At 37.5% G+C, this 57,671-nt stretch carries 52 protein-coding genes (1 of these 52 running past the window's edge); 14 read left to right on the top strand and 38 right to left on the bottom strand.

The features are described 5' to 3' along the window. On the top strand, window positions 1-2,297 hold the 3' portion of the coding sequence (gene ydiJ / locus DO88_RS06150; protein ID WP_033040020.1) for a D-2-hydroxyglutarate dehydrogenase YdiJ. It extends 751 nt beyond the left edge of the window; the window shows 2,297 of its 3,048 coding nt (coding positions 752-3,048); the start codon falls outside the window, past its left edge; the stop codon is at window positions 2,295-2,297. Window positions 2,298-2,438: 141 nt separating this feature from the next. Here the strand turns inward: ydiJ and DO88_RS06155 are convergent, their stop codons facing one another. Then, window positions 2,439-3,638, bottom strand: coding sequence for a cation:proton antiporter (locus DO88_RS06155; RefSeq protein ID WP_033040018.1), 1,200 nt, complete (start codon window positions 3,636-3,638; stop codon window positions 2,439-2,441). Continuing rightward, entirely contained in the window at window positions 3,638-4,849 is a 1,212-nt protein-coding gene (locus tag DO88_RS06160) for a tyrosine-type recombinase/integrase (RefSeq protein ID WP_033040017.1), read from the bottom strand. Before DO88_RS06160 ends, DO88_RS06155 begins: the two co-directional genes overlap by 1 nt. Window positions 4,850-4,997: 148 nt before the next feature. On the opposite strand from DO88_RS06160, the gene DO88_RS06165 reads away from it, so the two are divergent. Then, window positions 4,998-5,561, top strand: coding sequence for a YSC84-related protein (locus tag DO88_RS06165; protein ID WP_024605345.1), 564 nt, complete (start codon window positions 4,998-5,000; stop codon window positions 5,559-5,561). Between the two features lie 584 nt (window positions 5,562-6,145). Then, entirely contained in the window at window positions 6,146-7,105 is a 960-nt protein-coding gene (locus DO88_RS06170) for a DUF2971 domain-containing protein (protein WP_157600363.1), read from the top strand. Window positions 7,106-7,219: 114 nt separating this feature from the next. Here the strand turns inward: DO88_RS06170 and DO88_RS06175 are convergent, their stop codons facing one another. The 4 genes from DO88_RS06175 to DO88_RS06190 form a co-directional block, all read right to left on the bottom strand. Next, window positions 7,220-8,263 carry a patatin-like phospholipase family protein gene (locus DO88_RS06175; RefSeq protein ID WP_033040012.1) on the bottom strand — a complete coding sequence of 348 codons (1,044 nt, stop codon included), beginning with the start codon at window positions 8,261-8,263 and terminating at the stop codon, window positions 7,220-7,222. Window positions 8,264-8,391: 128 nt separating this feature from the next. Continuing rightward, entirely contained in the window at window positions 8,392-9,798 is a 1,407-nt protein-coding gene (locus DO88_RS06180; protein ID WP_024609079.1) for an alanine/glycine:cation symporter family protein, read from the bottom strand. Window positions 9,799-9,919: 121 nt separating this feature from the next. Further along, window positions 9,920-10,831 (bottom strand): citrulline utilization hydrolase CtlX, encoded by a 912-nt coding sequence (ctlX, locus tag DO88_RS06185; protein WP_033040010.1) that lies wholly within the window; start codon window positions 10,829-10,831, stop codon window positions 9,920-9,922. Beyond that, window positions 10,828-11,898 (bottom strand): ornithine cyclodeaminase, encoded by a 1,071-nt coding sequence (locus DO88_RS06190; protein WP_033040007.1) that lies wholly within the window; start codon window positions 11,896-11,898, stop codon window positions 10,828-10,830. Before DO88_RS06190 ends, ctlX begins: the two co-directional genes overlap by 4 nt. 172 nt (window positions 11,899-12,070) lie before the next feature. On the opposite strand from DO88_RS06190, the gene DO88_RS06195 reads away from it, so the two are divergent. Continuing rightward, window positions 12,071-12,502 carry an Lrp/AsnC family transcriptional regulator gene (locus DO88_RS06195; RefSeq protein WP_007377579.1) on the top strand — a complete coding sequence of 144 codons (432 nt, stop codon included), beginning with the start codon at window positions 12,071-12,073 and terminating at the stop codon, window positions 12,500-12,502. Window positions 12,503-12,595: 93 nt separating this feature from the next. Here DO88_RS06195 and DO88_RS06200 read toward each other — a convergent pair whose 3' ends face one another. From DO88_RS06200 to DO88_RS06210, 3 genes are all read right to left on the bottom strand, one after another. Continuing rightward, window positions 12,596-13,609 carry a patatin-like phospholipase family protein gene (locus DO88_RS06200; RefSeq protein WP_033040005.1) on the bottom strand — a complete coding sequence of 338 codons (1,014 nt, stop codon included), beginning with the start codon at window positions 13,607-13,609 and terminating at the stop codon, window positions 12,596-12,598. A 297-nt stretch (window positions 13,610-13,906) separates the two neighbouring features. Next, a complete protein-coding gene (locus DO88_RS06205; protein ID WP_033030862.1) occupies window positions 13,907-14,896 on the bottom strand; it encodes an LLM class flavin-dependent oxidoreductase in 990 nt (329 codons plus the stop codon). Window positions 14,897-15,037: 141 nt separating this feature from the next. After that, a complete protein-coding gene (locus DO88_RS06210) occupies window positions 15,038-15,781 on the bottom strand; it encodes a siderophore-interacting protein (RefSeq protein ID WP_007377582.1) in 744 nt (247 codons plus the stop codon). Between the two features lie 134 nt (window positions 15,782-15,915). On the opposite strand from DO88_RS06210, the gene DO88_RS06215 reads away from it, so the two are divergent. The 3 genes from DO88_RS06215 to DO88_RS06225 all read left to right on the top strand — a co-directional run bounded on the left by DO88_RS06215 (window position 15,916) and on the right by DO88_RS06225 (window position 18,076). Continuing rightward, the gene (locus tag DO88_RS06215; protein WP_007377583.1) at window positions 15,916-16,335 is read left to right on the top strand and encodes a MarR family winged helix-turn-helix transcriptional regulator; all 420 of its coding nucleotides are present in this window, start codon (window positions 15,916-15,918) and stop codon (window positions 16,333-16,335) included. 80 nt (window positions 16,336-16,415) lie between these two features. After that, the gene (locus DO88_RS06220) at window positions 16,416-16,829 is read left to right on the top strand and encodes a S24 family peptidase (RefSeq protein ID WP_007377584.1); all 414 of its coding nucleotides are present in this window, start codon (window positions 16,416-16,418) and stop codon (window positions 16,827-16,829) included. Continuing rightward, window positions 16,817-18,076, top strand: a complete 1,260-nt coding sequence (locus DO88_RS06225; protein WP_033040003.1) for a Y-family DNA polymerase — start codon at window positions 16,817-16,819, stop codon at window positions 18,074-18,076. The genes DO88_RS06220 and DO88_RS06225 overlap by 13 nt, the downstream gene beginning before the upstream one ends. 11 nt (window positions 18,077-18,087) lie before the next feature. On the opposite strand, the gene DO88_RS06230 is transcribed toward DO88_RS06225, so the two are convergent. The 8 genes from DO88_RS06230 to asd all read right to left on the bottom strand — a co-directional run bounded on the left by DO88_RS06230 (window position 18,088) and on the right by asd (window position 23,771). Next, complete coding sequence (locus tag DO88_RS06230) at window positions 18,088-18,558, bottom strand: hypothetical protein (protein ID WP_007377586.1); 471 nt, start codon at window positions 18,556-18,558, stop codon at window positions 18,088-18,090. 440 nt (window positions 18,559-18,998) lie between these two features. Beyond that, window positions 18,999-19,517, bottom strand: a complete 519-nt coding sequence (locus DO88_RS06235) for a DUF4240 domain-containing protein (protein ID WP_007377587.1) — start codon at window positions 19,515-19,517, stop codon at window positions 18,999-19,001. Next, window positions 19,517-19,708 carry a YwbE family protein gene (locus tag DO88_RS06240; protein WP_007377588.1) on the bottom strand — a complete coding sequence of 64 codons (192 nt, stop codon included), beginning with the start codon at window positions 19,706-19,708 and terminating at the stop codon, window positions 19,517-19,519. Before DO88_RS06240 ends, DO88_RS06235 begins: the two co-directional genes overlap by 1 nt. 69 nt (window positions 19,709-19,777) lie before the next feature. Beyond that, on the bottom strand, window positions 19,778-20,059 hold the full coding sequence (locus DO88_RS06245; protein ID WP_007377589.1) for a hypothetical protein: 282 nt from the start codon (window positions 20,057-20,059) through the stop codon (window positions 19,778-19,780). A 17-nt stretch (window positions 20,060-20,076) separates the two neighbouring features. After that, window positions 20,077-20,289 (bottom strand): hypothetical protein, encoded by a 213-nt coding sequence (locus DO88_RS06250; protein WP_007377590.1) that lies wholly within the window; start codon window positions 20,287-20,289, stop codon window positions 20,077-20,079. A 143-nt stretch (window positions 20,290-20,432) separates the two neighbouring features. Further along, the gene (locus DO88_RS06255; RefSeq protein WP_008139024.1) at window positions 20,433-21,149 is read right to left on the bottom strand and encodes an ion transporter; all 717 of its coding nucleotides are present in this window, start codon (window positions 21,147-21,149) and stop codon (window positions 20,433-20,435) included. A 98-nt stretch (window positions 21,150-21,247) separates the two neighbouring features. Beyond that, window positions 21,248-22,378, bottom strand: a complete 1,131-nt coding sequence (locus DO88_RS06260) for a DUF748 domain-containing protein (protein WP_033040000.1) — start codon at window positions 22,376-22,378, stop codon at window positions 21,248-21,250. Between the two features lie 253 nt (window positions 22,379-22,631). Further along, the gene (gene asd, locus DO88_RS06265) at window positions 22,632-23,771 is read right to left on the bottom strand and encodes an aspartate-semialdehyde dehydrogenase (protein WP_033039998.1); all 1,140 of its coding nucleotides are present in this window, start codon (window positions 23,769-23,771) and stop codon (window positions 22,632-22,634) included. A 268-nt stretch (window positions 23,772-24,039) separates the two neighbouring features. Here asd and DO88_RS06270 point away from each other — a divergent pair, with 268 nt between their 5' ends. After that, entirely contained in the window at window positions 24,040-24,459 is a 420-nt protein-coding gene (locus DO88_RS06270) for a hypothetical protein (RefSeq protein ID WP_007377594.1), read from the top strand. A gap of 92 nt (window positions 24,460-24,551) precedes the next feature. Here the strand turns inward: DO88_RS06270 and DO88_RS06275 are convergent, their stop codons facing one another. The 15 genes from DO88_RS06275 to DO88_RS06345 all read right to left on the bottom strand — a co-directional run bounded on the left by DO88_RS06275 (window position 24,552) and on the right by DO88_RS06345 (window position 44,133). Next, the gene (locus tag DO88_RS06275; RefSeq protein ID WP_007377595.1) at window positions 24,552-27,185 is read right to left on the bottom strand and encodes a TonB-dependent receptor domain-containing protein; all 2,634 of its coding nucleotides are present in this window, start codon (window positions 27,183-27,185) and stop codon (window positions 24,552-24,554) included. Window positions 27,186-27,259: 74 nt separating this feature from the next. After that, window positions 27,260-30,055, bottom strand: coding sequence for a hypothetical protein (locus tag DO88_RS06280; protein WP_033039996.1), 2,796 nt, complete (start codon window positions 30,053-30,055; stop codon window positions 27,260-27,262). A gap of 306 nt (window positions 30,056-30,361) precedes the next feature. Further along, complete coding sequence (locus DO88_RS06285) at window positions 30,362-31,702, bottom strand: tetratricopeptide repeat protein (protein ID WP_033029656.1); 1,341 nt, start codon at window positions 31,700-31,702, stop codon at window positions 30,362-30,364. Between the two features lie 51 nt (window positions 31,703-31,753). Continuing rightward, window positions 31,754-32,359 carry an energy transducer TonB gene (locus DO88_RS06290; protein WP_007377598.1) on the bottom strand — a complete coding sequence of 202 codons (606 nt, stop codon included), beginning with the start codon at window positions 32,357-32,359 and terminating at the stop codon, window positions 31,754-31,756. A gap of 9 nt (window positions 32,360-32,368) precedes the next feature. Continuing rightward, on the bottom strand, window positions 32,369-32,779 hold the full coding sequence (locus tag DO88_RS06295) for an ExbD/TolR family protein (protein ID WP_007377599.1): 411 nt from the start codon (window positions 32,777-32,779) through the stop codon (window positions 32,369-32,371). Between the two features lie 51 nt (window positions 32,780-32,830). Next, a complete protein-coding gene (locus DO88_RS06300) occupies window positions 32,831-33,358 on the bottom strand; it encodes a MotA/TolQ/ExbB proton channel family protein (protein WP_007377600.1) in 528 nt (175 codons plus the stop codon). A 3-nt stretch (window positions 33,359-33,361) separates the two neighbouring features. Continuing rightward, the gene (locus DO88_RS06305; protein ID WP_008139039.1) at window positions 33,362-34,729 is read right to left on the bottom strand and encodes a MotA/TolQ/ExbB proton channel family protein; all 1,368 of its coding nucleotides are present in this window, start codon (window positions 34,727-34,729) and stop codon (window positions 33,362-33,364) included. A 10-nt stretch (window positions 34,730-34,739) separates the two neighbouring features. Further along, window positions 34,740-35,492 carry a DUF3450 domain-containing protein gene (locus DO88_RS06310; protein WP_007377602.1) on the bottom strand — a complete coding sequence of 251 codons (753 nt, stop codon included), beginning with the start codon at window positions 35,490-35,492 and terminating at the stop codon, window positions 34,740-34,742. A gap of 231 nt (window positions 35,493-35,723) precedes the next feature. After that, window positions 35,724-36,338 carry a DsbA family protein gene (locus DO88_RS06315; RefSeq protein WP_007377603.1) on the bottom strand — a complete coding sequence of 205 codons (615 nt, stop codon included), beginning with the start codon at window positions 36,336-36,338 and terminating at the stop codon, window positions 35,724-35,726. 8 nt (window positions 36,339-36,346) lie between these two features. Then, complete coding sequence (locus DO88_RS06320; protein WP_033023743.1) at window positions 36,347-37,435, bottom strand: GGDEF domain-containing protein; 1,089 nt, start codon at window positions 37,433-37,435, stop codon at window positions 36,347-36,349. A 933-nt stretch (window positions 37,436-38,368) separates the two neighbouring features. Then, window positions 38,369-39,622 carry a sugar MFS transporter gene (locus tag DO88_RS06325; protein WP_033029662.1) on the bottom strand — a complete coding sequence of 418 codons (1,254 nt, stop codon included), beginning with the start codon at window positions 39,620-39,622 and terminating at the stop codon, window positions 38,369-38,371. Window positions 39,623-39,913: 291 nt separating this feature from the next. Further along, window positions 39,914-40,807 carry a substrate-binding periplasmic protein gene (locus DO88_RS06330; RefSeq protein WP_007377606.1) on the bottom strand — a complete coding sequence of 298 codons (894 nt, stop codon included), beginning with the start codon at window positions 40,805-40,807 and terminating at the stop codon, window positions 39,914-39,916. 362 nt (window positions 40,808-41,169) lie between these two features. Beyond that, the gene (locus DO88_RS06335; RefSeq protein WP_033039995.1) at window positions 41,170-41,682 is read right to left on the bottom strand and encodes an RNA methyltransferase; all 513 of its coding nucleotides are present in this window, start codon (window positions 41,680-41,682) and stop codon (window positions 41,170-41,172) included. After that, on the bottom strand, window positions 41,682-42,194 hold the full coding sequence (locus DO88_RS06340; protein WP_007377608.1) for a YcgN family cysteine cluster protein: 513 nt from the start codon (window positions 42,192-42,194) through the stop codon (window positions 41,682-41,684). Before DO88_RS06340 ends, DO88_RS06335 begins: the two co-directional genes overlap by 1 nt. Window positions 42,195-42,291: 97 nt before the next feature. After that, complete coding sequence (locus DO88_RS06345; protein ID WP_033039992.1) at window positions 42,292-44,133, bottom strand: DUF885 domain-containing protein; 1,842 nt, start codon at window positions 44,131-44,133, stop codon at window positions 42,292-42,294. 154 nt (window positions 44,134-44,287) lie between these two features. On the opposite strand from DO88_RS06345, the gene DO88_RS06350 reads away from it, so the two are divergent. Continuing rightward, a complete protein-coding gene (locus DO88_RS06350) occupies window positions 44,288-45,565 on the top strand; it encodes a Xaa-Pro dipeptidase (protein ID WP_007377611.1) in 1,278 nt (425 codons plus the stop codon). A 252-nt stretch (window positions 45,566-45,817) separates the two neighbouring features. Next, window positions 45,818-48,235 carry a TonB-dependent receptor gene (locus DO88_RS06355; RefSeq protein ID WP_033039989.1) on the top strand — a complete coding sequence of 806 codons (2,418 nt, stop codon included), beginning with the start codon at window positions 45,818-45,820 and terminating at the stop codon, window positions 48,233-48,235. 100 nt (window positions 48,236-48,335) lie between these two features. Here DO88_RS06355 and adhP read toward each other — a convergent pair whose 3' ends face one another. Continuing rightward, window positions 48,336-49,346 carry an alcohol dehydrogenase AdhP gene (adhP, locus tag DO88_RS06360; protein WP_007377613.1) on the bottom strand — a complete coding sequence of 337 codons (1,011 nt, stop codon included), beginning with the start codon at window positions 49,344-49,346 and terminating at the stop codon, window positions 48,336-48,338. 205 nt (window positions 49,347-49,551) lie between these two features. Here adhP and DO88_RS06365 point away from each other — a divergent pair, with 205 nt between their 5' ends. Further along, complete coding sequence (locus DO88_RS06365) at window positions 49,552-50,097, top strand: GbsR/MarR family transcriptional regulator (protein WP_010552940.1); 546 nt, start codon at window positions 49,552-49,554, stop codon at window positions 50,095-50,097. Between the two features lie 40 nt (window positions 50,098-50,137). Here the strand turns inward: DO88_RS06365 and DO88_RS06370 are convergent, their stop codons facing one another. Both DO88_RS06370 and DO88_RS06375 read right to left on the bottom strand, forming a co-directional pair. Next, the gene (locus DO88_RS06370; RefSeq protein WP_007377615.1) at window positions 50,138-51,154 is read right to left on the bottom strand and encodes a lytic murein transglycosylase; all 1,017 of its coding nucleotides are present in this window, start codon (window positions 51,152-51,154) and stop codon (window positions 50,138-50,140) included. Next, window positions 51,147-51,434: a YcgL domain-containing protein gene (locus DO88_RS06375; protein WP_008134235.1), complete on the bottom strand. Its 288-nt coding sequence runs from the start codon at window positions 51,432-51,434 to the stop codon at window positions 51,147-51,149. Before DO88_RS06375 ends, DO88_RS06370 begins: the two co-directional genes overlap by 8 nt. 155 nt (window positions 51,435-51,589) lie before the next feature. Here DO88_RS06375 and minC point away from each other — a divergent pair, with 155 nt between their 5' ends. The 3 genes from minC to minE are packed head-to-tail and all read left to right on the top strand — an operon-like array spanning window position 51,590 to window position 53,374. After that, window positions 51,590-52,294 (top strand): septum site-determining protein MinC, encoded by a 705-nt coding sequence (gene minC, locus DO88_RS06380; RefSeq protein WP_007377617.1) that lies wholly within the window; start codon window positions 51,590-51,592, stop codon window positions 52,292-52,294. 5 nt (window positions 52,295-52,299) lie between these two features. After that, window positions 52,300-53,109 carry a septum site-determining protein MinD gene (gene minD, locus DO88_RS06385; protein WP_007377618.1) on the top strand — a complete coding sequence of 270 codons (810 nt, stop codon included), beginning with the start codon at window positions 52,300-52,302 and terminating at the stop codon, window positions 53,107-53,109. 1 nt (window position 53,110) lies between these two features. Further along, window positions 53,111-53,374 carry a cell division topological specificity factor MinE gene (gene minE, locus DO88_RS06390; protein WP_007377619.1) on the top strand — a complete coding sequence of 88 codons (264 nt, stop codon included), beginning with the start codon at window positions 53,111-53,113 and terminating at the stop codon, window positions 53,372-53,374. A gap of 155 nt (window positions 53,375-53,529) precedes the next feature. On the opposite strand, the gene rnd is transcribed toward minE, so the two are convergent. The 3 genes from rnd to DO88_RS06405 form a co-directional block, all read right to left on the bottom strand. Beyond that, window positions 53,530-54,660, bottom strand: a complete 1,131-nt coding sequence (gene rnd, locus DO88_RS06395) for a ribonuclease D (protein ID WP_033039985.1) — start codon at window positions 54,658-54,660, stop codon at window positions 53,530-53,532. A gap of 51 nt (window positions 54,661-54,711) precedes the next feature. After that, entirely contained in the window at window positions 54,712-56,364 is a 1,653-nt protein-coding gene (gene fadD, locus DO88_RS06400; protein WP_033039982.1) for a long-chain-fatty-acid--CoA ligase FadD, read from the bottom strand. Window positions 56,365-56,479: 115 nt separating this feature from the next. After that, a complete protein-coding gene (locus tag DO88_RS06405; protein ID WP_033039980.1) occupies window positions 56,480-57,331 on the bottom strand; it encodes an alpha/beta hydrolase in 852 nt (283 codons plus the stop codon). Between the last annotated feature and the right edge of the window lie 340 nt (window positions 57,332-57,671).

Raw genomic sequence — 57,671 nt, 5'->3', positions numbered from 1 at the left:
ACTTACTTACTTTTGACATGAGCCGACTAATAACAGGTTCAGAAGGCTCATTAGGTATAGTAACTGAAGCTAAATTAAACCTAACACCGATTGCTGAATTTAAAACCCTTATAAATATCAAGTACGATAGTTTTGACTCAGCACTTCGTCATTCACCGTTTTTAGTTGATGCACGCGCAACATCGGTAGAAACCGTAGATAGCAAAGTTTTAAACTTAGCGCGTGAAGACATCATTTGGAATTTAGTATCGGACTTAATAACCGACGTACCAAATAAAGATATGCAAGGCCTTAACATGGTCGAGTTTAATGCAGTATCAAACGATGATATAAAAGACAAAGTAGACACGCTTTGTAAGCTTCTAGATGAATGCGTAATAAATCAAACTAATGGCGTTATTGGTTATCAGTTAACCAGTGATAAAAGCGATATACTAAAAATTTACGCAATGCGTAAAAAATCAGTGGGTTTATTAGGTAATGTAAAAGGCAGTCAAAAACCACTCGCCTTTGCAGAAGACACTGCAGTACCCCCTGAAAATTTAGCAGATTATATTGTCGAATTTAGAGCATTACTCGACAGTCATAATTTACAGTATGGTATGTTTGGCCATGTTGATGCGGGGGTTTTACATGTACGCCCAGCACTTGATATGTGCGACCCAGAACAAGAAAAACTACTTAGAACTATTTCAGATCAGGTCGTAAAACTAACCGCTAAGTACGGCGGTTTAATGTGGGGCGAGCACGGTAAAGGTTACCGAAGTGAATATAGTCCTGAATTTTTTGGTGAGCATTTATATACACAACTTCGTAAAATAAAAACAGCTTTCGATCCTAACAACCGTATTAACCCCGGCAAAATATGCACTCCTATCGATAGTGAAGACTCACTAGTTAGTGTAGATGGACAAAAGAGATCGCACTTCGATAAGCAAATATCAATAGAAGTTAAAACCAGTTTTAACAATGCAATGACCTGTAATGGTAATGGCATATGCTTTAATTACGATGAAAATTCACCTATGTGTCCATCGTATAAAGTAACTGGCGATCGCCGTAATTCACCAAAAGGACGCGCAAGTTTAATGCGCGAGTGGCTTCGATTACAAGAGTCAAAAAATGTAGATTTGCTCGAAGTAGAAAAGCAACTTAACAAAGGTGAAGTCATTACCTGGTGGGAACGTTTCGTTCATAGCCGCGAAAAACGAAAAGGTATTTACGACTTTTCTCACGAAGTAAAAGCGTCAATGGATGAATGTTTAGCGTGTAAGGCATGTACAACTGCTTGCCCTATTAAAGTAGATGTTCCTACTTTTCGTTCGCGCTTTTTAAATTATTATCATAGTTATTATGCGCGTCCGCTAAAAGATTACCTGGTTGGTAACATAGAAAACAGCGCGCCATTAATGGCAAAGTTCGCTAAAGTCATAAATCCAATTGTTAAAACATCATTAGTAAGCAATGTTATTAAAAAAACAGTTGGCTATGTTGATACACCACAGTTAAGTATTCCTGCACTTTCAAAGCGTGTTACTAAAACACAAAAATTTGATTTTGATTTATTAAATAAATTAAATGCAGAGCAACAAAGTGACTATGTATTAATAGTACAAGACCCATTTACGAGCTTTTACGAAGCGGAATTAGTAGAAAGTTTTATTACTTTAATAACCCAACTTGGCAAAAAACCAATGCTATTACCTTTTAAACCAAATGGTAAACCGCAACACGTAAAAGGTTTTTTGCATGAATTTAAAGTTACAGCTAAAAATGCAGCCGAGTTTTTAAATAAATTAAATGATATCAATGCACCGTTAGTCGGTTTAGATGCCTCACTCGTTATGTGTTACCGCGATGAATATAATACAATTTTAGAAAATAACCGTGGTGAATTTAACGTGCAACTTGCCCATGAATGGTTAGAGACCCAATCGTTTAAATCACTAAGCGCACAGCAAAATACAGATACCGAATTTACATTACTGAGTCACTGTACTGAAACAACTGCATTGCCAAAAGCGGCAAATGTTTGGCAAACAATTTTCAATGATATTGGTTTAACATTAAAAACAACAAATACAGGTTGTTGTGGAATGGCGGGAACTTATGGCCACGAAGCACAAAATCAAGATAACTCACGTGCGCTTTATGAAATGAGTTGGAAACCAATTGTAGATAAAAATAAACCAGAGCAACTTTTATCTACGGGCTTTTCTTGTCGTAGCCAAGTTAAACGTTTTGAGAAATTTAAACCAAAACACCCAATTGAATTACTCGCACAGGTACTTAGCTAATAAAAGTTAAAAAAAAGGCGTAACTTAAAAATAAGTTACGCCTTTTTTTATTAATACCCATTCGCTTAATTAAATGATCGTTTTTGAGGCTGGAAAAACGCCTTGATACCTCGGCAAAAAATTCACTAATTTTTATAAAAGCTATTTAGATTTTTTAGCGAAACTGTCTGCAATTGGCTTTGTACTTATACCGTGAATAAATACACTAAACAAAATAGTCGTCATTGCTATTGTCGCTATTTGATATTTGTTTTCTATTTTCGTATCTATCACCATCAATGTAAAAACAATTGATGCTAATCCTCTTGGTCCAAACCACGCAAATGTAAAACGCTCTTTGATACTCAATGCCGTAAACTGCAATGACAACATAACAGGAATTATTCTAATCAATGTTGTACTTAATAAAGCGTAAATTATAATTTCAGTATTTAATTTCGGGATAACTAAGTAAGCACAAACAAACCCAAACAAGCACCAAATCATTAGCGATGTAAAATCTGCGATGTGCTCTGAGTCTTCAATTAATTCTGTTCTAACTTCTTCAGTCGAAAATTTATCAAATAATAAACCTGCAATAAACACCGCAATAAATCCACTGCCATGAAAATACTGAGTGACAGAAAAAACAGCCATAGCAAAACCGAGTAATAAAAATGGACTGGTATTTTGTGCAAAGTAATGACGTTTCATTGCAAAGTTTAAACTCGGTATAAAAACAACAATACTTGTAATGGCTATTAATAAAGCCAAGCCAAGTTCTCGTCCAAACACGCTTAATGTTTGTGTGGCGGTAATAGCTGAATCCGGATTTTTAGCGAGTAATATAAATATTAAGAATATGGGCACGCATAATCCATCGTTCAAACCACTTTCAGTATTTATCCCTTCACGTATTTTTTCAGGCACTTGTGTACTTGCTAGTAACCCTTTACTTAATGCTGCATCGGTAGGTGTTAAAATAATTGCGAGCAACGCCGCTTGAATAAGTGAAAGCTCAGCAAAGAAAAATAAAGCAACAGCAATACCAAGTAATAATGTTAAGGGTAGGGCAACAAACAATAGTAAACTAGGATACTGAAAACTATGCCTTAATACACTTAGCTTTGATTTAGCTGCATCTGAAAATAAAAATATACTTAGCGTAAGCTCTATAAATGGTAATAAAAGATCAACGCCTTCTTTTATTTTATGTCCTTCGTTGGGTAGCATAAAAGCTAAACATATTCCGCCGACAACAAAAAACATTGGACCTGTTACTTCTGTTTTTTCTAACTGGCGAAGTGTTAAAGAATAAATTAAAAATAGTCCGCCTATAAATGCTATTACTAAATACTCCATTAAATTTTCCTTTTAAGTCCTGATTTTGCTCGCTCTTTAATATTTGTTTGAATATAAATTTGATCGGTAGTCGCAATTTTAGAATGACCTAAATCTTCTGATAAATGTTTAAGCGGTCTAGTTTGCGCATCATGTGTAGCACCAGTATGACGAAGCCAATGTGCAGTTGCAGCGCCAAGTTGTTCAGCATCATCTTTAAAACCATCATCAAGTAATGATTGCTGAGCATAATCAAAACTTTGTTGAACTAAACGCCTAATTTGCCTTACGGTCATGCCACCTTGACCGCGAATTTTATGAACTAACGGCTCAGACTCATCAACCCGAGGAAGGGCAGGTAGCCCTCGATATAATCTGTATCGTTTTAAATATTCAACAAAATCATCACTTAAGGTTACATCTCGTAATTTATTACCTTTACCCATTATACGTAAAAACCAAAATCCATCATTATCTTGCCAAAAATGAGACATTACCGGCGACCATTGTGGGCGCTCAGATAATTCTGAAATTCGTAAATAAAGACCTTTTAAGCAGGCAAGCGTAAATAAGTTTCGCTCTAAATCAGGGTTATGTTCGCATAAATCACGCGTTACACCAAAAACGTATTCCCATTGAATATCACTTAATGTATCAGGAATTTGAATTTGTGATTGAACAACTAAATACGGGCTATTTTTTTTAACAACAGGGACAAAGTTCGCGAATGTTTTTTCTTCGAGTAGGGCAAACTTATAAAATACATTTAAGGCAGTAAACATGGCCGATAAAGTTTGTTGGCTGGCAGTTGATTCTTTTAGCATAAAAGGGCGCCAATTTTGATTTAATCTACGAATTCCTTGCTCATCTTTATAACGCCATTGCACTGAAGTTGCAGCCCATTCTTTATCAGGTTCAACCATAAAATCAACGTAAGCTTCAATATCTTCACGTTTTAAATCGAATACTGATTTTTCTGCTATTAACCACGACCATAAATAAAAGCGTTCAAGTTCATTTCGAAAACGGCTATAAGTGGCTTCTGACTTTCGGCCATAAACATATAAAAACTGATATAAGAATGTCAGATCGGCTTTTGATTCAGTTACAGTCAAGCCAATTTCCTGTATAAAGGATGCAAGTTCTGGGTATTCTGAATTTAGAGTACCGTCATCTAGATGGGCAATTTGATATCTTAATTGTTTTAACGTATCAACCAAAGCAACAAGCATAATGTATAAATATTCAATTAAATAATAGGCTTACAGAATAACGTTAAAGTCCGATACTGTCTAGTATTGGACATAGTAAAGCTCTAATTATTTTAATACCACGATTATTCTATGGTTGTTGGTTGCTATATCTTATTAAGGAAAAATCATGAAAAAACTAATTATACTAAGCGTACTTGCTTTAACTGTTGCGTTAACTGGATGTGCTACTACAGGTAGTGCATCACCAAGCGAAAAACGTTCACTTGTACAAAGTATGAAAACAAATACATTAGATAAATTATACGCTGAAAAACCTGACGTTAAAAAACAAATTGCTAATTCGGCTGGTTACGCTGTTTTTGATAACGCGAACGTAAATGTTGTTTTAGCCAGTTTTGGTGGCGGTTACGGCGTAGTTAAAAATAACCTTACTGGTAAATCGACTTACATGAATATGGGTGAAGCCGGTTTAGGGCTTGGTTTAGGTGTAAAAGATTTTAACGTTGTAATGGTTTTTCATAACCAAGCTGCACTAAATAGATTTATTGAACATGGTTGGGCATTTGGTGGAAACGCTGATGCAGCAGCAAAATATGAAGATAAAGGCGGTGCACTGGTTGCCGAAGCGATTGCAGATCAAGTTACTGTATATTCTGTAACCGAAAATGGCCTTGCACTACAGGCTGTATTAAAGGGAACTAAGTTTTGGGTTGATTCAGAGCTTAATTAACCACCAAATTACTCTCCTAAAAGCGAGCTGGTTTGTATAATCACGCTCGCTTTATTAAAATCCAATCAATTTAACATAACGTAATTTATGGGTTGTTAATATTTACTCTAAGATTGTACACTTACGTTATGTAAGCTTCACTAATCTTTTTAAATTTATTCGACATTGATTTATTGTTTAATTCCTTCCCTTTTAGTTCCGATAACTAATCAGTATCTCTCACTATTCGACCACAACTATTTGAAAGTGAATGATTAATTAGTCGTTATGTAATAGCATGTAAAGCTAATGCGCCAGTTGAAAAAACTAGTAACTATAATTTATCGGGTGTATTTACCTGAAAAAGGTGCGTAGGCAGATTGTAAGATATCTACGGAAGATCATACAATGTTTACTTCTTAAGGGATTGTTAAACCTTCTAATGTTCAGTTAATACTGCGATACAAGTGGTCAACTAGACAAACCGAATCTATGAATAAAATACTTAAAGAAAATCACATAACACAATATTTATACCTATCTGATTTACAAAGCCAGCTATTAGATATTGTTGGTGAACTTTCAACGAAAACAGGAAGCTAGTTTTGACTATTCTTTTTAAATATATGTCTAACAAAAGAAATATCTTTTCAGATGGGTTTATACGATTAACACAGCTTTCCGCATTGAATGACCCATTTGAAGCCACTTTCTCTTATGGCGGCTTAGAAAAATTAACACAACATATAAATGATGACTTAATTGATAAACCTAGATTTGAACATAATCATATAAAATATGTGAATGAAAATAAGTATAAAATAGGTGTTATAAGTTTTTCAGAGTCTAAAGATAACTTACTTATGTGGGCTCATTATGCGGATGAGCATAAAGGGCTCCTCGCTGGTATTTATTATGATGAATTAAATAGGTTCGAATCTAATATTTTTCAAAGCCTTTTCACATCGGATTTTATCGACTCACAATCACTTCATATGGATTTGTTTTATAAAGGGGTTATGCAGAAAGTCAATTACAGGAAAACACATCGCTATACTAATGATATATTTGATAATGATTATTCAAATATATCCTTAGAAGGAAGTGAAAGGATTCTATATGAGATATTTTTAGGGAAAAGTGACGAATGGATTTATGAAAAAGAACACCGGATTATTTTACGCTTAGAACAATCTGATAGAGTTATTATCCATGATTCTGATTTTTTGATTAAAATGCCTCAATTTCAAAGCTTGGTAGACCCTGGTTTTATTACGAAAGGTGAAAATTCCGAAAATTTTATAATTGATTTATATAAAATTGATGATGAATTTTCACGCTCTAATCTTGCAAAGAAATTATTACCATATGCTAGTGACCCTAAAACAATATTTATGATGAAACTTGATAAAAGGTCTATTTTTCAATGTGTTTTAGGACTTAAAACAACTTATAACAAAGATAATATACTAGATGATTATGGCTTTAATATTGATATATATCAGGCTTGCCTATCTTCTAATAAATATGAGTTAGATTTTAAAGATGTTTACACTCGTTATTAATAAAAACGACTGCGTTAAATTTTACTAAAGGGCTTTCGCCCTTTTTTGATTTGCAACATACTGTAATTTATGAATTATAAGGCATAGAACTACATTACTTGATAGATTAGATCATTAAATTATTTTCAGCCTAACATTTTCGATATTGAGTTTTTTATCAAAATTATCGGCCAATTTTTCAGTTTCACTAAAAACAGTATTCCAGTATTTTATACGTGTATCTGCATCGAGATCGGTAAAGTCGTTTCTGTCTGGGATTTTTCCGTAAGGTAAGCTTGCTATAAATTCTTTTGATGGAGTGATCATCACCACATTATCGTAATTAAGTGGTGATACTTTACGTTTTAAATTTTTATCGAACCACCCTGCTTTTGGTTCTGAATTAAAATGCGGATATAAAATAAGTCCTGGGTTATTAATTTTTAAATCAAAGTGGTAATCAATTATTCCGCCATCGCGATATATTCCTTGCGGCGAGCCTGCAATATTTTTTATGCCTTGCATAACAAGTGGTATAGAGCCCGATGCAAGTAATGCATCTTTTAAATTATTTTGAGTAAGCGCTATGTTTTGCGTTTTAAAATTGTAGCTGTCGGTAATTGATAAGTCACTTGTTGCAGGACCAAATATAAAACGCTCATATTGCGAGCCTAATAATTTTCGGTTAACGCGGTTTAACATATAACTTTTTGATAAACCCATTAACTGTATTAATTTATTTTCGCTGGCAATAAAGCCATTCGATTTTGCTACTATAAAGTGCGCTTTAAATGTTGGGTTATTTATAATTTCGGTTACGCCGTTATCGCCAAAAACATCTTCAAGTAATGCGCGCGCTTTTATTGTTATTTCACTAGGTGTTGGTTTATTACTTGAATACCTAGTTTGCGAATACGATTTTGCTAAGCGCTCAATCGCAGCAACAGGATCGTTTTGTGCAAAACACGCAGAGCGAAAAGCGCCAGCAGATGATCCAATTAAATTAAGTGGTTGGGTACGGTTTTTAAAAAATTCACCAAAAATATATTTATCTAAGCCAAATAATGTAAACCATTTAGGACCGCCACTTGCACCTAAAAAAGAGGTGAAAAGTTCAGGTTTAAAGCCCTGTTCGTTAATAATTTTAGCCGCTGTTTTCCCTGCGTGAATCTCGATCATCTAAAAAATTGTGCCTTTTATTTTGGTTGCTTTAGTTATTTTCATAACACTGAAAGTGAATATTTATGCAAAATAAAAAGCGGCTTTATGTTGCCATAAAACCGCTTTTTATAGTTAAGTATGCTGAGTTAGTCCCAAATGCCGTCTTCGCATTTACCCTGTACTTTTACATCTTTTACTTTAAATTCGGGCTCTAAACCTTTGTCTCTTTGTGCGTGGTAATCGCTCGTGACAGACAAAATAGTCGGCGTTAACAGTATAATAGCGATAACGTTAACCACTGTCATTAACCCTAAGGCAATATCGGCTAAATCCCAGACTTCTTTTAAGGTCGCCGATGCGCCCCACAACATCATTGATAAATAAAGCAAAGTGTAAATGCCGCGCCCTACTTTGTTGTCGAGCTTAAAGAGGTGCAAGTTACTCTCTGCATAGGCGTAGTTTGCCACCACCGATGTAAAAGCAAATAAGGTTATAGCGGCTGCTACAAAGTAAACACCACCTTGTGCTAAATGAGCGGTCATCGCGCTTTGTGTTAAACGAATGCCTTCCATTTCGCCGCTAATATCTATATCGGCTAATAAAATGATCACCGCGGTACAGCTACACAGTACTATTGTATCGAAAAATACGCCTAGCATTTGTATGTAACCTTGCGTTACAGGGTGATTAGGTATTGGGCTGGCACTTGCTGAAGCATGCGGAACACTACCTGCACCGGCCTCATTAGAATATAAACCACGTTGAATACCGTTTTTAATGGCAGCGCCCATTGCACCGGCGCCTGCTTCTTGTAAACCAAACGCTGATAAAAATATATCTTTAAGCATGGCAGGTACTTGCGTGAAATTTATAATCGTAATAATAACGGCGGCAAGTACAAACACAATGCCCATTATTGGCACAACACGCTCTGCAAATCGGGCAATTGCCTTAAAGCCACCGAGTATAATTGAGCCTGCTAGTACGGTAATAACCAGACCTGAATAAAATGTAGGAACTTCAAACGCGTAATTAAGTGCATCGGTAATTGTGTTCGTTTGCATTGCACTAAACGTAAAGCCGTAACCTAAAAATAAACATGCGGCAAACACAATGGCAAATGCCCGGCTACCCAAACCTTGTTGAATATAATACGCAGGCCCGCCTCTAAACTCGCCACCACTATCGCGCACTTTATATACTTGCCCAAGTACGCTTTCAGCAAAGCCTGTAGCCATGCCCAATATGGCTATTACCCACATCCAAAATATAGCGCCGCTGCCGCCAAGTGAAATTGCAACCGCTACACCGGCTAAGTTACCGGTACCTACTCGTGCACAAAGCCCTGTACACAACGCTTGGAATGAGGAAATATCGTTTTTCTTACATTTGCTACTGCCTTTTAAAAGGCTAAACATATGTTTAAATTTAAGTATTTGAATTGCTTTTAATCGTACTGAAAACCATACCCCCGTAAACAAGAGTATATAAATAAGTACCTGCCCTTCTCCCCATAAAAGGTTGTTTACGCTTTTGACGACGGTATCGAACATTGCTAATTCCTTCTTATATTTTTTATATTAATACCCTTTTTTGGGTATAACGGCATTTGCTTACGACATCGACTAAAAATTTAATGCAAATAAGGCAGCTAAGCTGCCTTAAAACTATACATTATTTATTTTGCAAATGAACTCCTGCAATCATGCACCTAACTGAGCCACCAGCCGACTCAATAGTAGGTATTGGTAATGGCACAAGCTTAGCCGTTTTTTGTATAACTGTTATTTGTGCCGGTGTAAGTGCATTAAACGCAGTTTGCGATAAGGCTAAAATACGACCATTTTTACCTTGTAGCTCAATAGCATTGCCACAAAAGTTATTAATTTGCTCAAGCGTTAAATCGATCACTTGATGATGGCTTTTTAAAAAATGTTTAGCTAACTGTGCACGTTGATTAATTGGCACCATATTTAAACTGATCATTACAAATTTTGTAGCAATACACATTAAAACATTAGTGTGATAAACCGCAGTTCCTTGCTCGTCATATGCGTTAAACACTATGGGTGATAGTTTTAATTGCTCACATATTGTATTAACCACCGACTTGGTAGTTCTTTTTGATTCTACCGCGTAAGCGAGTTTATTTTGATGATCGATAACCAGTGAACCAGTGCCTTCAAGAAATGAATTTTCTTTCGATAAAAATGAATAATCAGTCACTGAAGACACTTTATAGTGATCCGTTAAAAAATCAATAATATCTTTTCGATATTCTAACCTTCTGTTTTCTACAAACATTGGATAGATTATTAATTGGCCACTTTGATGAGTTGAAAACCAATTGTTAGGAAAAACTGAATCGGGAGTGTGTGTTTGCTCATCTTCAAAAAGGTGAACTGTTACCCCTTCATTTTTTAATATTTGTACGGCATTAGTCACTTCTTTAAATGCTTGTTCACTTTGATTTTGTGCTAAACATTCACTTTGAAATGCGTTATCGAGCATTGTGTGTGGGTTAGATGTAAAGTGATGCGGTCTTACCATCACTACAGCATTGGGGGCTTGGTTTACTTCGCTCATGCAACGTGCTCTTTTACTAATGGTTGATCACTAAGCACTGAAAATAAATTACGAGGGTCCGCTTGTTGTGTAATTAAATCAAGCAAAGCAAACTCGCCCGTTTTAATTAACTCATCGCGTATAAATACCAGTGCGGTAAAGTCTTCGCTCGCAAAGCCAACGCCGTCAAAAATGGTTAATTCATCTTGGCTAGTACGCCCAAGCGACTGCTTATTAATAACTTTATGAAACTCAGTTACTGTAAAGCCTGGACTCATTTGTTGAATTTCGCCCTCTATTCGAGTTTGCGGCTCGTACTCAACAAATACATTAGCACGCTCAAGCAATCTAGCATCTAACTCTGTTTTACCTGGGCAATCACCACCTATGGCATTAATGTGCACACCTTGTGGGATCATGTCGTTTGTTAAAATAGTAGCGTTAGTTTTATCAGCAGTACAGGTAGTGATAATATCAGCCCCTTTTACTGCCTCTTGTACACTATTACAAATAGCCACGTTTAATCCGCATGCACTTAAATTAGCAAATGCTTTTTTAGAGGCGCTTTTATCTATATCGTATAAACGAATATGCGTAATACCTAGTACCGCTTTAAAAGCGAGTGCCTGAAACTCTGATTGAGCGCCATTGCCTATTAAAGTAAGGGTTGTTGAGTTTTTAGGTGCTAAATATTTAGCTACCATTGCAGAAGTTGCGGCTGTACGTAGTGCTGTTAGTAAACACATTTCGCTTATCATAACCGGATAGCCACTATCTACATCGGCTAAAATACCAAATGCAGCGACTGTTTGAAGTTCTCTAAAGGTGTTTTTTGGGTGCCCATTTACATATTTACAGCTGAACATTTGGCCATCACTTACAGGCATTAGCTCTATTACACCCTCTGGTGAGTGTGCTGCATAGCGAGGTGACTTATCAAACTCAGTCCAACGGGCAAAGTCGGTTTCTAATTTATGTGTTAGATCTAGCAGAACGTTTTCGACCCCTAAGCTATTTATGAGCTTAGCCATTGCCTGAACGCTAACAAATGGAACGCCTTGTTTTGGCTGTGCTATAAAATGACTCATGCTGAAACCTCTTGAATAAATGTATTAGTTAATTTAAAACAAGTTTAGCGAGGCTACGTGCTATTTAATATGGTAATTAATTACACAAATAGTACTAGTTTTTATCATTTTGCTATGCAGTTATACACAATTTATGTATTTTGGTCAGTAACTTCTTTTAAAGGTTTGATTTATGACTCCCTATATTTATGACTCTCTTGATAATGCTTTAATAGCTGAATTACGAAAAGACGGCCGCGCTTCTATTTCAGCTTTAGCCGGTTCTTTAAATGTATCACGCGGGACAGTTCAAAATAGGTTAGACAGATTAGTTAGCTCAGGCGCAATATTAGGGTTTACTGTACGCGTTCACGAACACATAGAAACAGAAGCCGTGCGCGCAATTATGATGATAGAAGTCGTTGGTAAATCTACCTCACAAGTAATTAAAACAATGCGCGGAATACCCGAGCTTATAAAATTACACACCACCAATGGTGCATGGGATTTAGTTGCAGAGCTTCAAGCTGCAAATTTAAGTGAGTTTGATGGAGTGCTAAGGCAAGTACGCGAAATTGACGGTATTTTAAATAGTGAAACAAGCATATTGCTTTCATCAACTTAAGTTATTTTTAATATTTCAATTTAAAAATTTTGGAATGAATAATACCGCAACTTCAAGTTCCAGTATTATTCATGATTTGGGTATCCGATTGGCTTAATTGTAACGATACTCGCTTTGTGAGTAGTTATGCGTATTGCTGATCTCAAATTGGCTTTGCTGCGCTAAATATGACCGACCTGCAGCTAAGCCTAATTTATGATCAAAACGCAAATCGTTATTTGAACTACCTAATAATTTGCTATGCAATTTTTCGTCTGCAAAAATTTGTATTATTTCCACATCACTTGGTGGATTTGCAATAAACTCAAGCTCATCTAAATACGCTTTTTCGTGCTGTATTAAGTAGTCCAATGTTTTTGGACAATAACCTGATGCAATAGCAAATGTTCTTAGCTTTTGCACCCATGCAGATTGCGCTTGAAAATTAGCATCAACTGTTCTTATTACCACAATTTTACGAGCGCCTCGGTTGTAAGCTTCACGCACGGGTAGTGGTGCTGCTAAACCGCCGTCTAGATAAAAGTCGCTCTGTGCTTGCTCTTCAGCAAGGTGTATTTCGTTAGCCGCTTTTGCATTTAACCAAGGTGTTAACTTTACACCTTGTTTGTATAAAAACGGCAGTGCGCTAGAAGCCTTTAACAAATCACGCCATTGACCACTATCACCATTTGGCGATAAGTAATAAGCTTTTCTGTCTCTTGCATTTGTAGCTGTTATAAGTAGTTCACGCTCACCTAAACTCGTTTTCGCTGTTTTGAAATCTATAGCTCTGTTTACTTCAGTGGTTTTGTCAAAGTACCAATCTAAATCAACTATGTGTTTACCCACTAATCCACGACCAAGCTGAAAAAAACGCTTATTACGCGAAAGCCCTCTGATCAGGCGTTTAGCGTAGCCTTTTTGACGCGCTAAGTAGCTAGTTAAGTTTTGCGAACCCGCTGAAGTACCAATGAATAAATCAAAAGGGTCATAGCTTTGCTCTAACCACGCATCAAGTACGCCCGCTGTGAAGATCCCTCGCTGCCCGCCACCTTCAGCAACCAGTGCAACTTTTGGTTGCGCTGTTTTGTTAACTGAATTAGCTGTTGCGCTATTTAGAGACTTCACGGTGAACCTACCTTTATTTAATGATGTTTGGTTTAATACATACATTATAAAAAATAAAAGTGATATCTTAAAACGGATTGTTTAAATCAGTTCGATTGATAAAACAGAACGCTATATAGTTACTAAATCCACTTACTATAAGCTAGTTATTTAAAAAAAGACTGGTTTTAAACTTTGCAGACATCACATAAATTAATTCAATGTATAAATGAATGTTCTTTAATTGATGCCTGCAACATTAACAGAGGCAAGGTGTACGCTTGCTTAACTACACTATCTAAACTAATAGTTTTTGAGCTAATGTTTTATTTCCATTAAAATTTCGAGTGCACGGTGGCGTTTTTCACTATCGAATACATCATTGGTAAATATAAACTCATCTACTTCTAGCTGTTTCGCTATCATCTCTAACTTGTGTTTAATACTTACATGTCCTCCTACTACGCTTAGGCTTAAAAAGTTCTCTACATGAGCGCGTTCTTGTTCGCTCCATAACCCGTCCATGCTTTCAACAGGTGGTTTTAGCCACAGCTCATTACCGCGTATAAGTTCGAGTACACGTTGCTTAGAAGTAGTCGACAAGTATTGCGCTTCATCGTCGGTATCTGCAGCCACTAAAGGCAGTGCAAGCATTACGTATGGCTTATCAAGTACGCTTGATGCTTTAAATTCGCGCTTATACAGCGCTATTGCATCGTGCACGAAGCGCGGTGCAAAATGTCCTGCAAATACATACGGTAACCCTTTTTGCGCCGCTAGTTGCGCGCTAAATAAACTCGAGCCTAATAACCAAATAGGCACGTTTGTGTCCTCCCCCGGTATAGCACGTACAGGGTGTGTACCATTGTAAGGACCTAACAATGTTTGCAGTTCAGTTACTTCACCTGGGAAGTTTTCTGCACGGCTCATATCGTTGTTTAATGCACGACTCGTTACAGGGTCGCTACCTGGTGCGCGCCCGAGTCCTAAATCTATTCGCCCTGGATATAAGCTCTCTAATGTACCAAATTGTTCAGCAACAACTAATGGGGAGTGGTTTGGCAGCATAATACCGCCCGATCCAACGCGTATCTTTTTGGTATTACCTGCAATGTGACCAACCAAAATTGAAGTGGCCGCACAAATTATACCTGGCATATTATGATGCTCAGCAAGCCAAAAACGGTTAAAGCCAAGCTCATCAGCACGTTGAGCGTATTTAGTACTTTTATGAAGAGTGTTAGTAACGCTGTCCCCTTTGATCATGGGGGCAAGTTCTAATAACGAAAAAGGAATGGAATTTAACAAAATAGCAGCTCCTAAAAATGCATGCTAATAATGGATTACATCATTAGCATAAAACACTTAAATGGGTCTGCTATTAGGTCAATTCAAGTTACGCAGTGGTATTAGAACAAAATAGGTATATGTTATTTTGCTCTAAGGTATTCAGGCAAGCTGTGCATCACGTTGGCGCAGCTTTTTATAGCCTTCTGAATCCACGCCTTTTTTCCAATACCCTGAGGAAAAAATATTACCGCGTGGTATATTAAATTGCTCTGTTAGCAGTGCTTTTGCTTTACGAACAAGCCCAGCTTCCAATGCCATAAATACAATGGGAGGCTCTGCTGTAATGTGCAAATTTTGAAGCGCGCTAAGTAGCGCCTCGTCAGCGTTGTCGGTAACAAGCCAATTAACATCGCGGCTTGTTTCTAAATCAATAATATCTTTTTCGGTGGGTACATGTACAAAGGCATCAATTTTTGAAATTAAAGGTAATTGCTGCACATACCCTTTTATTGCATTTACCGATGTTAAATCGCCGAGCAATACATAATGCGAATGCGCATAATTATCTAGCTTTTTAGGGCCAGGACCTGCAATACCTAACTCGTCGCCTACTTTTGCAATTTTAGCCCAGTCAGTTGCAGGGCCTTGGTGCATATTTATAACAAAATCAAGTGTTAGCGCGCCTGTTTGTGCATCTACATGCCTTATTGTGTATGATCGCATACAGGCTGTTTTTAAGTTAAAATCTACTTCACCATCTTTTGGAAATAGTACTTTTACATAGTTACCAATGTACTGTGAGGTTAAGTCGTTAAAATCTTCAGAGCCTACAACAATGCGCTGTAAATGCGGTGTGATTTGCTCTGTACTTAATACGTTGGCTTTGCGAACTTGTTTACTCATGTATTACCTCGTTTTACAAAACTTAGACTTTAATACCAACCTGCTATAAAAAGCAGGCATTGCACAACGCCCCATTGGTTGATAAAATCAACTATAACAAGTTAATTGACTTTGTCAACTATATTGAGAGTTCTATGAATACACCTTTATCAAATACGCTGTTTGAATTAATGCAAAATTACCGTGTAACAATTCGTGAAGCAATTAACGCAGGCGAACTGGGTATTAATGCTATGCACGTACGCTGCATACATATTATCGCGAACGTAAATAACTGTACGGCTAACGATATTGTTACTAAAACGCAGCGCGATAAAGCGCAAATAGCACGTTTAATTAAAGATCTTATTAGCTTAAATTTAATTAATAAACAGGCGAGTGAGCACGATAAACGCTGCTTTATTTTATCGCTCACAGAGCAAGGTAAAGTTCTTTTTGATAAGTTATTAGCCTCAGAGCAAAAAATAAATAATCAAATGTGTAAAAACTTAAACCCTCAACAAATCAAAGACTTTTTAGATACCGCACAACAAATGATCAAAAACATGGATTGATCAGCCATACATTCTTGGCATAACTTACACAAAACGCATATACTGTACACTTATACAGTATATGCGTTTTAGGTTGTGTTATGTTTGTCATTCCCATTTATATAGAAGCAGGCGTGTGTGGTTTTGAATCACCCGCAGCGCAGTACACCGAGCTAGGTGTAACCCTTGATGAGCTTTTAATAAAGCATCCAGATGCTACGTTTATTGGTATTGCATCGGGTAACTCTATGCAAGAAGTCGGAATTTTTGAAGGTGACTTATTAGTTATCGACCGTGCAGAGCCGGTAAAAAATGGTGACGTTATTGTTGCTAACTTAAATGGTCTTTTTGTATGCAAACTGCTTGATAAAACCAATGCGCGGCTGCTTTCAGCTTCCTCTTTACATAAGCCTGTACAACTCACCTCTGCAGACGAGTTTCAGCTCGAAGGCGTAGTAACGCTATCAATAAGAATGCACAGGCAAAGCCCAGAGTTACTAAAATGTATGCCTTAGTTGATGCTGTGTCATTTTATGCCAGTGCCGAAAAAGTATTCGACCCTGCTATTCGATCCAAACCCGTGGTTGTACTTACTAATAACGATGGCTGTGTATGCGCTATTTGCCCTATTGCTCGGCGCTTAAATATTCCTAAATTTGGCCCGTACTTTAAAGTTAAACATTTACTTGAGCAAAACAACGTTGTTATTCGTTCTAGCAATTACGAGCTTTATGCTGATTTAAGCGACAAGATGATGAATATTATTGGCCGCTTTTGCGATACACAACACATATACAGTATTGATGAATCGTTTTTGCACTTTAATGGCTACACATCATTAATTAAAGACTGGCACGAATACGGCCATACAATAAGGCGCGCAGTGTGGCGCGAAACGAAGCTTCCTGTAGGTGTAGGTTTTGGCCCAACCCCTACTTTAGCAAAAGCTGCTAACCACGCTGCTAAAAAGCTCAGTGGTTTTAATGGTGTAGCAGTAATAAATAGCGAACAAACTCGCCAAGCTATTTTACAAAGAATGAGCTGCGAAGATGTATGGGGAATAGGCCGGCGACTAGCTAAAAAGCTTAAAATAATGAATATACACACCGCCTGGGATCTTGCTCAGCAAAACCCTAAAGCAATGCGCCGTGCATTTAGTGTGGTTGTTGAACGTACTGTAAGCGAACTTAACGGGATAACATGTTTAAACTGGGATGATGTACGACAAGACAAGCGAGAGGTTTTTTCGACCCGTAGTTTTGGAGAGCGCATATGTGAGCCAACAGCCCTTAAAACGGCGCTAATTAACCATGTAACCACAGTGGCTAATAAACTAAGAGCGCAACGTTCGCTCACTCACCAGCTTTATATTTTTGCAGCCAGTGGCGCGCACGAAAATAGATATTATAAAAAGTCGTTTGTGTATAAGTTCCCCTCACCCACTAACGACACCTGCGTGATGGCTAATGCTGTATCTGAGGTATTTGATCAAATATACCAACCTGCAGTTAGGTTTTACAAGTGTGGTGTAGGCGCTTTAGAACTTACGTCACAGCAATTTCAACAAAGTGATTTGTTTAACCAACGTACTGACAACCCACAATTAATGAGTTGCCTAGATGCTATAAATACACGGTATGGGAAAGGAATGCTTAGTTTAGCTAGTAGTAAATTAAATGACCGGTGGCACATGAACCGTGATTTTTTGTCGCCACAGTACACCACGCGTTGGCGCGATATCCCTAAAATATACTGCGAATGATTTACTACTTACTAGATGCTTTGTTTACTTTCATCTGCTTTTTTAAATGTGCACTCTACACTGGGTTTGCTCAATGTGTACTTGAGTGTGTTATCAGCTAAAAATCGGATACTTTGGCTAATTGTTTTTTCGTTTATTGCATCTTCACAACGGCTCATTCTTAAACCGTTTTCAAGGCCATCACTTTTATATTTAAGTGTGCTGGTTATAAAACAAAAGTTTGGTTTTTTAATGGTTCGGGTACCATTGTGGAGCGATCCAAATATAATTTGCTTACCTAGTTTAAAACCCGCACTTGCATCACTTTCATCTGTCAAACTCAAATTACTATTAACACATAATCCAGAATTAGCCGACACAACTTCGTAGGCTCCCAATTTTGACTTTAAAAGCGGTATAAATCGTGTTTTATTACTCGGCTCAGAAAAAGCATTTGCACTTGTAAAAGCGACAGTTAATAAAGCGAGTGTTAAATATTTCATTTCGTGGGTATATCCTCGTGAGTCAGCGTGTTAAATAATAGCAAAATGCCTAATCACTTAGCTTTTATAACTTTTAACAACTATAACAGAGATTTACTATAAAAGGAGAGAAGTCGTATTCAGGAACCAAGGCGTGAGCAGCTAGCGGAAGCTTTGCTCGACTATTACTTATCTTACATGTGTAAGCCAGTAAGGTAACGCAGAAGCAATTACCGAGCTCACTAGGTTACACACCTCGTGCCGCGATTAAATCCCTCTAGATTGAATACGTTTAAATCCACAAAGATTCCTCCTAGATACTGCATTACAAACCGTTTTGCTGTTAAGTACTTTAGTTAATACGTACTTAAACAACAAAACGATTTATATCAATGCACTTACCTGTAAGGAGACATTGGGCTCATTAAATTGTTTAGGTAGTACAAAAGTTACTGTTTATTTTATTGCCAGTACTTTGCAAATAATAAAGGGTAGCTTTGCTTTAAAAACTTAGGTTTGTCTTTAAAACGTTTACCTTTGGGTTCATCGCTGCCTGATGGAATAAACGGCAATTCGTCTTCGCTGCGTTCTTCAAATAATAAACCGGCTATTAAATCATACTCATCAATGTACGGATAAGGCTGCTCGTTTAAATAATAAACAGGTGTACACTGCGCTATCGAGTCAGCATTTTCTAAGGCGTTTTCAAATACTGTTTTACCGCGAGAAATTAACCAACATCTAAACTCGCTAAAACCGTAATCGTCATTACACCCAGCCATTACAAAGGCGGCGCCAAACAAATCCCAGGTAAAGCATTTGCGCATATGTATGCCAAAGTGCTTATCAAAATCAATAAGGTGTTGATCGCTTAAATCATTAAGTTTAGTTTTTAGGTTATCGCTCACACTTTGCGGATCGAGCCCTAAATCAGGCGTGGTTACTAATTCCCAAAAAGCCTGTTCTGTTAACGCTGCCATTATAAAATCTCTTTTACTCGGCCAACTTGACCATCTTCTAAACGTACTTTAATACCGTGCGGGTGATTAGGTGATTTTGTTAAAAGACGCTCAACAACACCTTCGGTTAATGTACCGCTGCGTTGATCTTCTTTTAATACAATATTTACTGTTATGCCTGGTGAAATTTGCGAACGCGTAGGAACGGCCATAATTGAAACCTTTAAAGTAATTTATGTAATTATAAACATCACTGTGCTGTCAAACCAACTAAACCACTATTAATTGGCGAAAAATAAGATATGTGCTGGTTTAATATTCAGTTTAATACTTGCTAGCTGATTTAGTATAATATCTTTTAATTCGTCAAGCTGGGGTTTTGCACTTTCAAGAGCTATATCATCATTAAAAAAGCACTGCACTTTTAACGTGTTTGTTTCGTTATTTAAATCCACTGAATGCGTTAAATAGTGAAAGCCAAATACGGTTTCTTTTATTGTTTCACACGCAATAGTCAATACTGAGCGAATTTGCTTATCGCGTTGTTTTTGAGTTTTAGTCATAAATGTACTAGCGCTACTTATTTAGTCTGGGCTTGCTGCTGCTTTTTAAACTCTTCGTAATTAGAGTCCTGTTTATTTAAGCATTCGTAATATTCTTTATCCGCTTTATAGTTGCACTCATCAAGACGTGCAGATTGAACTTCGTGAAAACGTGCATCAGAGCTGCAACCAGCCAAAATACAAAATCCGATAATAAGTAATGCGCTGTTTTTTAGTTTATTGATAAACATTAAATTTCCTTACACTTTCGATATCGAAAAAGCGTTAAAATATTATTGTATATTAGCGTCCTAAAATTTTAATTTTCAAAGGTTCTACTATTATTTTTATGTAGCGATGCTAACAATTGCCAGCTAACGACATAAATACTCTATCAGTCCTCAAAATCTTGTTTCCGCGCTTCTGACAATGCTGATGCTAGTAACCCGGTCGGTACAGCAACAATACCAAGACCTATTGTTAGAATAAAGAATGTAAATATTTTCCCTCCGACAGTAACCGGATACATATCGCCATACCCAACCGTAGTTAAAGTTGTTACGGACCACCAAAGAGAATGAAATACAGAACTAAATTGTTCTGGTTGAGCATCACTTTCGCAGTAGTAAATACCTACAGCAGATAAATAAAGCATAATAGCAGCAACAAAACCAAAAAGAATTAGTTCTTCTTTAGCTATTACTAACGCTCTATGAAAACGTTTAATTGCTTGATTATATTTAAATAACTTTAAAATTCTAACTAGCCTTAAGAGCCTAAAAATACGAATAGATCGTAAGTCATAACCAGTAGATAGGTAAAAAGGGAGGATAGCTAATAAATCAATTAAACCATAAAAACTAAAAATAAATTTTAACTTTTTTTTAGCTACCAAACATCTTAGTATGTACTCAAAAGAAAAGATAACGACTGTAATTATTTCAACAAGATAAAGAATCCATTTTAAATTTTCAGATAAATTAGGTAATGTATCGATAGAAAAAGTAACAAGTGAAACTATAATTAAGAATTGAATTAGTAAAGCGAAAACCTTTCCTCGTAATGTATTAGTATTATCTAATAAATCTGTAAAAAAATCTTTTCCTACCACCGCTACATCCTTTAGACAAGTTTCAAGTTAGCAGTTTAACATAAATCGTTATTAAAATTCTATCAACATGATTTTATTAAATAATTAATAAGAGTAATTTAATCTCCTTCATTATTAGCAAGTTCGCTATTACTTGAGTTTTCGAAAGAAACGACGTTATCGACCTTCATGCTAAAGGCATCAAAAAATGCGTTTTTTAGTACAGAAATAACAGCTTGGAAAGTCGAAACATCCGTATTATCTAGTTGACCTTCAATAGGAATGCGTGCAGCAACAAGTTTAGATTCATCGTTTTCGAGTATAGAGCCGAGTAAATCAACACTGCCTTCAAATATGGCAGTAAATATGCCGTCGTCATCTTTTTCTATATCTTCGCGCCACGAAAAAACACGCAAGTTTTGAACGCCCGCTTTTACATAACCATTTAAGTTATTGTCTTTAGCCACAAGTTCCATAGCGCCATCAATACCCCCTGCTTCAATATCAAACGGTGTATACACTTTAAATACAGTGTCTAAATTTTTAACTGAAAAGCGCTGTACCTCTGCATTAAAATCAAAATTAGCGTGCTTGCTAAAAGGGTCTAATTTGCCATTAAGCTTTAATGCCGCCTCCCCCATTAACGCCCCCTCTACGTTTAGAGTAGTCACAAGTGTTTTTGATAGGTTTTGCGCATTCGTTATGTTTTCAATTCTGGCATTGATATTTGATATAAAAGTGGGATTTTCACCCTGACTAGTTGCATTAACTAGGGACAACTTACCTTGTTCAATAGTTAAGGTATCGATTGAGAACAACACTAAATCGTTGGCGAGTCCGATCCAAGTTGTTTCATCTTTTACACGTTGATTTTGCTCTGCTGCATTTGGGTTTTTATCATAAATAACAATTTCGGGGCGCATAAAAGCCATATTTGTTACCAGATTCCCTTTTAAAAGCGCCGACCATGCAAGTGAAAAATCAAGTGTTTTTACCGCAAGTAAAGGTCTAGGTGCTGTGGTTGCGTTAGTAGCGTAAATTTCTACATCGTCAATGGCATAAGCGCCACGATATAAAAACAAATCTACATCACCTATATGTCCCGTAATACCTTGTGTATGTTTTAGCTGGTAATTTACATACTGCTGCACTGCATAAGGCGCAGCTATTCTGAGGGTAATTAGCAGCAATACAATTACGACAAGAAAGTTGAACCATTTACGGTGTAATGAATTTAAAAATGAACGCATTGTAATTTCCTTTATTTCCACCTACAAAGCAGTATTTTAAACATGTAAAAACTACGCAATTTTGTAATAGCAGTACATATAATGCGAGTAAAATACGTATTCTATAAGGTTTGTTGTAGTTAGCTGGTTAATATGGGAATTACAGCAAATGATGTACCAGTTTATAAAGCCCGATTTATAAACTGGTAAAGCAGGTTAAATAAAAAGGGTTAGCAAATTGCTAACCCTGAAAAATAAAATTTACTAACAATGTTTACTCATCATCAATAATAATGCGTAACATGCGGCGCAATGGCTCTGCGGCGCCCCATAACAGCTGATCTCCCACTGTAAACGCGCTTATGTATTTAGGGCCCATGGCTAATTTACGAATACGGCCAACAGGAATACTTAATGTCCCCGTTACTTTAACTGGGGTTAAGTCAGTAGCGCTAATTTCGCGCTCATTTGGAATAACTTTAACCCATTCATTATGCGAGGCTAAAATTTCTTCAATTTTGTCTACGCTAATATCTTCACGTAGTTTAATGGTCATTGCTTGGCTATGACAGCGCATTGCACCAATACGTACACATAAACCATCAATTGGCACTGGTTGCTTAGAAGAGCCTAAAATTTTATTGGCTTCAACCTGCGCTTTCCATTCTTCTTTAGATTGACCACTTGGCATAGGTACGTCAATCCACGGAATTAAACTGCCTGCTAATGGCACACCAAACTGGTCTTGTGGCAAATCACTTGAAGCCATTTTTTCGCTTACTATCTTATCAATTTCTAAAATAGCAGAGCTTGGGTTATCTAGTTTATCTGCGACACTTGCATGAATAGCGCCCATTTGTGCAATAAGCTCTTTCATATTTCGTGCACCGGCGCCCGACGCCGCTTGGTAAGTCATTGGGCTTACCCATTCAATTAGGTCTTGCTCAAATAAACCACCTAATGCAAGTAGCATTAGCGATACTGTACAGTTACCGCCCACAAACGTTTTAACGCCTTGCGCTAAGCCTTGTTCAATAACATCTTTGTTTACAGGATCCAGCGCAATAATGCTATCGTCACTCATTCGAAGTGCTGAAGCGGCATCAATCCAGTAGCCATCCCAACCAGATTCTCTAAGTTTTGGATATACGGAATTGGTGTAATCGCCGCCTTGGCAAGTAACAATAATATCCATTTTAGCAAGTTCGCTAATGTCACTTGCATCAAGCAATGGTTTTGCATCGCCTGCAATGTCCGGTCCTAACTGACCCGCTTGCGAGGTGGTGAAGAAGGTAGTGTCGATATGGGAAAAATCACTTTGTTGCTGCATACGTTCTAATAACACGGAGCCTACCATGCCACGCCAACCGACTAATCCTACTTTTTTCATTGTTTTTTCCACTGTTTTGTTCATAAAAGATGCCTTAATACATTAAAAATTAAATTCATTGCGTGAGATTTAATTTTCATTAACGTCAAAATAACACCACCAGCCCCCTAAAACTAGTGAATAAAGTAGAACTCAAATTTTTTTCATAGTGTAAAAAATGCAAAGGCATGCAGTGCTTATTTTAAACTTTAATAAAAGCTTAACCTTGTTGAAACTTATATTTACCACGCTTAATAGACACATTGAATAAAGATGTTTTGTGTAATTCTACATTCAACTAAAGGAAAAGATAATGAAGACATTCACTCTTGCTCTACTTACTTTAAGTTCAGTATCACTTAATGTATTTGCAGATACTACGCTTTCAGCAAGCACAATAACGCTAAAAGAAAATGAAAAAGTATCCTTTGAGCGCGCAGAAATAAATATGGAACAGCAACAAGGTATATTGGTAAATACTGCAACAACCTATTACGCACCACAGGTTTGGATAAATGGGCGCTTAGAGCTGTTTTTTGTGGGTTCTACAAATGGAAATCAATTTTGTGAAGAGCGTGGTCACAATCAAGAAATTTCTGGAAGCACAATTACCTGCGGAGAGGATGAAAGCGCCTACGGAGACTTCGATTGGTATAACCAATCATGGGGCATGAAAAGTACTGGTAGTAAAAACCAATGTTATCAGCTCTATGCAACTATAAAGTGCAAATAGAAAAAATATTGACACAAAAAAGCCCCGTTAAATAACGGGGCTAATCGGTAACTATGGTTATTATAATTCCCTTCCTTGGGCAAAGCTATGCGTTAAAATTGATACTTATACTCAACCGAAAACTCAGTTCCTTTTTCCTTAGAACGAGTTAATACTCCATCCGCTTCAATTTTTTGATCTTGGCCTAAAATATTCAACACTTTAAACTTAATGCTCGAATTGAAATCAGGGAAGTAAGTATAGTTTAAGTCTACAGAATGAAATGGCTGCTCCATCCAATCCTCTTGACCTTCAATACCCGGTATAATGATACGTTCACCAAATACATTATAAATAATTGTCGCAGCATGCTCTCCACTTGGCGCATCGTAGCCTAACTGCATATTTACCACGTATTTAGAGTGTCCGGTTAAACGTCTCTTTGTATTTGTTACAGCAGCTGAAACCCCTGTTTGATCCACAATTGCTTGTCGATCTAACTTTATTTCAGAATCACTTAATGTAACATTACCACTTAAAAAGATATCTTGGCCGATACCACCTAAAAAAGTAAAATCTTTTAGGTAATCAAATTCAATGCCTGCTACATAACCTTCCTCAGCATTCGCTATTCGTACTAATGGAGGACCGTCTTGAGAAGGTGATTGCACTGATTCAATAGGGTCAGTCATATCTTTATAAAATAAACCTACTGAAAAGTTTTCACCTGTATCGTAGTAATTTTCCCATCGGAAATCATAGTTTTTGATTTGTGTTGTACGCAGGCCCGGTGTTCCCCCTACTGGATATTCTGTAAGTGGATCAATATATGTTGATTCTGAAATCTCACGTAAATCAGGGCGTACAACTGTTTCACCATAGCTTAAACGATATTGGGTTTCATCATCATAAACATATGTAAATGCTAACGCACCATAAACATCATCTTCTTGAAAAGCTAAATCTGCAAGCTCGTCGTACTCAATTGATGAGTCAAGACCCCCTGTAAATGGATCTAAAGGGACAGACACTTGCCTAAAGTCTTCCCAACGAATACCACCACTTATACGCCATTTATTATTAAAGAAAAAATCTGCTTCAAAATAATAAGCATCCGTTTTTTGAGCCGACCTATAATCATCACCGGAAACAGTCGTATCATTTAAAATAGGTAAATTAAGCTGAGCATTAGCAATTACATCGTCAGATAAAATGCTGTTTAATTTATTGCCATTTAAATCTACACCGCTAAAGGCACGCGTATTAATGTCAAAACGACGATTAGACGCTGAACGTTCTTTTGATATAAAATCAGCACCTGATTTTAATTCAATATCAACGCCATCAAGCATAATAGGGAACGTGAAGTTAAACCCGTAATTCTCTACTTCATCATTTAAATCTTGATACGTATAGCGTGCTGCCGTTGTTGCATTAGTTAAAGCGATTTCATTTTGAACATCATAATTACCATCTTCGTTTTCATCAGTAACAATAAATCGCGTTGTTAAGTTACCTGGTGCATAACGATTTGAACGACCATTAGAGTATTTCCAATCAAAGCCTGCAAAGTTTAACCAATCAAACGTATGCGTGCCTTTAATCTGATTTACAATTAACTCACGCTCTTCGTAGCTAATATCGTAAGAACGAATGCGTTTGTTATCCGATTGATTGTTGTTCTCATCAATACCTAACCGGTCTCTAACTTTGTCTTCAGTATCGCGAAGTATCAGCGAACTAATATCAATACGATGTGACTTATCGTACTCAATACCAAAATTAAACATCCCAGAAAGCTTTACGTTATGCTCACTAGAGGTCACTTTGTCATAACCTCGCGTAAGCGCAGCAGTAGACTCCCCTAAACGGAAATCTTGCCCTTGGTATTCTTCACCTACAAAATATTTATTATCGTAACTTACAGCAGATAAAAACCCATAACGCCAATCACCTGACTCAAAGCTATTACCAAGTGTTACAGTAAATTTAGTATTTGGGTCTAAACTTGTTTCAGTTGGGTCATAATCTCTATTTAAATCAAGTGCCAATGCACGACTTTGCTCAGGTGTAACATCATCAATTGATTGACCTGATTTATAAATAGCTTTAATCGAATCGGGCATTTCACGTGTGCCGTCATCAAAACCATACCAATCATCAGAACCGCCATTGTATTCAAGGCCATCATCAAAATTGTTGCTGTTGTAACCTAACTGACCTGTAACATCAAAAACAAACTGATTCGGAATACTTTTTAATCTTATATCTACATTACCACCACCAAATGAAGCAGGCATTGATGGTGAATAAGATTTTTGTACTGATAAGCTCTCGATTATACCTGCAGGAAATAAATCCAAAGGGATAACTGAACGTGTTGGATCAGGACTTGGCACTGCAGCACTATTTAATTGCGTACTCGAATAGCGCTCGCCTAAACCCCGTACATATATAAACTTACCGTCAACTAATGTAAGACCCGTTACACGGCGCAAAGCGCCCGCAGCATCGCTGTCACCACTACGGGATATTTGCTCTGCTCCCATGATATCGGCAACAAATGCTTGTTGCTTACGCTCTTCAAGTACAGCCGTTGCAGTGCCTTTTAAACGACTAGCACTAACCACAACTTCTTCGAGTACAGCTTCATCATCAACTTCAGCAGCATTAACTGACATGCTTAGACTACATAAAATTGCGGTACTTAAAGCTGATAAACTAAAATGTTTGGAAAATTGTTTCATGTTTACCTCTATCTGATATAAAACAGAAAGTTATAAAAAGGTGTTAAACAAATTTAACACCTGTTCTTACTGTGTTATTCCAGACCTACAGTCCAACCAGCGGTCCAATCATTAGTACTTGAAACTGCACCTATATGGTCAGTAGTATCAAAGAAGCTATCGATTGCCTTTACATCTGTTGGAACTGTTGTATCTATTGTAAAAATACCATTTACAACATCAGGTTGTCCTGTTGCAACTAGATTACCTAAGGTTGTCGTCCACCAGTTTTGCGTATCAAAAGTAACGCCACTTGGGTCTTTAAAGTTTTCTGAGCAAGCAATAACTGAAGACTTAATCAATAAAGTTCCGTCGTTGGCATTATTCACTGTTTCGCTTTCAGTAAATAACGGGGTTCCAGAGTCATCTTTTGCAATACCTTCAATTTCTAAACACTCACCCATCCCTACTGGACCGGTAACAATAGTGTTATAGATTTGAGCGCCTGTGCCTTCACGGAAATACATACCTTCACTATCATCTTCACCATCAAAGGTATTACCTATGATAGTTAAGTTAGCAATAGTCGGATTTGATTTAGGTAATTTTGACGGTGATTTACCATCGTTATCTGATTCAATACCACGGTTTGCATCCGAATTATCAGCAGCTTGCTTTACAAGTACATGTTGTAATTTACCTTGGAATCCATTATCCCAGTCAATACTGTCATCTTGAATACTTGTAAGCACAACGTATTTTGCTTGAACGTTACCACCAAAAAACTCTATTCCATCATCTGCATTTTGGTGAACCTGTAAGTATTCAACGGTTGTACCAGAGCCAACACCGCCAAAAGTAATACCGTTTATTTCATTACCCGGTGAAAGTAAGTAGCCACCATTCATTACGCGAACATAACGCAAAGTACCTGAGTTATCAGTCGTCTCTGTACCACCAAATACCGCTCCACTTTCTACGCCCTCTACTTGAAGAGCACAATCACCAGTATCTGGGCATTTGTTAGACGGGGCATTACCAAGAAGCACTAAACCGCCCCATTGTCCTGCAGCTGTTGCTTCGCCAGCTACATCTTGACTAGATGTAAACGAAATAGGCTTATCTTTTGTGCCGTTAGCTTCTATTTTAGAATCACGACCAACAACTAAATAATCTTTACCGTTTCTACCATAAACGGTAACACCAGGTTCAATTGTCAAAGTAGCAGAGTCTGTTTTATCACCCCCAACGAATACAGCGCCGTCAAGTGCATAAAGGTTACCAGCGGTTAGTGTTAAATCAGTGGTAATACGACCCGATATTTCACACGTTGTCGTTGTGCCATCACCTGGTGAAATTGAAGTTGTTCCTGTAGGGCAACCTGCAACGGCTTCAGGTGCGGTAACAATTCCGCCACCATAACCAAATGCCCAGCCTTCACGCCAATCATCAGAATCATTCAATGCACCCGCAAAATCAACTGTGTCGAAAAATGCGTCAACGGTATTAGCAACATCCTGACCAGCACCTAACAAAGGAGAGCCGGCAATAGGCTGACCATTAACACCTAGCATAGGTTTGTCATTAATAACGTTACCAGATTGCGCCGTAAACCACCCTTCTAACGCTAAAAGTACTGAACCATCTGCACCTTTAGGGTCTTTAAAGTTTTCACCATTAGTACAAGACATAAAAGTGTTTTGCATTAATATAGTGCCATCGTTAGCATTATTTACTGTTTCGCTATCAGAAAATAAAGCCGTGCCATCATCGGCCAATGCAATACCTTCAAGCTCTAAACACTCACCCATTTCATCAGAGCCTGTGATCACTGAGTTGTATAGGTGTAAACCCGTGCCTTCACGTAAGTAAATACCTTCAGCATCGTCTTCACCATTAAAGTTATTACCAACAATGGTTAAATTAGAAATCATAGGCAACGATTTTGGATCTTTAGAAGGGATTTTACCGTCGTTATCAGCTTCAATTCCTCGGTTTGCATCTGTAGAGTTTTTATCTTGCTCGACGTAAACAAACTGCATTTTTCCTTGGAAGCCATTATCCCAGTCAATGCTATCATCATCGATACTTGTTAAAACAACGTGTTTTAGATTAACCGCGCCACCAAAAAATTCAACGCCATCATCCGCATTATTATGAACTTGTAAGTAATCAACTGTTGTACCAGAGCCTACCGCACCAAATGTAATGCCGTTTAACTCATTACCAACAGAAAGTTCAAAACCCGCATTTTTAACGACTACGTATTTAAGAGTACCTGAACTATCAGTGTTATCAGTACCGCCAAACACAGCACCAGACTCAACACCTTCTACTTGAAGTGCACAATCGCCTTCAGCAGGACATTTATTTGAAATACCATTGCCTAATAACACCATACCGCCCCATTGACCTGCAGCAGTTGTTTCACCTAAAACATCTTGCTTAGATGTAAAGATAATTGGGTCGTTTTTAGTTCCTGACGCTTCAATTTTTGAGTCGCGACTAACAACAATGTAATCGCCTCCATTATTACCAAAGACGACAGCGCCTGGCTCAATAGTAAGCGTTGCACTTTCTGCTTTATCTTTACCAACAAAAACAGCGCCATCAAGTGCCCAAATTGCATCAGTTGAAAGTGTTGTATCTTGTGTTATGACACCAGAAAGAACCTGAACAGTAACAGAACGACCTAAGGCAGTAGATACCTCAGTTGATAAACTTTGGCTAAATGTACCGGGTAACTCTTCAGCTGTTGGTGGTGTTGGATTTGTAGGTGAAGTTGGTTGTTCAACCGTTTCTTCAACATTTAGATTTATATCACCGCCACAGCCGGCTAATGTAATTGCAGTAGCCACAAGGCTGACCTTGAATAAGTCAGATAATTTCATTGTTCACTCCGTTAAAGTATTTAATTATTTTGTTAGCGCTTTATTAAACTCAAGTCACCTTAAGGCACTTTTTAATGCATTAAGGTCACTTGAGTTCTTAGCTGCGACTACCTTACGGGAGCTGTATGACAGAGCCGTTACACTTTAATAAACATAAGATGACAAAGTTATTCTCATAAATTTCAAATGGTTAATTAAAAAAAACAAAAAAAACCGCCAAAAATAAATTTAAGGCGGTTTGCATAGTGCGATTATGAAATAGCTTGACGTGTATACCTGTTACCGAATAATCACGCTAGTTAAAAGTTAAAGTAACGCTGTTCTGAGTGTTTCTGCATGTACTTTTTCACGCTTCACATATTTGATCCATTGCTGTGCTAAACGCTGTGACTTTTTATGCTTTTGGGCTTGTTCGAACGCTAAAATTGATGCATCAAAATTTTGTAAATTGTACTGCGCCATTCCCAAAGCAACAAAAGCGTTTGATTCAAAATCAAGGTCACCTTTATCAAGCGCTTTACGCGCAGCATCGGCAGCTTTTTCAAACTGCTCAGTATTTACATACACTTCGGCTAAACGTTGGTCGTACTTACCACTTGGCGATAAATCAGCCGCCTTAGCAAAATACGTGATTGATTTTTCATCTTCTTTTGCCTGGATCATCGCCTCAGCAACAAAAGCATAATTTTTTGCAGTTTGCTCTGCAATTCCAGCATCTATAGCTTTACTCATAACAGTGGCGGCTTTATACGCTAAGCCATTATATAAATACACCTGAGCCAATTGGCGTAAATCAGATTTAGAGGTTAAAAAACCTTGCTGATACGCGGCTTCAATAACACTAAGCTGTTGCCTTTCTTTCCCTAATTCACCATACATACCCGATAACTGAACCCAGTATTCAGGTTTGTTGTAAAGCTTTACCATACGTTCCAATACATCAACCACTTTATCTGTTTGGTTAAGCGAGTAATACATTGCACGCTGTAAAACTAGCCAATTTTCTTTAGGTGTTTTACCTTCACTATCGCTTAGAGTAATTGCTTGGGTAATATAATTAAGGCCTTGCTTAAAATCTTTTAACTGATAATAGGTTTGTGCTCGCAATACATAATAACCATCAGTAATTGGTTTAGTATTAATAGCATCCCATTGGTCTAAAAATGCAATCACTTTTTCATAGTCACTATTAGCCATTGCCAATTGAGCTAAACTGAACGTCGTGCTCACACGCAGTGATTCTGGGATACCTTCCTCAGCAACTACTTTTTCAAACGCTGCAATAGCTTTTGGTAAGTCATTTTCATTGTAATATATGAAACCATAAAAATTATGCATCATCGCAATTTCGTACGAGTTCATACTCGATGAGCGCTCATTTATGCTATCAAGTGCTTCAAGTCCTGCCTTAACATCGCCATCATCGGCGAGCTTTTGTGCACGTGCCAGCTGGCTGTATACTTTTTCACGTAAAGCTGGCACACGTTTAGTTTTTTGCTCTTGCGCCGCATTGGCTGTAGCTACATCTACACTGGGTAAAATGCTCAGTGCACTAGGAGTAATAATACTTGTACTTATCGCTACGGTACAAAACAGTGTTAATTTTAAAAGTTTTGCCACAGGTCGTAATGTTGTCATTGATTTCATAATCGCCTCGCTTTTCGAACCATTTACTCGTAGATTTAATTAATCGCTAAATTAACCACTGATCTGGAAAGAAATTTTGTTCTGAACACCCGCAACTTCAACAGCTTCACCATTAACTACGCGCGGTTTGTATTTAAATTTAAGGGCTGCATCCATTGCAGCTTTATCAAATAGTGACTCAGGCTCTGCTTTTAAAACGTGGGGCTCACGCACAGTACCTTGTTTAGTTACAGTGAATTCAACAATAACGTAACCCTCAATACCACGTGACAATGCACGGCGCGGGTAAACTGGAGCTACTTTTACTATCGGTAAATATTCTCCATCACTTGAGTCCAGCGATAAGCCACCTGATAAATTGACGTCCGCATCAACATTGGCACCAAAGTCAAAGTTGTTAGCATTTGCATTAGCATCACTACTTTGCATTTGCGGTGACTCCATTGGTGGAGGCGGTTCTTTTGGTGTGGGTGGCTTTTGTGGTTTACGTTCTTTTTTTTGTACGCTTTCTTCTTTTTTAAGCCTTACAAAATCAAGTACGTTCCCTTTAGCGGGTTCACTCATCGCTCCATCGCCACCAGTTATAAGTGCTTGCATGCCTAAAAAAAGCATGAAAGTCACTACACCAGCTATAATTAATGCTACTAAATAACGCATTGCTAACCCTTATGCTTCTTGAGCTGCAATCGACACATCAAACACACCTGCGGCACGTGCTGCATCCATTACCTTTATCAATGTATCTGTTGTAGATTTTTTGTCTGCCTGAATTACAACACTGCCTTGAGGGTTTTCAGCTTTTAAACGCTCAATGTTTGCTTGAACAGCTCGTATATCAATTTGACGTTTATTGATCCAAATCTCACCTTTGTCTGAAATAGCCACTAGTATGTTTGCACGTTCCTTTTTTACAGCTGTTGCAGCTTCTGGACGATTTACATCAATACCAGCTTCTTTAACAAACGATGCTGTCACAATAAAGAAAATAAGCATTATAAAAACAACATCTAACATAGGTGTCATGTTTATTTCTTCTGCTTCATCTTCTTGCATTAAATTACCTAAAGGGGCTCTCATTTTTTATTCTCCTAGGATAAGCGAACTTGTAAGGTGCTTATCAAAATTTATTTAATGGTCTAACACCATGCTGTCTTCAAGAAGCTCTACTTCGCGCTTAGCTTTACGTTGTAAGTACGTTGAGGCAAACACTCCTGATAACGCACCTACCATACCTGCCATTGTTGGAATAGTTGCTTTAGATACACCTGACGCCATTGAGCGAGCACTACCGGTACCTGTAATTGCCATAACATCAAATACTTCTATCATTCCAGTTACCGTCCCTAATAAACCGAGTAGCGGGCATAACGCCACCATCACATTAATTAAAGGCAAATTGGTATTAAGGCGCATACTTGCTCGCGAGATCATAGCTTGACGTATTTGTTCAGCATTCCAGCTATTACGCTCATCACGAATAGTCCATGTGCTTTTAACACCTTTTTTATAACTGCGAAAACCATTGAAAAAGTAAATAAATCGCTCGAGTATCAATAACCACATCGCGAAGATTAACACCCCGATGACCAACAGGACTTGGCCACCGGTGTCGAGAAAATCACGGATAGCATTGATTGAATCAATCAATAGCACCATGGTTTATGCTCCCTTCTCGCTTCGCTCTGCGATAATACCTGCGCTCTGCTCTTGTAAAATAAGCAGTAACCCTTTTGAACGTGTATTAAGCAGCGTATATATGAACACAGTAGGAATCGCGACAACTAAACCTAGGACCGTTGTTACTAGTGCTTGTGAAATACCACCCGCCATGAGTTTTGGGTCGCCTGTGCCAAATAAAGTAATTGCTTGGAAAGTATTTATCATACCGGTTACCGTACCTAATAAACCCAATAACGGTGCAACAACAGAGATGATTTTAATGAGAGTAAGGTTACGTGTTATTTTTGGCATTTCACGTAGAATAGCTTCGCTTAATTTTAGTTCAAGCGTGTCGTAGGCCACATTTGGATAGTCGTCTTTTACTTTCATAACACGACCCAGAGGATTGTCATCTCGCGCTACATTATCTTTTAGCTGACGACGAATTTTGCCACCAACAAGTAATAAAGATACAAAGCGTTCTATCGCAATCAACAGTGCAAGTAAACCTACACCTAAAATAACATAACCAACCGCACCACCTTGGTGTACTTGCTCGGCAGTATCTGGGGCTTGTACTAATAAACCTAAAATTGAACCGCCTGTTGGGTCAAGTGCAAACTGAACTGCACCACTTTTAGCATTTTGTAGATCACTCGCTGTTGCGGTAAAACGTGAAACAGGCTGACGAGTAAGTTCACTTAACGTGTTTGTACCTGGATTGTACTCTAAGTATTTACCATTTGAGATTAAATTAAATGCACCAACACGAAGTACTTCTTGCTCAGCCTTGTTACCACCTTCGACTATGACGGTGGTATTAAAGCGACTTACTTTGCCCTGCTCAGTCATTTCACGTTGTAATTCGTACCATACTTTTTCAATATCTTCGATTGATGCAAGTTTAGACGTCGACCCCATTTTTTGGGCTAACTCATCCATAAATGCGCTGCGACCAGGGATTTGCGCCGATACGACAGATGTCGCAAATTTATTACTCGAATCACCAGCAACCTGCTGTAATACACCAAATAGTTCTTTAAGTGAGCCCATACGCTTTGATAAGGTATCCGTTAAATTGGCTAATTTAACTTCATTTTCTTCAAACTGCGTTTCCAGTCGCTCTGACTCTACAAGCATTTGATTACGTTTTGCTTGTGTGTTTTTTAACATCTGCACTTGTTCATTTTGACGCGTTGCAAACGCTTGCTCTCGTTGTTGGTTTTGTACGCTTTGGGCTGATTTCCCCTCTTCTAACGTTTTAAGTAATGAATCAAGGTTCATTGGCTCAGCGGCTAAACTCGAACCGGTAAAGCTAAGGCTTGCAACGAATAAAGCCATTTTTGTCATTTGAGTAAACAATTTCATTTTCAACCTCTTATTCTGCTGCATGTACTGGCAGAGTTAGCATATCTGGGGCAAGTTGTTTACGCGCTATGCGCAAACCTTTGTTAATTTGACTTATTGTCGAATCAGGCAGTGCTGCAAACGATTTCGTTTCTATATTCCAGCTACCTGCTTGTTTGCCATCACGTGTTAAGTAAATAAGTTCTAAACGGCCTATGCGTAAGAAATCAACTTCACGTTCTTTGCCACTAACTTCTAACAAAGCGGTGTACGCTTCGATTGTACGGCCGTAATCAACTTCTACTTGGTACGCTTCGAGAACACGACGAAACTTTTCGCTTGAAGTAATATCAGCACGATCCATCATCGTTTTTAAAGACGTTAAGCGTTTTGCACGTTCATCTTGTAAAAATGGCACATCAAGAGATATGAACTGTTCAAGACCAGTGATCATGCGCATCATTAAAGGTGTTATTTGACGTTCAATAATCGAAACCTGATCCATTGATAAATTCAATGATTCCATTTCTTCGATTTGATTATTTAATTGCTTAGTTAGCTGAGAGTTGTAAACTGCTAAGCCGTCAATTTCTTTATTTAGGGTTTTAAATTGCTGTAAACGTCCCTGCATTGAATCTGCAATCTTGTCTATTTTTGTTTGTGATTGCGCAGCGGATATATTAATTTCACTGCTTTTATCAATAACCTTATTTAAATCGTTTGCCTGTACTGCTGCACTTGCGGCCACAATACCAGCTAAGATTAATGGTTTAACGCCTTTCATCGCATACACCTTCACTCGTTAATTAGCAGATTTGCTAGTTTATTTTTCAAGGCCAAAAACTTTGTTAGACAAATAATTTATGGCTTGAGATTTCCAATGAGCAGAAGTTTATAGATAAAACATGACAGGGATGTTGCGCAAAAAAGTCTATTTTATGACAACTGAAACAATTAAGACTTAAAAGGAAGGAGTGAGCATTTGTTGAGCAAACACACACAATAAAGAGATAAATTAATCTAACAGTTTAATAATTTGATTATACGTGTGGCGCCAGTCTTTATAATTAATCTCAATTGAATACAGCTTATCCTCACGAAGAAATACTAAAGATGGGAATCCATGAATAGGTAAACTCCGTGTATATTGTAATTCAGCTTTGAGTTCATTATTAACTTCATCTGATAGGAAAGCGACGGTAAATTCATTTTTATTTAAACCTATTTGTTCAGCTAAACAAATTAAAACACTATCATCTGACGGGTTTTGTGCATTTAAATAATAAGCATGTTGAATTGCTTCAATCATTTCACTTTCTTTATTTTTTTTTCGTGCAATTAATGCAGCTCTACATGCTGGGTATGTTGAACGTCTTGGTTGGTTTTTCTGCCAAAATTCGAAATTAAATTGTGTGCCTAATTCGCTCTCTATTTTATGCCATATACTTTCAAGCCGCTCTTTCATATTTTGCGTCATTGCAGTTTGGCTATCAGGGGCTAAACCACCTACTTTATATTCAACCGTCAGTTTATTTTCAAGCTCAGCTTTTAATTTAAGCCAGGTTGGTGTGTAGCCCCAACACCAGCTGCACATTGGGTCATGGATATAAATAAGTTTACATTGATTCATATTAATCCTTAATCTTTTGTAGAAACAACCTTGTTACGACCAAGCGCTTTGGCGTTATAAAGATACTCATCAGCTTGTTTTAGCGCACTATTATAATCGCCTACTTTATCAACTTGTACCACACCAATACTACAGGTAAGTGATATTTGTAGGTTATCTTCAGCTAATAACACTTGTGCTGCTACGTGTTCACGAAAACGGTTAGCAATATCAACAGCATTTGCACTTGTTTCTTTTGGTAAAATAACAACAAATTCTTCACCGCCGTACCGTGCTTTTACTGCTGATGTAGGAAATTGTGATTCGAGTATTTTGGTAAATTCAATTAACACAATATCACCAAAATCATGGCCGTACGTATCGTTAAGTCGTTTAAAATGATCTAAATCCAGTAATAATAATGAAAATGGAAGGTATTCATTCGGTCGACTATCAACAAGCTTTAAAAAATGAGAAGTAATAAAGCGTCTATTAGCAATCCCTGTAAGTTGATCGGTATAAGCATCTTGTTTTTGTTCCAGTGTAATATCAGCAATTGCCATATGACTTCGATACCTAAAAAACTCACCAATAAATGAGAATATGTACACTAAGGTAAACGATGCTATAAATCGTGTTTTTTCAATATCACCATACACAACTTGACCGAAATTTGGACCATATAAAATGGCGATACAACACAGTAATAAAGTTAAACCTAGCCATGTGCCCAGTCTTACACCTAGAGAAGAAAAGGTAACAACAGGATAAAACATGAGCCAATACAATGCAGTATTTTCTTTTCCTCCAGTATAAGTAAGGACAATACACAATATAAAAACAATACTCATACAAATTAATGCGACAGTTTCTAATTTCCCAGTTTTTATAAAGTAAAACATACTACAAATAATGGTTACATTAACTGCAATTAATGCACTTGTTAATATTGGTGAGTAAACATCATAATTCAAAAAAATTAGAATGCTAATAACAACAATAGATATAGCAATCATAGTGAATAAAGAAAACGCTTGACGTTGTTTGTCAGAGCTATAAACACTGTCAATGTTAATTAAGTTTAGCCAGCTTTGTTTGTTAGAAATTTTATTCACCATTATTTTATTGCTTTAAATACTTTATGAGAGTTGTTAAATGCCTTGTATTTCAATAAGAATACGTCGACAAGGAGGGTTTTCACTCGTCATCATACTGGTATAAAGTAAAGCGAAAGCCACTTTTAATTTTTCTTCAACTTATTTATACGTATAGCCTATCAAAAATAAAACCGCTTCATCATTTAGTAAAAATAACTGACTAAATTTATTCACATACATGTAATTAATCGAATACGGCTAAAATACGAAAGCTTAAATGCATAACGCTGCAATAGTCACCTTGCTATAAAGTTCAGGCTTAGCGGACATAAATGCATTATTCTTATATTCGTTAGCCTGTTAATTTTAGCAAAATTTAGAAAGTTTTCTTACTTAATAACCCCTGTAAGCTGCGATTTCATTAAAAATAAGAGTAAAGGACTAACTGACAGAACGTGGATTTTCTGTGTGATGAGTTAAACATAAAATTGGAACGTTCTATAAAGTAACGGCTTGTTTAGTAATTGAATACGTATTCAATCACTAAAAACATTGTGCATTAAGGGATGAATGTACGCTAACTAAATAAGGCTTAATCATTGCAGAGGAGTATTTACTATGGTCGGCTTATTTTCAGGCAGACCTATGTGGTGTCGTTATTTCCCATAAATAACCGAGAATACAGTGTAAACGTCAAACATGCGCAGCGCGGTAATTAAATTTACTCGTTAGAGCAACTTTCGAATTGTAAAAGTTAGTAAGCCCAAACAAAATCTTCAATCGCCTTTAATAAAGGCAACAAGCTGAGCTAGTTTACTTGTACCAATCTGCATAGGTATTTGGACAACTTAACAAATTAAATTACCTCATATCTAAGCAGATTGGTATTATTTAAACCAAATATGATAAAAGCTTAAACTTATAAAATTAAAAAGATTAAGTACAACGGCTCAATCACCATTTTTTCGCTAGTTTAACTACGTTCAAACCGTACCAAGCAATAAATACATAACACAACATTGGGACAAAGAAACTAGCTTGTATATTAACCGTGTCAGCAAAGTACCCTTGTATCAGAGGGATCAACGCACCACCGACAATTGCAAGGCATAACCAACCAGATCCTTTACTCGTTAATGAGCCTAATCGTTCTATTGCAACAGAAAAGATGGTTGGAAACATAATAGAATTAAATAAACCAACTGCTAATACTGAATATAATGCAATGTCGCCGTCGCTAAATATTGTTATCAATAATAAAACAATGACACTGCATGCATTAAAAGCAATAGCTTTAGATGGTGCAATTTTTTGTAAAAGTGCAGAACCAATAAAGCGACCGACCATGGCACCTCCCCAGTAATAACTAATGAGTTTAGCTGCTGAGTGTTCTTCAAGACCTGCAATATGTGCCTCGCCAAAGTAATTAACTAAGAAGCTTCCTATAGCGACCTCTCCTCCTACATAACAAAATATAGCTAACACACCCATTGTTAAATGAGGCGCTTGAGTTAGTGAGCGAGTTTGAGTTTGTTGATCGTTATTGTCTTTATGCGCTTCTATTTCTGGTAATTTAATAAAGGCAAAAATAATAGCAATTGACAACAGAGCTGCTGCTAGCAGTAAATAAGGAATTTTCACTGATTCTGCAGAACCTGCTGAAACAGCAAGGCTACCTGCAGCGCCAAAAAACAATAACCCACCAACATAAGGACCAACGGTGGTACCTAATGCATTAAGTGCTTGTGCTAAGTTTAAGCGCGACGATGCTGTTTTTTCAGGACCAAGAGCTGCCACATAAGGGTTTGCAGATACCTGTAAAACTGTAATACCTGAAGCAAGGACAAATAGCGCACTTAAAAAAAGCCAATATTCATGCACAACCACAGCAGGATAAAATAACATGCACCCAATCGATGCCACAACTAAGCCTGTTAAAATACCTTTTTTATAGCCTAGTTGTTTAACTAAAATTCCAGCGGGTAACGATACAATAAAATAAGCACCAAAAAAGCAAAATTGCACAAGCATTGCTTCAAAGTAGCTTAAATCAAATACGCTCTTTAAGCGGGGTATTAGTACATCATTTAATACCGTTATAAAACCCCATAAAAAAAATAGGGTTGTCATTGCAGTCAGCGGAAACAGATAATTTTTCTTTTGCTGTTCGTTGACCGAAAATGATTGTTTTGTATTTATTTCACTCACGTCGTTTTCACTCCATTAACAAATTGAAAACGATTTTACATGTTTATTTGTAAATAATACGCCACCCACTAGGAACGTTCCACTACAGCGTTTATTGTAACTAACCTAAACTCTGGTCAAGAGATTTACTAATGTATTGAATCATGATTAAATTTATTTTCTCTAACCGGAGATTTTCAGTGGAAACAAGGTGAATTTACGCGTCAATAGCTGACCTATTGCAGTAACCGAATGCAGACAGCGCTGAAAATAGCTGCTCGAGATAGATTTATTATTCACAGTTCAGGTTAACTAGTATCCACACTCAGAATTAAGGCTATCAATTAAACGTTGAGTTTCGCCGCTATTATTAAATTTATATAATCCCTTATTAATATCCTCCAAAACACCAAGCCAATTATGACTCAATTTACTTATTGCAAAATACAGAGGGTTATTTTGTAGTGGGATACTTTCTTCTTCGATTGAATTTAATAAAAATTGTTTTTGTGAATGACTTAGCGATGAGTATTGAACTGAAAACTTTAACACTGTCGGATCGCCAATAATTAAATCAACTCTTTTCGCCACTAATAGCTGAACAAGCTGTAAGTCATCAACTGAGTGCATTATTTGAAATTCATTATTGTCCATCATTGCATCAAACTCTGGCGTATTTTGATAGCCACGGACCACACCAATCCGTTGACCTTTGAGTGATTTCAAATTGCCAGAAAAGCGGTCAGCCTCATGCTTTCTTTTTAGAAACGCAATTTCGCCACCTTTAAATGAATTTGATAAACCTAATAAGTCGCTGCGAGTTTTTCCTAATACATAATCAGAAGGTGCTGTGTCTTCAATAAAATATTCAGGCATTAAAATATCTGCTTTGCCTAACTCAACATTTCTTACCGCTCGTGCCCAAGGTAAAAATTCAATATGGACGCTATAACCTTGACTATTAAGTAGTGAAACTGCAAATTGGTACACCCACCCTTTATTGCATAATTTATCACCAATGTACGGGGGCCAATCTAATGTCGCAATATGAAGCGTTTGTTTACTGTTATTTGCTTTATAGAGCGTCCCTGATTTATAAGGTTCACCGTGCAGCATAATATTATTACCGCTACTTTGATAAGTAATCGGTATTTCAGCAGCCGTCTCCGCAGTAAAGATCAAAAGGAGAATAAACAAAAATCGCATGGCATACCTATTAAAAAATAGTATTAATAGCAATAAGTGTAGGAGAAAATTTAACCTTGTGTGTTTATATTCTCTTTAATTAGCCTAATTAAAGAGTTAATAATGTTAAACATGACTTTACTTAATACTTACCAGCTTACTTAAATCATCGAAGCCAACTTCTACGCAAGTGAGATCAAGCAAGTGTAATTCGTTTACTCTATGTCCGAATCTTTTAAGTACAAATATATTAACTGCGGAATGCTGAATTAGGGTTATCATTTTTAAATAGGCAAAAACAACACCAACCTATTTAGATGCGAAAAGCTTAAACCTACAATAAATCAACAACTTACAATGAGTTGCGTGAGAAAAAAGATGAGCTAACATTTCACCCATTTCATTTTATTGTTGGTATCACGTGAGCTTATAATTGTTGTATCGCTGCTCTCAACACCTCCTAATTTAGCCAAGCGGTCGTACAAAACCACATTACAAGTAGCCGCTAGGTTCATACAGCCAATAGTTGGAATATACACAACTTCATCACACCACTTTAGAACGTCTTTTGATACAGAGCCATCTTCGGGGCCAAATACATAAAATGCATTTTCAGGATGTTTAAACTCAAGTAAAGGTGTTGCACCTTCAATAAGCTCAATAACAACAACGGTAGCGCCCTCTGGTTTTACCATCTCTAAACTGTCGGTTTCAGTTAAAGGGATACGTTCAACCACATTTTTTGTATCTGTATGAAATTTTTTAGCATTTAAGTAGCGATTACCGGTAAAAAAAACTTGTTTAGCATCGTAACATCCTGCTGCACGCAATACACCGCCAACATTAGTCGGGCTTTTAGGATTAATTAAACCAATTACGGCTTGTTGCTTACTCATTAATTTACGTCCTTTGTTGGCCACTCAGCAATGTACAAATCAAAGTCGTCGAGTTTTACATCACAATCTTTTACTGTTTTGTCTTTTACAGAAATACCTAACTCATGCATACTCGTTTTATCGCCATTATTTAATAACGGGTGCCAAGAAGCCAAACCACGACCTTCGTGTAAACGACGGTAACTGCAGCTTTGTGGCATAAAAAAGATGTCTTTAAGGTTTTCTTTTGTGAGTTTTACACAAGAAGGAACAAGCGTTTGGCGGTTTTCGTATTCGCTACAACCACAGGTGTTGTTATCGAGATACTGACATACAATATTGGTAAATATTAATTGCTCACCTTCGCGTAACTGATCGGTGGCGGTAAATTCGTCTTCATCTTCGCTATCAATAAACGTATTTAAACAACATTTTCCGCATCCATCACAAATGGCTTCCCATTCGTTTTGACTCATGTCGCTTAAGCTTTTTTTAAGCCAAAATTGTGTATTTGCTAATTGTTGATCAAACATAGTTTACTCGTGCCCCCTAAAGAGCGCGCATTCTACCGTATTGCTGTAAATGGCGCAAAGCCAATACCCTTTCAAAGTACTGGCTTTGCGCTACAAATTAGCTTTGAGATTTAACCCAACGCTTAATTTTTTCCTCTAATATTGGCATTGGTAATGCGCCATCTATTAATATTTGCGTGTGAAACGCTTTAATATCAAATTTATCACCCAGTTGTTTTTTAGAAAAATCACGTAACTCTTGAATTTTAAATTGCCCTAACTTGTAAGAAAGCGCTTGTCCTGGCCATGCAATATATCGCTCAACTTCTGCAATTACATCGCTCTTTGCCATAGACGAATTTGTAAGCATGTAATCTATTCCCTGCTGACGCGTCCACCCTTTTGCATGAAAACCGGTATCAAGCACTAAACGCATTGCACGTAATTGCTCATCCGATAAACGCCCGTACCACATGTAAGGGTCGGTAAATAAACCTAGCTCTTTGCCTAAGCTTTCTGCGTAAAGCGCCCAACCTTCTGCAAACACGGTATAACCACCAAATTTACGAAAATCAGGTAACCCCTCTATTTCTTGCTGAAGTGCTATTTGAAAGTGATGACCTGGGGCTGCTTCGTGAATCGATAAAGTTTCGAGTAAAAATTTAGGCTGCGCTTTTAAGTTATAAGCATTGATATAAAAAATACCTGGGCGAGAGCCATCAGGTGCCGGTGATGCGTATGATGCACCAGCTGCAGACTGTGCTCTGTATGCTTCAACCGCTTTTACAACGTAAGGTGCTTTGGGTGCGATGTCAAAAAGCAGAGGCAAACGCGCGTCTATTTTTTTCTTAACGTTTTCATATGCCGCAATTAACTCCTCAGGCGTGTCGTAGTAAAATTCATCTGAATCACGTAAATGATCAAAAAATTCAGATAGTTCACCTTTAAAGCCTACGGTTTCTTTTACTTTTTTCATTTCGCTTAAAATGCGCGACACTTCACTTAAACCAATGTCATGAATTTCGTCTGCAGATAAGCTAAGCGTTGTGTTTTTCTTAATTTGGTATTCGTACCACGCTTTACCGTTTGGTAAATCACTGTAACCTACGCTTTCTCGACTATTAGGAATATACTTATTAGCTAAAAAATCACTCATGCTTTTATAAGCCGGTACTAAGTGCTGCATAATCAATTGACGATACTGCGCTGTAGTTTTTTGCTTTTGCTGTGCGCTAAATGATTCTGGTAATTTTTTAATTGGTCCCCAAAATAGTGAATTTTCGGCATTTTTAACTACATGAGCTGCAAATTGTGGCTGCAATTTTTCAGCAAGTGGTTTTGGTAACGTAATACCTAGTTTAATGCCTTGCGCCATTGAACGCTCTACACTGGCAAGCCACTTTACAAAACCTTCGCTACGCGAGATAAAAGCAGTGTAATCTTCAACGGTATTAAACGGCTGAGCACTTTGGCCTGAACCAAAACCTGCAAAGGTGTTATGCGCACCCGCCATTTGGTTAATTGGTAGTAAATAATCAGGGAACTGCATACCTTCTAATTTAAGAGCGAGGTCGCGCTCTAATATTTCAAAACTTAAAAGCGACTGCCCTGTTAACTGTGCTTTATCAATAAAGTTTAAGCGCTGTTGATATTTTTTATAAAAAGCCGCTTTCTTTGCTCTATTTTCTTTTGAAATCACAGGCGTAAATTGATCGTTAAACTCATTACGACCATTGTACGTTGCTCTGATGGGGCTATATGTGAGCGATTCATCGTAATACTGTGCAACAAGTACATCGAGTTGTTGCTCTGCCGAAAGCTCTGAAACAATACCTGCCGATGCGTTAACTCTGTTTGGCTGCGCACTGGTATTAGTGTGTGTACTAAACCCAGTATTCATACAGCCACTTAAAGCAAACATAACGCCGCTGGCAACTAATGCTAATTTAATTGATTTCATGATAATCCTTTTTAATATCGTTGTTCAATTATGCGCATTAAACCGTGCTTAATAAAGAAATTACGATAGATTGCATTCATCGTATTAAATTTGCACTTTTATCTGAACTTGTTACATTTCTATTAATTCAAATATGATTTAAAAGAAAAATAAAATGAAAAAACAACTACTCAGCACCTCTATTGCCTTACTTTGCTTAACCACTTTTAATACCCATGCCGTTACTTACTTATCAGCAAAAGCCATGGTCGATGTTGAAGATGGCAAGCTCATTAAATCGCCCTTAATTACTATTGATGATGGCGTGATCACTAATATTGAACAAAATAAAAAACCAACGCTGACTAAAGATGATAAACATATCCAGCTACCTGATTTAACCCTTATGCCAGGTTTAATGGATATGCATGTGCATTTAACGAGCGATCCTACGGTGCCGCGCAGTGAACGTTTAGGCCAGTCAGTTCCTAGAATGGCGATTAAAGCGGCTCATTTTGCTAAAAAAACCTTAGAAGCCGGATTTACAACAGTACGTAATGTTGGCGCAGAAGGTTACAGCGTCATAGCCGTGCGTGACGGCATAAATACGGGTGACATAGTTGGCCCTCGTATTTGGGCTGCAGGCCCATCACTCGGCATTACTGGCGGGCACTGTGATAACAACCGATTACCTCCTGAGCTTAAATATACTTCAAGTGGCGTCGCAGACGGTCCATGGGCTGCGCGTATAAAAGTACGCGAAAATATTAAATACGGGGCAAATGCTATTAAGTTTTGCGCCACAGGTGGAGTATTTTCAAAAGGGACTAAAGTAGGTGCACAGCAGTATTCTTTTGAAGAAATGAAAGCCATTGTTGATGAAGCCCATATGCGAGATTTACCAGTAGCTGCTCATGCACACGGTACAAGCGGGATTAAAACAGCCATTAAAGCAGGTGTTGATAGCGTAGAGCACGCCAGCTTTTTAGATGACGAGGCCATAGCGCTTGCCAAAAAGCATGGTACTTGGCTTTCTATGGATATTTATAATACCGAATACACGCTAACTTATGGCGAGCAAAACGGCGTAGACGAAGAAAACCTCGATAAAGAACGCCAAGTATCTAAAAAACAACGCGATAGCTTTAGCCGTGCGGTTAAAGCGGGTGTGAAAATGGTATTCGGTACTGATGCAGCAATTTATCCCCATGGTGATAACGCAAAGCAATTTTCACGTATGGTTGAATTTGGCATGACGGAGCTGCAGGCAATCCAAGCATCAACGATTAGTAGCGCGAAACTATTAAAAATGGATGATCAGTTAGGACAAATTAAAACAGGCTTTGCCGCAGATTTAATTGCTGTAAAAGGCAACCCATTAAAAAACATCGCCTTATTAGAGCAAATTCCTTTTGTAATGAAAGCAGGCATTATTTATAAAGAAAATAAATAATGAAATAAAGGCGGTGTACTCTCAGTGCACGCCTTTATTATTTTTAAAGCCAGCGTGTTTACTCCCTTATATACATCTCAACTTGAACTAAATGTTAACTAGTTTAAATTAAAGTTGCTTAAAAAGCGTTTAAAGCTCAAATATCAATCAAACAGTTCTATTTTAGAAAAATAATTGAACTTTTTATTCACTTTAAAAATAATAACCATTATCATTCGCGCAAATTTGTTAAATGCGAATAATTATCACCCCATGAAAAAATTTAAATACTCACTACTTACTCTTGCATGCTTAAATGCACAGGCAGCTATTGCAGTTACCACAGCGGAAGAAGACATTGAACGTATAAGCGTATACGAAAAACAAAACCGCGTGGTTATGAGTTCAGGACTTGCGACTAAATCTGACATGTCATTAATGGAAACGCCAGCACCGGTTGTGATTATTGACCGAGAACTCATTGAATCCCAAGGCGTTGATAATTTACAAGATTTAGTTAGAAACGTAAGTGGCTTAACACAAGCTGGAAACAACTACGGCATTGGTGATAATTTAATCGTTCGTGGTTTAGGCGCTAACTACACCTACGATGGCATGTATGGTGGTGCAGGACTTGGCAACACATTTAACCCTACGCGTTCGTTGACCAATGTGGACTCTGTCGAAATATTAAAAGGCCCTGCAACGGGTTTATACGGTATGGGCAGTGCCGGTGGCGTCATCAATTTAATAGAAAAAAAACCTGAGTTTAACGAAAATCACAAAGTGGCTATCGAGCTTGGTCAGTGGGATAGTTATGCACTGTCTGTTGATAGCACAAATGCGATTACCGATGATTTAGCGTACCGTGTTGTTGCTAAAACAGCATCAAGCAATGGCTTTCGTGATTTAAAAGAAAACCGTGATGAAATTTTTACGTCATTAAAATATGTATTTAGTGATAAGCAAAACATCATGCTTTCAGCTGCGTACATTAAAGATGCGATTGCGGTTGACTCTATCGGTCACCCTATTCGTATATTCAACTCTGCGTCGGTAAATGGTTTAACAGCAGGAGAAGTAACTGGTGCCGATTTAGTAAATGATGCCACATCAGCAGGTTTACAACTCAATGAATCACAACGCGACCAATTAGCAAGTTCGTTATCCGCATCAGATGGCTTAACGCCTTATAGCTTTGGCACAAACGGTATTATTTCACCGATGGCTAAAGATAACAAAGGTGAAGAACTACGCTTTAAATTAACGCATAACTATTACATTACCGACGATTTGTTTTTAAATCAGCAGTTACAATATCGTAATTACACATCAAGTTTTGCACGCCAAACAGGTGCTTATAACTATGTATATTGGGATCGTAGAGGGGTAATTAATCAAGATCCAAGAGCGCCATTAGTGGTTGACGATGTACTTTACCCTTTTGCAGCTCGCCGACAAGAATATCGTCAAGTTGAAGCGGATGAAAAGTCGTGGCAATATTTTGCTGATTTACGCTATGACTTTATGTTGGGCGGCGTAGACAATGAGCTACTTTTAAACGCAAATTATGAAGATCGTGATATTCGCTTTGAGCAATATTCAATTTACGATAAAGACTATATTATTAGAGATAAAAACAAAGCGATTAGTTACCAGGGTAAGCTTCCGTACATTTTTGATATTAGAAACCCAAACTGGCCAACGGGTAACTTTGAAGATTACGATCCACTTAAAACAAGTAATTACAATAAAAAAGTACAAGCATGGGGCTTAGGTATTCAACATGTAGCGTATATAAATGATCAATTTACTACGCGTATAGGTGCAGCTTATAACCAAATTAAACAAAGCTATGAACACCTTGGCGTTGATGCACGTTATAGACAGAGCCTTGCAGCACCTAAGCCTAAAGCGAATACCTCTGACGGAGGTTTGACGTATAATTTAGGCGCAACATATCAACCCAATGAAGACCTATCTATTTTTGTCAACCACTCTAAAGGCCGCACGGCTTATAGTGTTTTAGGCACAGTGACAGGTAACGAAGCCGACCGAAAAGATTCTGAATCATTAAGTAATGATTTAGGGGTTCGTTTCAAGGCATTTGATGATCAATTACTTGCCTCAGTTGTTATATTTGAAAGCGCTCGGACAAACCTACAATACAGTAACCCACTGTATGAAGCTGGCGTATCAGCCCCGAATGTCAGCGAAAGCTTTTTTGATGGCAAAGAAGAGACCAAAGGTATTGAGCTTGATTTAAACGCGTACTTAAACGATAAGTGGAAAATCAACTTAAACAGTGTTTACCAAGATGCCCGCGACAAAAAGAATCCAAATAGCAGCAGCTACGATACGCGTCAAAAAGGCGTACCATATGTAACAGCAAGTACATGGGTGACTTACTACGCGAATATGTTTGACTTACCTCAAGCGATAAATATTAGCGGCGGTGTGTCATATGTTGCACAGCGTAGCACTAACTCAACATCATTTGGTATTCCTGATGGTTATGTACCAAGTTACACGCTTTACGATACCGCTGTTTCGTACACTACAGACAAATGGCATATACAATTAAACCTAAATAACCTGTTTAATAAAAAGTATTATTCAAAAGCAATGTTTCTAGGTGGTATGCCAGGGGAAGAGCGCAATGCGAAGCTAAGCTTTAGTTACACACTTTAATAGTTTAAACAATTAAAAAGCACGGTATTCTAATTCAGACACCGTGCTTTTTTGTATGTAAAAAGACTTATACCAATCTGCTTATATATGGGGTCTAATATTAAATCGTAACTACTATGCGACCATTAATTTCCCCTTTGAGCATATCGTCAAAAATTTCATTAATATCCTCTAAGCGTTTTTCTTCAATGATGGCTTTAACTTTACCCTGAGCGGCAAATTCTAAACATTCTTGTAAATCTTTACGCGTACCAACAATAGAGCCAACTACCGAGACTCCATTAAGCACGGTATCAAAAATAGGCAACGGCATATCCTCTGGAGGTAACCCCACTAATACACATTTACCGCCACGGCGTACACTCTTATATGCTTGTTCAAACCCCGCTTTTGATACCGCAGTACACACAACGCCGTGCGCGCCACCTACTTGCTCAAAGATAGCGTCGCTCGGAACCCCCTCTTTAAAATCGAGTGTTATATCGGCACCGAGTTCTTTAGCGAGCGCAAGCTTTTCTTTGCCGGTATCAACGGCTATAACGTTAAAGCCCATCGCTTTGGCATATTGCACAGCTAAGTGCCCAAGCCCGCCCACACCAACAATAGCAACCCATTGGCCTGGTTTCGCATCTGATACTTTTAATGCTTTATACGTTGTAACGCCTGCGCAAAATAGCGGTGCAGCTTCAGAAAACCCAAGTTCATCGGGTATTTTTATAACGTAGTCTCCGTGCGCTAAGCAATACTCTGCATAACTACCATCAATAGAATAACCAGTATTGTGCTGCGATAAACACAGTGTTTCTTTGCCATCTAGGCAAAACTCACAGTGCCCACATGCACTATAGAGCCAAGGAATACCCACTCTATCGCCAACTTCTAAGTGCTTAATGTTGCTTCCAACTTTATCAATAACACCAACTCCTTCATGCCCTGGAACTAATGGCATTTTTGGCTTTACCGGCCAATCACCATGACAGGCATGTAAATCGGTGTGGCAAACGCCACAAGCGGCTATTTTTACTAAAACGTCGTTTATTCCAACCTCAGGAATTGGCAGATCTGTTATTTGTAATTTACCTTTGTATTCATTATTAATTGCAGCTTTCATAGTCATTCCATCGTATGTGAAAAAAATTAAAAATAAGGATTTATTTACGTATTGTTGTGTACAACATACCCCAATATAGATGTATAAATATTAATCTAAATCATACTTTAGTCGTTAAAATCAATTTATAAAATGGCTAAGAACTTGCTATCCAAAATGAGCGTGCTAGCATTTACTTTCTGAAATTACTGAAAGTTACTAAGCTATGAGTTTATCCGAAAAGAATTTTGCCTTTGTAATGCATTGTGGTGAGATGGGCAGCCGCTGGGGATTCAATCGTACGATTGGGCAAATGTGTGGTTTGCTGATTATTACTAAAAATCCAATGACAGCCAATGAGATTGCAGATGCGCTTAGTATTTCTCGCGGTAATGTAAGCATGGGTATTAAAGAGTTGCAATCGTGGCAATTAATTAAAGTGCAGCATATTCCTGGCGATCGAAAAGAGTACTACGCCCCTGCTGGCGATATTTGGGATATGGCAAATCGCGTATTTGAAGAACGTAAAAAGCGCGAAATTGAGCCCACCTTAACATTACTACGCGATAACTTATTAGATGAAGCCAGTAACGACGATGAGCTTTATGCACAAAAACAAATGGGGGAAATTCACAACCTACTTGAAACTGTCACTAAATGGTCATCAGAGCTGCAACGTTTAACGCCAGAGCAACTTAATAAGCTGATGAAGCTAGGTTCTGGAATTGGTAAAGTTATTGACTTAAAAGATAAGATATTCAAAAAAGAATAAAGCCGCAATTGCGGCTTTATTTATAGGTATATTTCAAAAATTAGATTTTTGGATAACCAATTCTATCCGACAAGTAACCTACGCTAGTAGCAAAGTAATACGAGCGATTCCAATGCATAAACACTTTGTAGTTATCGTACGCTAAATACATACGACCATTTATGTCATCAGGCATAACCAGCGCAGCACGTACGTCTACATTAGGTAAATCAGAACCATCAGCTTTACGGACACCCAGTGCTTGCCAATCAGCTAATGAGCGCTCTGAGTCGTTCCAATATTCTAACCACTGCTTGCGTGTTTTTGTTCCACGAACTAAAACATATTTACTATCAAAATCTTCAGGTAACTGAACTTGGCGACCCCAAGTAAGTGAGTCATTCCAACCCTCTTGCTTTAAATAATTAGCAATTGAAGCAAATGCATCTTCCTTTGTAGTCCAAATATCTTTGCGGCCATCGTTGTTGTAATCAACCGCGTAGGCATTAAATGAAGTAGGCATAAATTGTGTTTGCCCCATTGCGCCTGCCCATGAGCCTTTAAATTTATCAAGCGTTATGTGACCTGATTTTAAAATATCCAGTGCAGCCCAAAGCTGGCGTTTATAAAGTGCTTCTCGGCGTCCATCAAAAGCAAGCGTCACTAATGATGAGATAACGTTATGACCACCTTGTATAGTGCCAAAGTTACTTTCAAGTCCCCAAAGCGCGACTATAAAGCGTGATTGTACGCCAAACTCTTTCGCTACTTTTTCAAGTACCTCTTTGTTTTCTGCGTAAAGCTTACGTGCGCGGTCAATTTTCCATTGTGGTACACGTTTTGGTAAATACGTTTCAAGGGTTTCTTTTACTTCTGGCTGGTTTTTGTCAGCCGAAACCACTTTTTCTTTATACGTTGCTGTTGCAAACGCATCGTCAATAAGTTTGGCCTCATAACCTTTTGCAATAGCTTCTTGCTTTAAATTAGCTAAATAATCTTGAAAATCAGCCTGAGTTTTTGCAATCACAGGTGAGCTTAAACATACACCACATAATATAACGATAAGTTTTTTAATCACTATCAACTCCATTGTCTTTTCGTAATTGGCTTAGCAAATTTTGCTCAGGTGGTGGAATTTGTAAGTAGTAGCCTTTATCAGGGTTTGATAACGCTGCTTTTACAGTTTCTAAATCTGCCCCACCTAAATGCTCACGTTTTGCTAAATTGATGATCATCACATAAACAGGTTGACCAAACATAGTCATCAAAGGTTCCGGAACTTTACTAAAATCATCTCTTTTTTCAACAAATAAGAACGTATCCGCTTTTTTCTTACTTTTATATACTGCAGTGAGCATTATGGCCCTATAAATTCTTGCTTAACAATGCCGCACACTATAACATGAGAGTAATAATAAGTTAGAAAAATTAGATTAGAAATTTCATTAAAGGCCTTATTCAGCCTATGTTTATCTAAGATTAATTTCTGATCAGACAATTCAATTGAGCGTGTATGTCGGACCAAATTTTTGAGTTAAAAGGGAATCTTTTTACGTTATCAGTTTTGCATCTCTATACTACTGATATAAACCTTTTAGCAGAACAACTGTATATAAAAATAGCCCAAGCACCTAAGTTTTTTGAGGGTGCACCTATTGTTGTTAACTTAATTGAGATAAAAAATAGTTCACTCGATTTTGTTCACTTAAAATCATTAATCGAGCGGATGAGTTTTAATGCTGTTGGTGTGTGTAATGGTTCTGATGAACAACACATAGATGCAAAAGCTGCTGGGCTCTCTGTTTTAAATTATTCACAAGACGTTAAGAGTGAACCTGTTAAACAGGAAACTAATACGTCTATCATTGAAAAAAATGTAATTTTACCAGCACAAATTATCAATGGTGCTGTACGTTCGGGACAGCAAGTTTATGCAAAAGACAGAGACCTAATTGTGTTAGGTGCTGTAAGTCATGGCGCCGAAGTTATTGCCGATGGTAATGTGCATATATACGGAACTCTTCGCGGGCGGGCTATTGCCGGTGCAAAAGGATTAAAAAATGCACATATATTCTGCCAAAAATTAGAGGCAGAGCTTGTTTCCATTAATGGTAATTATTGGATCAGTGATTCACTCCAAGGTGAGCATTGGGGAAACGCCGTGCAAATACAACAAAAAAATGAATCATTAGAAATTTCAGCTTTGGTTAAAGGATAAATCTCATGGCAAAAGTAATTGTCGTTACCTCAGGTAAAGGCGGTGTTGGAAAAACAACATCAAGTGCTGCAATCGGCACAGGCTTAGCACTAAAAGGCTATAAAACTGTTATTATCGATTTTGATATTGGTTTACGTAACCTAGACTTAATTATGGGTTGTGAACGCCGTGTGGTTTATGACTTTGTAAACGTAATCAACGGTGAAGCAAAACTTAATCAGGCGCTTATTAAAGACAAGCGTGTTGATAAATTGTTTTTACTCCCTGCATCGCAAACGCGTGATAAAGACGCATTAACACGTGAAGGTGTTGAACGCGTACTAAACGAATTAAAAGAAGACTTTGATTACATTGTTTGTGACTCGCCAGCTGGTATTGAAGCCGGTGCGATGATGGCAATGTATTTTGCTGACGAAGCAATTGTAACAACTAATCCAGAAGTGTCGTCAGTTCGAGATTCAGATCGTATTTTAGGTATTTTACACAGCAAATCGAAACGTGCTGAAGAAGGCCTAGAAAACATTAAAGAACACTTACTATTAACACGCTACAACCCTGATCGAGTTGCTAAAGGTGAAATGTTATCAGTCGAAGACGTACAAGACATTTTAGCTATTGATTTATTAGGTGTTATTCCAGAATCTCAAGCGGTACTAAGTGCATCTAACTCAGGTCAGCCCGTTATATTAGACAGTGAGTCTGACGCTGGGCAAGCTTATGCTGATGCTATTAACCGCTTACTCGGTGAAACCGTCGATTTTCGCTTCTTAGATGTAGAGAAAAAAGGCTTATTTAAACGGATTTTTGGAGGTTAACGTGTCTTTACTTGACTACTTCCGCTCAGAAAAGAAAAACAGTGCGTCATTAGCAAAAGAGCGATTGCAGATCATTGTCGCGCACGAGCGTTCTCAACGAGGAACGCCGGATTACTTACCACAATTAAAACAAGATATTTTAGATGTGATCCGTAAATACGTGAACGTAAGTAGCGATGCGGTACAAGTTCAATTCGATCAAAACGAAGATGATCTAGCTGTTCTTGAGCTAAACGTTACGTTACCTGATGAAGAAAAGAAGTAAATATAAAATGGGCGCTTAAAGCGCCCATTTTATTTATATCTGCTTTGTAATAGCGGCTCTAAATACCTATGCTTTGATCCTCTGCGCTGAACTAAAAGTTTTTCACCATGCAAATCAACAGATAAATGTCACACAATTAAAGGGTATATTTAATCTTAAGTATCCCACTCTTTTAGCGCATCTTGAACATATGAATAACGCCAAGAGCTAAGTAAGTCAGGCTTTATATGACTCTTTTTTTGCTCATTAGTAAGCTTCCAATTCCAACTGATCAATTGATTAATTTGCTTTTTAGAAGCCATAACGTCTTCTGGTATATTGTGCTCTTTAGCTACTTTGGTGATTTTTTGCTTTATATCTTTAGCAACTTTTTTGTAAGTAGGAAAATCAATTAAGCGCTTAAGTACTTCGGGGTGCTCGCTCTCAGGTATTGCTTTAGCTGCTTCAATACATTTTAGTACCTCAACACCAGAACGATTAACTTCTATAGCTTCAACACCAGGAATTTGACGAAGAGCATTTAGACTAGAAGGGCCACGTTTTGCAATTTCAGTCATGTTATGTTCTTTTAAAACAAAATTAAGCGCTAAATTTTTTCTAATTGCTTTATTTCGTCGCCATACAGCAAGCTCTTTTAATACAGCCAGCTCATGTGGTTTAAGTTGCCATGCATTTTTAATATCTTTATATAAAAGCTCATCGGGTGTTTGAAACGCACGTTTATTAGCAATTAATTCGCTTTCATTAATAACAATATCAAATAAATCAGCTGCTTTAATACGCTCAATAATTAATTTAAAACACGGCAGCAAATGAAATGTGTCAGCTGCTGCATAATCAAGTTGTTTAGTCGTTAACGGACGTTGCAACCAATTAGTACGCGATTCACTTTTATCTATTTCAATACCCAGCAGCTCTTTTACCATAAGCGCAAAACCCATACAGTTGCCTTCACCTAGCAATTGCAGTGCAAATTGTGTATCAAATAACGGCGCAGGGACAAAGCCTGCGTATTTTTGAAATACTTCAATATCCTCTGAAGGTGAATGTAATACTTTTAGTACGGTGGGGTCTTTTAATATTTGCCAAAAATCAAACAAAGAAAGTTCAGCCAGTGGATCAATCAGAGCTAAATGCTCGCCATCAAATACTTGGATAAGTGCAACTTCTGGATACAAAGTGCGACGACGCATAAACTCGGTATCAATAGCTAAAATAGGCTTGTTTTTTATTTGTTCAACAAAAGTGTTCAGTTGATTTTGTGTTTCGATTAATTGATATTGCACTTAGTCTCCTACAATAAAAAAACCGGCTATTGCCGGCTTTTTTATAGGTTGCTAATCTTTCAAGGCTCTTCTGAGTATTTTACCTACATTAGTTTTAGGTAATTCATCCCTAAACTCAACGAGCTTGGGAACCTTATAATTAGTTAAATTATCACGACAGTGATTTATTATATCTTTTTCAGTCAAAGAAGGGTCTTTTTTTACAACAAAAACTTTAACTTGTTCACCGCTTGCATCATGTGGAATACCAATAGCTGCTACTTCAAGCACACCTTCGTGCATAGCGATAACTTCTTCAATTTCATTTGGGAAAACATTGAAACCAGAAACAATAATCATGTCTTTTTTACGATCGACGATAAAAAAGAAACCTTCCTCATCATAGGTTGCAATATCACCTGTTGCAAACCAACCATCTTTTAAACATTCAGCGGTTGCATCTGGTCGCTTGTAGTAACCAAGCATTACCTGAGGTCCCTTAACGCATAGCTCACCAGGCTCGCCTTGTGCAGCCTCTTCACCATTATCAAGAATTAACTTTATATCAGTATTTGGCGCTGGTAAGCCAATAGAACCGTTGTACGCTTTCAAATCGTAAGGACTGATAGTCACTAAAGGAGCACATTCAGTAAGGCCGTAGCCTTCCATTAATTTTGAGCCAGTTACTTTTTGCCATTTTTCAGCGACTGGACGTTGAACGGCCATACCGCCGCCTAATGACATTTTCAAATGGCTAAAATCAAGTTCAGCAAAACCTGGAGTATTTAACAAGCCATTAAATAACGTATTAACACCCGTAATGGCAGTAAATTTTGTTTGTCCTAATTCTTTAACAAACCCGGGCATATCGCGCGGATTAGTAATTAATAAGTTTAAACCACCATATTTCATAAAGGTTAAGCAGTTAGCCGTTAATGCAAAAATATGATAAAGCGGCAATGCGGTAACAACAACTTCTTTACCTCGTTCCAATACTTTATCTAAACAGCCCGATACTTGCTCAAGATTCCCCACCATATTACCATGGCTCAGCATTGCTCCTTTAGATACACCCGTTGTACCACCAGTGTATTGTAAAAAAGCTAAATCGCTTAAGTTCATTTCCGGGCGTTTATATGCATCTGCATCTGCTTCTAACAAGTCAGAAAACTTAATCGTATTAGGTAAATTGTATGTAGGCACCATTTTTTTAACGTGCTTAACAACAAAGTTTACTATGTGTTTTTTAAGGCCACCAACCAAATCGCCTACTTGCGTAACTACGATATGTTTAACATCAGTATGTGCAAGTGATTTTTCAAGCGTATCTGCAAAGTTTGCAAGGATAAAAATTGCGGTGGTATCAGAGTCTTTTAATTGATGCTCTAACTCACGCACGGTATAAAGTGGATTAACGTTAACAACCACACAACCCGCACGTAAAATACCTAAAATTGATATCGGCGTTTGCAATAAATTGGGCATCATAACAGCGACTTTGTCGCCTTTTTTGAGACCTAAATTATTTTGAATGTAAGAAGCAACTTTTTTGGTTGCTGTATCAATTTCGTCATAAGACAGTGTTTTACCCATATTAGTAAATGCAGGTAAATCTTTGTAGTCACTAAAACTTTTTTCGAACACTTCGAGTAACGAGTTGTAATGCTCAGGATCGATTGTTTCAGGCATACCCTCTGGGTAGCGCTTAAGCCAGATTTTTTCCACTCTTAGCCCCTGTTTATAATTATATTTTTATTAACCTTAATCTAAGTAAGGCACTTTAACAATTGAGCAAATACTCTAATGCGGGAATAATCCCACATTTATCGACAATATACAATTAACGTGCACCACTTTGCACCATAAATGCTTGAATATATTCAAAACATTCGTTACTACTTTGCATATGACAATGATGTCCACCACCAACATTAATTACACTTAAGTCACTGTAATAATTAATATACTTAGCTAAATTCTGTTTTACAAACGTATAACCTTCATTACCTATAATTAATTGACATGGTGCAATTAAATCTTTTATTGCACCAATACATTGCGCTTCATCAAATCTAAAACCTGAATGATTTTTAAGCTTTGGGTCAGTCGTTAATTCAAACCCTCCATCGATTGCTTTTATGTTTCGATTCATTAAAAGCATAATTAGTTCATTATTCAAATCGGTAGTTTGTGAGCGTGCTTCATAAATTAGCGTTTTCGATTTATAAATTCTCGATTTCTTATTTTTTAATCTTGTTCTATTTAATACCGCGTTTTTTAACTGTTCGCATACATCTTGGCTAGGGGTTGTAACGCAGCCAATGCCTTCAATAAAGGTAACCGACTTAACATAATCGTTAAAACAGCTAGCAAAAAGTCCTGCTACCATGGCTCCCATCGAGTGACCAACTAAATGTACTTTTTTTACACCAAGCGCATTTATAAACTGGTATAAATCATCAATATAATCAACAAAATAATAGTGAGCATCTTGACTTCGCCAAGATGACAAACCGTGGCCTGCAAAGTCAATACAGTACCAAGTATGCTCAGGTTCAACGCCATCAAGCATAGGAGCAAAGCTATTACTATTATCGAGCCAACCGTGCAGTGCAATTACAACATCAGCGCCCGACCCTTTCTTTTGACCATGAATATTTAAATTGTTGGTTTGAATATTAAATGGCTGCACACCAAACCTCTTGTTGTTTTTAATGCATTGTCATTTATAGCATACAAGTTGTCAGACCACTAACATCTCCCTATTTGTTCAGCCTTGATGAGGCTTTCACTCAATAAATAAAAAACAAAGTAACCATTAATTTTCAATAAGTTAAATAAACCCTAAATTTAAGAAAAGATCAATTTTCTAAAAACTAAACAGCGTTTTAATCTATTGCATGTTTTTATAAATAATAACGAGTATAAATACTGTGAATGACAACTTTAGGGCGTGTTGACCTTTGTGGATTGAAATTTGTTCAATCTAGGGACGATTAAATCGCGGCGCGAGGTTTGTAACCTAGTGGGCT

Origin of the sequence: Pseudoalteromonas sp. S3431, from assembly GCF_000690035.1 — a bacterium.
GTDB classification, from domain to species: Bacteria; Pseudomonadota; Gammaproteobacteria; order Enterobacterales; family Alteromonadaceae; genus Pseudoalteromonas; species Pseudoalteromonas fuliginea.
Note: the sequence above shows the minus strand (reverse complement) of the source record. Positions and strands in the feature narration are given on the sequence as shown.

Coding starts and splice junctions, on each gene's coding strand:
- DO88_RS06180 (WP_024609079.1), bottom strand. CDS start 9,798: ATGTTCGATACCGTCGTCAAAAGCGTAAACAACCTTTTATGGGGAGAA.
- DO88_RS06275 (WP_007377595.1), bottom strand. CDS start 27,185: ATGAAACAATTTTCCAAACATTTTAGTTTATCAGCTTTAAGTACCGCA.
- DO88_RS06310 (WP_007377602.1), bottom strand. CDS start 35,492: ATGAAAGGCGTTAAACCATTAATCTTAGCTGGTATTGTGGCCGCAAGT.
- DO88_RS06280 (WP_033039996.1), bottom strand. CDS start 30,055: ATGAAATTATCTGACTTATTCAAGGTCAGCCTTGTGGCTACTGCAATT.
- DO88_RS06320 (WP_033023743.1), bottom strand. CDS start 37,435: ATGGTGAATAAAATTTCTAACAAACAAAGCTGGCTAAACTTAATTAAC.
- DO88_RS06210 (WP_007377582.1), bottom strand. CDS start 15,781: ATGAGTAAACAAGTTCGCAAAGCCAACGTATTAAGTACAGAGCAAATC.
- DO88_RS06195 (WP_007377579.1), top strand. CDS start 12,071: ATGACTCCCTATATTTATGACTCTCTTGATAATGCTTTAATAGCTGAA.
- DO88_RS06330 (WP_007377606.1), bottom strand. CDS start 40,807: ATGCGATTTTTGTTTATTCTCCTTTTGATCTTTACTGCGGAGACGGCT.
- adhP (WP_007377613.1), bottom strand. CDS start 49,346: ATGAAAGCTGCAATTAATAATGAATACAAAGGTAAATTACAAATAACA.
- DO88_RS06225 (WP_033040003.1), top strand. CDS start 16,817: ATGTATGCCTTAGTTGATGCTGTGTCATTTTATGCCAGTGCCGAAAAA.
- DO88_RS06300 (WP_007377600.1), bottom strand. CDS start 33,358: ATGGTGCTATTGATTGATTCAATCAATGCTATCCGTGATTTTCTCGAC.
- DO88_RS06375 (WP_008134235.1), bottom strand. CDS start 51,434: ATGCTCACTGCAGTATATAAAAGTAAGAAAAAAGCGGATACGTTCTTA.
- DO88_RS06245 (WP_007377589.1), bottom strand. CDS start 20,059: ATGACTAAAACTCAAAAACAACGCGATAAGCAAATTCGCTCAGTATTG.
- DO88_RS06355 (WP_033039989.1), top strand. CDS start 45,818: ATGAAAAAATTTAAATACTCACTACTTACTCTTGCATGCTTAAATGCA.
- DO88_RS06165 (WP_024605345.1), top strand. CDS start 4,998: ATGAAAAAACTAATTATACTAAGCGTACTTGCTTTAACTGTTGCGTTA.
- DO88_RS06260 (WP_033040000.1), bottom strand. CDS start 22,378: ATGCGTTCATTTTTAAATTCATTACACCGTAAATGGTTCAACTTTCTT.
- asd (WP_033039998.1), bottom strand. CDS start 23,771: ATGAACAAAACAGTGGAAAAAACAATGAAAAAAGTAGGATTAGTCGGT.
- DO88_RS06350 (WP_007377611.1), top strand. CDS start 44,288: ATGAAAAAACAACTACTCAGCACCTCTATTGCCTTACTTTGCTTAACC.
- DO88_RS06220 (WP_007377584.1), top strand. CDS start 16,416: ATGTTTGTCATTCCCATTTATATAGAAGCAGGCGTGTGTGGTTTTGAA.
- DO88_RS06230 (WP_007377586.1), bottom strand. CDS start 18,558: ATGAAATATTTAACACTCGCTTTATTAACTGTCGCTTTTACAAGTGCA.
- DO88_RS06335 (WP_033039995.1), bottom strand. CDS start 41,682: ATGAGTAAGCAACAAGCCGTAATTGGTTTAATTAATCCTAAAAGCCCG.
- DO88_RS06160 (WP_033040017.1), bottom strand. CDS start 4,849: ATGCTTGTTGCTTTGGTTGATACGTTAAAACAATTAAGATATCAAATT.
- DO88_RS06290 (WP_007377598.1), bottom strand. CDS start 32,359: ATGCGTTATTTAGTAGCATTAATTATAGCTGGTGTAGTGACTTTCATG.
- DO88_RS06250 (WP_007377590.1), bottom strand. CDS start 20,289: ATGTTTATCAATAAACTAAAAAACAGCGCATTACTTATTATCGGATTT.
- DO88_RS06235 (WP_007377587.1), bottom strand. CDS start 19,517: ATGGCAGCGTTAACAGAACAGGCTTTTTGGGAATTAGTAACCACGCCT.
- DO88_RS06190 (WP_033040007.1), bottom strand. CDS start 11,898: ATGAGTCATTTTATAGCACAGCCAAAACAAGGCGTTCCATTTGTTAGC.
- DO88_RS06340 (WP_007377608.1), bottom strand. CDS start 42,194: ATGTTTGATCAACAATTAGCAAATACACAATTTTGGCTTAAAAAAAGC.
- DO88_RS06215 (WP_007377583.1), top strand. CDS start 15,916: ATGAATACACCTTTATCAAATACGCTGTTTGAATTAATGCAAAATTAC.
- DO88_RS06345 (WP_033039992.1), bottom strand. CDS start 44,133: ATGAAATCAATTAAATTAGCATTAGTTGCCAGCGGCGTTATGTTTGCT.
- minD (WP_007377618.1), top strand. CDS start 52,300: ATGGCAAAAGTAATTGTCGTTACCTCAGGTAAAGGCGGTGTTGGAAAA.
- DO88_RS06175 (WP_033040012.1), bottom strand. CDS start 8,263: ATGATCGAGATTCACGCAGGGAAAACAGCGGCTAAAATTATTAACGAA.
- DO88_RS06285 (WP_033029656.1), bottom strand. CDS start 31,702: ATGAAATCAATGACAACATTACGACCTGTGGCAAAACTTTTAAAATTA.
- ctlX (WP_033040010.1), bottom strand. CDS start 10,831: ATGAGCGAAGTAAACCAAGCCCCCAATGCTGTAGTGATGGTAAGACCG.
- DO88_RS06240 (WP_007377588.1), bottom strand. CDS start 19,708: ATGGCCGTTCCTACGCGTTCGCAAATTTCACCAGGCATAACAGTAAAT.
- DO88_RS06270 (WP_007377594.1), top strand. CDS start 24,040: ATGAAGACATTCACTCTTGCTCTACTTACTTTAAGTTCAGTATCACTT.
- DO88_RS06155 (WP_033040018.1), bottom strand. CDS start 3,638: ATGGAGTATTTAGTAATAGCATTTATAGGCGGACTATTTTTAATTTAT.
- DO88_RS06295 (WP_007377599.1), bottom strand. CDS start 32,779: ATGAGAGCCCCTTTAGGTAATTTAATGCAAGAAGATGAAGCAGAAGAA.
- DO88_RS06305 (WP_008139039.1), bottom strand. CDS start 34,729: ATGAAATTGTTTACTCAAATGACAAAAATGGCTTTATTCGTTGCAAGC.
- DO88_RS06315 (WP_007377603.1), bottom strand. CDS start 36,338: ATGAATCAATGTAAACTTATTTATATCCATGACCCAATGTGCAGCTGG.
- DO88_RS06365 (WP_010552940.1), top strand. CDS start 49,552: ATGAGTTTATCCGAAAAGAATTTTGCCTTTGTAATGCATTGTGGTGAG.
- minC (WP_007377617.1), top strand. CDS start 51,590: ATGTCGGACCAAATTTTTGAGTTAAAAGGGAATCTTTTTACGTTATCA.